This window comes from Marinomonas spartinae, from assembly GCF_016461715.1.
GTDB lineage: Bacteria > Pseudomonadota > Gammaproteobacteria > Pseudomonadales > Marinomonadaceae > Marinomonas > Marinomonas spartinae_A.
Genome location: NZ_JAEMUI010000001.1, coordinates 346,030 through 403,700, shown reverse-complemented (window position 1 = coordinate 403,700; position 57,671 = coordinate 346,030). Strand labels below are relative to the sequence as shown.

Annotated in this window: 57 protein-coding genes and 3 tRNA genes (1 of these 60 running past the window's edge); 25 read left to right on the top strand and 35 right to left on the bottom strand. The window is 45.0% G+C overall.

The features are described from left to right. Window positions 1-59: 59 nt before the first annotated feature. The 9 genes from JHD45_RS01855 to JHD45_RS01815 all read right to left on the bottom strand — a co-directional run bounded on the left by JHD45_RS01855 (window position 60) and on the right by JHD45_RS01815 (window position 6,915). Window positions 60-1,463 (bottom strand): phage tail tape measure protein, encoded by a 1,404-nt coding sequence (locus JHD45_RS01855; protein ID WP_199474481.1) that lies wholly within the window; start codon window positions 1,461-1,463, stop codon window positions 60-62. A 258-nt stretch (window positions 1,464-1,721) separates the two neighbouring features. Continuing rightward, window positions 1,722-1,808: transfer RNA gene (locus JHD45_RS01850), tRNA-Leu, on the bottom strand. Between the two features lie 11 nt (window positions 1,809-1,819). Continuing rightward, window positions 1,820-1,893, bottom strand: a tRNA-Cys gene (locus JHD45_RS01845). Window positions 1,894-1,914: 21 nt separating this feature from the next. Beyond that, window positions 1,915-1,989 (bottom strand) — tRNA-Gly (locus JHD45_RS01840). 96 nt (window positions 1,990-2,085) lie between these two features. Continuing rightward, on the bottom strand, window positions 2,086-2,646 hold the full coding sequence (gene pgsA / locus JHD45_RS01835) for a CDP-diacylglycerol--glycerol-3-phosphate 3-phosphatidyltransferase (protein ID WP_067013958.1): 561 nt from the start codon (window positions 2,644-2,646) through the stop codon (window positions 2,086-2,088). A gap of 43 nt (window positions 2,647-2,689) precedes the next feature. Next, on the bottom strand, window positions 2,690-4,510 hold the full coding sequence (gene uvrC, locus JHD45_RS01830; protein ID WP_199474480.1) for an excinuclease ABC subunit UvrC: 1,821 nt from the start codon (window positions 4,508-4,510) through the stop codon (window positions 2,690-2,692). A gap of 14 nt (window positions 4,511-4,524) precedes the next feature. Beyond that, the gene (locus JHD45_RS01825) at window positions 4,525-5,166 is read right to left on the bottom strand and encodes a response regulator (protein WP_199474479.1); all 642 of its coding nucleotides are present in this window, start codon (window positions 5,164-5,166) and stop codon (window positions 4,525-4,527) included. A gap of 128 nt (window positions 5,167-5,294) precedes the next feature. Continuing rightward, window positions 5,295-6,101: a replication protein P gene (locus JHD45_RS01820; protein WP_233407502.1), complete on the bottom strand. Its 807-nt coding sequence runs from the start codon at window positions 6,099-6,101 to the stop codon at window positions 5,295-5,297. After that, window positions 6,010-6,915 carry a DnaT-like ssDNA-binding domain-containing protein gene (locus JHD45_RS01815; RefSeq protein WP_199474478.1) on the bottom strand — a complete coding sequence of 302 codons (906 nt, stop codon included), beginning with the start codon at window positions 6,913-6,915 and terminating at the stop codon, window positions 6,010-6,012. Before JHD45_RS01815 ends, JHD45_RS01820 begins: the two co-directional genes overlap by 92 nt. A gap of 237 nt (window positions 6,916-7,152) precedes the next feature. On the opposite strand from JHD45_RS01815, the gene hpf reads away from it, so the two are divergent. The 6 genes from hpf (at window position 7,153) to JHD45_RS01785 (ending at window position 9,784) form a co-directional block, all read left to right on the top strand. Continuing rightward, window positions 7,153-7,470 (top strand): ribosome hibernation-promoting factor, HPF/YfiA family, encoded by a 318-nt coding sequence (hpf, locus tag JHD45_RS01810; RefSeq protein ID WP_199474477.1) that lies wholly within the window; start codon window positions 7,153-7,155, stop codon window positions 7,468-7,470. 188 nt (window positions 7,471-7,658) lie between these two features. Continuing rightward, window positions 7,659-8,315: a Bax inhibitor-1/YccA family protein gene (locus JHD45_RS01805; protein ID WP_199474476.1), complete on the top strand. Its 657-nt coding sequence runs from the start codon at window positions 7,659-7,661 to the stop codon at window positions 8,313-8,315. Between the two features lie 105 nt (window positions 8,316-8,420). After that, complete coding sequence (gene tusD / locus JHD45_RS01800; protein ID WP_199474475.1) at window positions 8,421-8,813, top strand: sulfurtransferase complex subunit TusD; 393 nt, start codon at window positions 8,421-8,423, stop codon at window positions 8,811-8,813. Between the two features lie 4 nt (window positions 8,814-8,817). Then, entirely contained in the window at window positions 8,818-9,162 is a 345-nt protein-coding gene (locus tag JHD45_RS01795; RefSeq protein ID WP_199474474.1) for a DsrE family protein, read from the top strand. Between the two features lie 2 nt (window positions 9,163-9,164). Then, window positions 9,165-9,452, top strand: a complete 288-nt coding sequence (locus tag JHD45_RS01790) for a DsrH/TusB family sulfur metabolism protein (RefSeq protein WP_199474473.1) — start codon at window positions 9,165-9,167, stop codon at window positions 9,450-9,452. Window positions 9,453-9,457: 5 nt separating this feature from the next. Beyond that, complete coding sequence (locus tag JHD45_RS01785; protein ID WP_199474471.1) at window positions 9,458-9,784, top strand: TusE/DsrC/DsvC family sulfur relay protein; 327 nt, start codon at window positions 9,458-9,460, stop codon at window positions 9,782-9,784. 79 nt (window positions 9,785-9,863) lie between these two features. Here the strand turns inward: JHD45_RS01785 and cobA are convergent, their stop codons facing one another. From cobA to JHD45_RS01760, 5 genes are all read right to left on the bottom strand, one after another. Then, window positions 9,864-10,607, bottom strand: a complete 744-nt coding sequence (gene cobA, locus JHD45_RS01780; RefSeq protein WP_199474469.1) for a uroporphyrinogen-III C-methyltransferase — start codon at window positions 10,605-10,607, stop codon at window positions 9,864-9,866. A gap of 113 nt (window positions 10,608-10,720) precedes the next feature. Then, entirely contained in the window at window positions 10,721-12,022 is a 1,302-nt protein-coding gene (gene serS, locus JHD45_RS01775; RefSeq protein ID WP_199474467.1) for a serine--tRNA ligase, read from the bottom strand. A gap of 327 nt (window positions 12,023-12,349) precedes the next feature. Further along, on the bottom strand, window positions 12,350-13,693 hold the full coding sequence (locus tag JHD45_RS01770; protein WP_199474465.1) for a replication-associated recombination protein A: 1,344 nt from the start codon (window positions 13,691-13,693) through the stop codon (window positions 12,350-12,352). Continuing rightward, window positions 13,693-14,328, bottom strand: a complete 636-nt coding sequence (gene lolA / locus JHD45_RS01765; RefSeq protein WP_233407501.1) for an outer membrane lipoprotein chaperone LolA — start codon at window positions 14,326-14,328, stop codon at window positions 13,693-13,695. The genes JHD45_RS01770 and lolA overlap by 1 nt, the downstream gene beginning before the upstream one ends. Before the next feature lie 30 nt (window positions 14,329-14,358). Next, a complete protein-coding gene (locus JHD45_RS01760) occupies window positions 14,359-17,214 on the bottom strand; it encodes a DNA translocase FtsK (RefSeq protein ID WP_233407500.1) in 2,856 nt (951 codons plus the stop codon). Window positions 17,215-17,507: 293 nt separating this feature from the next. On the opposite strand from JHD45_RS01760, the gene aat reads away from it, so the two are divergent. Next, window positions 17,508-18,284: a leucyl/phenylalanyl-tRNA--protein transferase gene (gene aat / locus JHD45_RS01755; protein WP_199474463.1), complete on the top strand. Its 777-nt coding sequence runs from the start codon at window positions 17,508-17,510 to the stop codon at window positions 18,282-18,284. A 249-nt stretch (window positions 18,285-18,533) separates the two neighbouring features. Next, entirely contained in the window at window positions 18,534-18,752 is a 219-nt protein-coding gene (gene infA, locus JHD45_RS01750) for a translation initiation factor IF-1 (RefSeq protein WP_067013924.1), read from the top strand. Between the two features lie 160 nt (window positions 18,753-18,912). On the opposite strand, the gene clpA is transcribed toward infA, so the two are convergent. After that, window positions 18,913-21,171, bottom strand: coding sequence for an ATP-dependent Clp protease ATP-binding subunit ClpA (clpA, locus tag JHD45_RS01745; protein WP_199474462.1), 2,259 nt, complete (start codon window positions 21,169-21,171; stop codon window positions 18,913-18,915). A gap of 20 nt (window positions 21,172-21,191) precedes the next feature. Then, window positions 21,192-21,542: an ATP-dependent Clp protease adapter ClpS gene (gene clpS / locus JHD45_RS01740; protein ID WP_199474461.1), complete on the bottom strand. Its 351-nt coding sequence runs from the start codon at window positions 21,540-21,542 to the stop codon at window positions 21,192-21,194. 322 nt (window positions 21,543-21,864) lie between these two features. Here clpS and JHD45_RS01735 point away from each other — a divergent pair, with 322 nt between their 5' ends. The 9 genes from JHD45_RS01735 to JHD45_RS01695 all read left to right on the top strand — a co-directional run bounded on the left by JHD45_RS01735 (window position 21,865) and on the right by JHD45_RS01695 (window position 32,015). After that, entirely contained in the window at window positions 21,865-22,137 is a 273-nt protein-coding gene (locus JHD45_RS01735) for a cold shock domain-containing protein (RefSeq protein WP_199474460.1), read from the top strand. A 161-nt stretch (window positions 22,138-22,298) separates the two neighbouring features. Further along, on the top strand, window positions 22,299-23,027 hold the full coding sequence (locus tag JHD45_RS01730; RefSeq protein ID WP_199474454.1) for a pseudouridine synthase: 729 nt from the start codon (window positions 22,299-22,301) through the stop codon (window positions 23,025-23,027). Continuing rightward, on the top strand, window positions 22,921-23,367 hold the full coding sequence (locus JHD45_RS01725; protein WP_325097254.1) for an NUDIX domain-containing protein: 447 nt from the start codon (window positions 22,921-22,923) through the stop codon (window positions 23,365-23,367). Before JHD45_RS01730 ends, JHD45_RS01725 begins: the two co-directional genes overlap by 107 nt. Before the next feature lie 64 nt (window positions 23,368-23,431). Next, window positions 23,432-24,562, top strand: coding sequence for a tRNA 2-thiouridine(34) synthase MnmA (gene mnmA, locus JHD45_RS01720; RefSeq protein WP_199474450.1), 1,131 nt, complete (start codon window positions 23,432-23,434; stop codon window positions 24,560-24,562). A gap of 69 nt (window positions 24,563-24,631) precedes the next feature. Continuing rightward, window positions 24,632-25,258 (top strand): high frequency lysogenization protein HflD, encoded by a 627-nt coding sequence (hflD, locus tag JHD45_RS01715; RefSeq protein ID WP_199474448.1) that lies wholly within the window; start codon window positions 24,632-24,634, stop codon window positions 25,256-25,258. Between the two features lie 443 nt (window positions 25,259-25,701). Beyond that, window positions 25,702-27,924, top strand: coding sequence for an NADP-dependent isocitrate dehydrogenase (locus JHD45_RS01710; protein WP_199474446.1), 2,223 nt, complete (start codon window positions 25,702-25,704; stop codon window positions 27,922-27,924). Window positions 27,925-28,901: 977 nt separating this feature from the next. After that, entirely contained in the window at window positions 28,902-30,275 is a 1,374-nt protein-coding gene (gene purB / locus JHD45_RS01705; protein WP_199474444.1) for an adenylosuccinate lyase, read from the top strand. 103 nt (window positions 30,276-30,378) lie between these two features. Further along, on the top strand, window positions 30,379-31,587 hold the full coding sequence (locus tag JHD45_RS01700; protein ID WP_199474442.1) for a cupin domain-containing protein: 1,209 nt from the start codon (window positions 30,379-30,381) through the stop codon (window positions 31,585-31,587). 11 nt (window positions 31,588-31,598) lie between these two features. Further along, the gene (locus tag JHD45_RS01695; protein ID WP_199474440.1) at window positions 31,599-32,015 is read left to right on the top strand and encodes a GNAT family N-acetyltransferase; all 417 of its coding nucleotides are present in this window, start codon (window positions 31,599-31,601) and stop codon (window positions 32,013-32,015) included. A 100-nt stretch (window positions 32,016-32,115) separates the two neighbouring features. Here the strand turns inward: JHD45_RS01695 and JHD45_RS01690 are convergent, their stop codons facing one another. Then, a complete protein-coding gene (locus JHD45_RS01690; protein ID WP_199474438.1) occupies window positions 32,116-32,736 on the bottom strand; it encodes an FKBP-type peptidyl-prolyl cis-trans isomerase in 621 nt (206 codons plus the stop codon). Between the two features lie 193 nt (window positions 32,737-32,929). Between JHD45_RS01690 and JHD45_RS01685 the strand changes: the two genes are divergently transcribed. The 3 genes from JHD45_RS01685 (at window position 32,930) to JHD45_RS01675 (ending at window position 35,776) form a co-directional block, all read left to right on the top strand. Continuing rightward, window positions 32,930-33,148, top strand: a complete 219-nt coding sequence (locus JHD45_RS01685; RefSeq protein ID WP_199474437.1) for a hypothetical protein — start codon at window positions 32,930-32,932, stop codon at window positions 33,146-33,148. 52 nt (window positions 33,149-33,200) lie between these two features. Further along, on the top strand, window positions 33,201-33,692 hold the full coding sequence (locus JHD45_RS01680; RefSeq protein WP_199474435.1) for a universal stress protein: 492 nt from the start codon (window positions 33,201-33,203) through the stop codon (window positions 33,690-33,692). 68 nt (window positions 33,693-33,760) lie between these two features. Beyond that, on the top strand, window positions 33,761-35,776 hold the full coding sequence (locus JHD45_RS01675; protein WP_199474433.1) for a DNA topoisomerase III: 2,016 nt from the start codon (window positions 33,761-33,763) through the stop codon (window positions 35,774-35,776). 19 nt (window positions 35,777-35,795) lie between these two features. Here the strand turns inward: JHD45_RS01675 and JHD45_RS01670 are convergent, their stop codons facing one another. The 4 genes from JHD45_RS01670 to JHD45_RS01655 all read right to left on the bottom strand — a co-directional run bounded on the left by JHD45_RS01670 (window position 35,796) and on the right by JHD45_RS01655 (window position 39,867). After that, window positions 35,796-36,413 carry a LysE family translocator gene (locus JHD45_RS01670; protein WP_199474431.1) on the bottom strand — a complete coding sequence of 206 codons (618 nt, stop codon included), beginning with the start codon at window positions 36,411-36,413 and terminating at the stop codon, window positions 35,796-35,798. A gap of 86 nt (window positions 36,414-36,499) precedes the next feature. Further along, window positions 36,500-37,273 (bottom strand): hypothetical protein, encoded by a 774-nt coding sequence (locus JHD45_RS01665; protein ID WP_199474429.1) that lies wholly within the window; start codon window positions 37,271-37,273, stop codon window positions 36,500-36,502. Window positions 37,274-37,413: 140 nt separating this feature from the next. After that, window positions 37,414-38,109, bottom strand: coding sequence for a hypothetical protein (locus JHD45_RS01660; RefSeq protein ID WP_199474428.1), 696 nt, complete (start codon window positions 38,107-38,109; stop codon window positions 37,414-37,416). 183 nt (window positions 38,110-38,292) lie between these two features. Then, window positions 38,293-39,867, bottom strand: a complete 1,575-nt coding sequence (locus JHD45_RS01655) for an inorganic phosphate transporter (protein ID WP_199474427.1) — start codon at window positions 39,865-39,867, stop codon at window positions 38,293-38,295. 474 nt (window positions 39,868-40,341) lie between these two features. Between JHD45_RS01655 and JHD45_RS01650 the strand changes: the two genes are divergently transcribed. Beyond that, a complete protein-coding gene (locus tag JHD45_RS01650; protein ID WP_199474426.1) occupies window positions 40,342-40,782 on the top strand; it encodes a universal stress protein in 441 nt (146 codons plus the stop codon). Between the two features lie 11 nt (window positions 40,783-40,793). Beyond that, window positions 40,794-42,380: an alanine/glycine:cation symporter family protein gene (locus JHD45_RS01645; protein WP_233407498.1), complete on the top strand. Its 1,587-nt coding sequence runs from the start codon at window positions 40,794-40,796 to the stop codon at window positions 42,378-42,380. 121 nt (window positions 42,381-42,501) lie between these two features. On the opposite strand, the gene JHD45_RS01640 is transcribed toward JHD45_RS01645, so the two are convergent. After that, window positions 42,502-44,019: an aldehyde dehydrogenase family protein gene (locus tag JHD45_RS01640; protein WP_199474425.1), complete on the bottom strand. Its 1,518-nt coding sequence runs from the start codon at window positions 44,017-44,019 to the stop codon at window positions 42,502-42,504. Between the two features lie 210 nt (window positions 44,020-44,229). On the opposite strand from JHD45_RS01640, the gene JHD45_RS01635 reads away from it, so the two are divergent. Together JHD45_RS01635 and JHD45_RS01630 are read left to right on the top strand one after the other, a co-directional pair. Then, window positions 44,230-45,147 carry a helix-turn-helix domain-containing protein gene (locus JHD45_RS01635; protein ID WP_199474424.1) on the top strand — a complete coding sequence of 306 codons (918 nt, stop codon included), beginning with the start codon at window positions 44,230-44,232 and terminating at the stop codon, window positions 45,145-45,147. A gap of 181 nt (window positions 45,148-45,328) precedes the next feature. After that, window positions 45,329-46,540 carry an MFS transporter gene (locus tag JHD45_RS01630; protein ID WP_199474422.1) on the top strand — a complete coding sequence of 404 codons (1,212 nt, stop codon included), beginning with the start codon at window positions 45,329-45,331 and terminating at the stop codon, window positions 46,538-46,540. Window positions 46,541-46,553: 13 nt separating this feature from the next. Here the strand turns inward: JHD45_RS01630 and JHD45_RS01625 are convergent, their stop codons facing one another. From JHD45_RS01625 to folM, 3 genes are all read right to left on the bottom strand, one after another. Further along, a complete protein-coding gene (locus tag JHD45_RS01625; protein WP_199474420.1) occupies window positions 46,554-46,832 on the bottom strand; it encodes a hypothetical protein in 279 nt (92 codons plus the stop codon). 157 nt (window positions 46,833-46,989) lie between these two features. After that, entirely contained in the window at window positions 46,990-47,676 is a 687-nt protein-coding gene (gene folE / locus JHD45_RS01620; RefSeq protein ID WP_199474418.1) for a GTP cyclohydrolase I FolE, read from the bottom strand. Between the two features lie 82 nt (window positions 47,677-47,758). Continuing rightward, a complete protein-coding gene (gene folM / locus JHD45_RS01615) occupies window positions 47,759-48,481 on the bottom strand; it encodes a dihydromonapterin reductase (protein ID WP_199474416.1) in 723 nt (240 codons plus the stop codon). 313 nt (window positions 48,482-48,794) lie between these two features. Here folM and JHD45_RS01610 point away from each other — a divergent pair, with 313 nt between their 5' ends. After that, window positions 48,795-49,706 (top strand): dienelactone hydrolase family protein, encoded by a 912-nt coding sequence (locus tag JHD45_RS01610; RefSeq protein ID WP_199474414.1) that lies wholly within the window; start codon window positions 48,795-48,797, stop codon window positions 49,704-49,706. Between the two features lie 83 nt (window positions 49,707-49,789). Here JHD45_RS01610 and rpoS read toward each other — a convergent pair whose 3' ends face one another. From rpoS to eno, 10 genes are all read right to left on the bottom strand, one after another. Next, window positions 49,790-50,803: an RNA polymerase sigma factor RpoS gene (gene rpoS / locus JHD45_RS01605; protein WP_199474412.1), complete on the bottom strand. Its 1,014-nt coding sequence runs from the start codon at window positions 50,801-50,803 to the stop codon at window positions 49,790-49,792. 30 nt (window positions 50,804-50,833) lie between these two features. Then, window positions 50,834-51,706, bottom strand: a complete 873-nt coding sequence (locus JHD45_RS01600; RefSeq protein ID WP_233407497.1) for a peptidoglycan DD-metalloendopeptidase family protein — start codon at window positions 51,704-51,706, stop codon at window positions 50,834-50,836. Window positions 51,707-51,761: 55 nt separating this feature from the next. Beyond that, the gene (locus tag JHD45_RS01595) at window positions 51,762-52,682 is read right to left on the bottom strand and encodes a DUF368 domain-containing protein (RefSeq protein ID WP_199474410.1); all 921 of its coding nucleotides are present in this window, start codon (window positions 52,680-52,682) and stop codon (window positions 51,762-51,764) included. Continuing rightward, window positions 52,675-53,340, bottom strand: a complete 666-nt coding sequence (locus JHD45_RS01590; RefSeq protein ID WP_199474408.1) for a protein-L-isoaspartate(D-aspartate) O-methyltransferase — start codon at window positions 53,338-53,340, stop codon at window positions 52,675-52,677. Before JHD45_RS01590 ends, JHD45_RS01595 begins: the two co-directional genes overlap by 8 nt. Continuing rightward, complete coding sequence (gene surE / locus JHD45_RS01585) at window positions 53,337-54,083, bottom strand: 5'/3'-nucleotidase SurE (protein ID WP_199474406.1); 747 nt, start codon at window positions 54,081-54,083, stop codon at window positions 53,337-53,339. The genes JHD45_RS01590 and surE overlap by 4 nt, the downstream gene beginning before the upstream one ends. Further along, the gene (truD, locus tag JHD45_RS01580) at window positions 54,061-55,155 is read right to left on the bottom strand and encodes a tRNA pseudouridine(13) synthase TruD (protein ID WP_199474404.1); all 1,095 of its coding nucleotides are present in this window, start codon (window positions 55,153-55,155) and stop codon (window positions 54,061-54,063) included. Before truD ends, surE begins: the two co-directional genes overlap by 23 nt. Before the next feature lie 83 nt (window positions 55,156-55,238). Further along, window positions 55,239-55,724 (bottom strand): 2-C-methyl-D-erythritol 2,4-cyclodiphosphate synthase, encoded by a 486-nt coding sequence (ispF, locus tag JHD45_RS01575; RefSeq protein WP_199474402.1) that lies wholly within the window; start codon window positions 55,722-55,724, stop codon window positions 55,239-55,241. Window positions 55,725-55,741: 17 nt separating this feature from the next. Next, the gene (ispD, locus tag JHD45_RS01570) at window positions 55,742-56,449 is read right to left on the bottom strand and encodes a 2-C-methyl-D-erythritol 4-phosphate cytidylyltransferase (RefSeq protein ID WP_199474400.1); all 708 of its coding nucleotides are present in this window, start codon (window positions 56,447-56,449) and stop codon (window positions 55,742-55,744) included. Further along, window positions 56,446-56,721, bottom strand: a complete 276-nt coding sequence (locus tag JHD45_RS01565) for a septum formation initiator family protein (RefSeq protein WP_199474398.1) — start codon at window positions 56,719-56,721, stop codon at window positions 56,446-56,448. The genes ispD and JHD45_RS01565 overlap by 4 nt, the downstream gene beginning before the upstream one ends. A gap of 106 nt (window positions 56,722-56,827) precedes the next feature. Beyond that, a protein-coding gene (gene eno / locus JHD45_RS01560; protein WP_199474396.1) for a phosphopyruvate hydratase crosses the window boundary here: on the bottom strand, window positions 56,828-57,671 show its 3' portion. 458 nt of this gene lie beyond the right edge of the window; 844 of the gene's 1,302 nt are visible here — the last part of the coding sequence; the start codon falls outside the window, past its right edge; it ends in the stop codon at window positions 56,828-56,830.

Here is a 57,671-nt window from a genome sequence, read left to right as displayed (position 1 = left end):
CTCCCTTCCACTAAGAAAGAGCTGACCTGACCTACCAAAATAGTAGTTCAGCTTAAACACTAGCTCGTTCGTTTATCCGTCAAGCTTCCATCGGCTCTTGTGGCAACGTCCATATTGCCCATCATGCCTTGGGCAAATTCGGCTTTGAGCCTTTCTATCACTTGGTCGCTGAGTTGTTGGTCGTAACTTGGGTTGCCTGTCGGTGTTAGATGGATGGTTGGCGAAAAGGTGATGCTTTTGTTGTGGTTTTGTAGCTGTTGGCTTTTCGCTGCGATATTCGCGGGGGCAGGTTGGTCGGTTTTGTCGTCTGCAAACCAGCCACCTATTTTGCTGCCGATCCATTCCCCTAAAGAGCCACCGCCCATGCCACCTGCGATGGAGCCAACAATGCCCCCAATGGCGGTGCCTATAATGGGCACGACGGAGCCAATGGCGGCGCCAGCTAAGCCGCCCGCCGCCGCGCCTCCCAAGCCCCCTGCCATGTCGCCTGCGGTGGCACCGATTTGGGTGCTGTTGCCTTGGGAGATGGCGGAGTCAAGGCCAACGCCTTGGAGGGCGATGTCGAGCGGTCTGAAGAGTTTGCCCGCGCCTTTTAGTACGCCGCCTGCGATGCCCCCCATGGGAATGAGTGAACTGATTCCCCCTGCTGCCCCCGCTAGGTCTGCCCCGGTCATGGCTAGGTCGGCAACGTTAGATAGGCCGCTGGCATTGGCGGAGCCTGAGAACATGCCCAAGGCCGCGCCGCTGCTGAGTAGGCCTGCGAGCCGTCCGTATTTGCCCAAGCGAAAGCGTCCGCTGAGGCGGGATGGTCTGGCTCGTTTTGAGGTGGCTTTTCTGCCACTGGATCGACCTTGTAGGTAGTCTCTTTTGCGTCGTTTGCGTTCCTCTTTGCTAAGGCGTTCGCCCCCGTAGGCGGTGGGGCTTTGTCGTGCGCCTGCGCCGAGGCTGTTGAGTTTGCGATTTAAGCGGTCAAGGGAGCGTGAGGCTCGGTTGGCGCTTTGGGTGGTTTGGTCGGTTGCTCGGGTGAGTGTGGCTTTGCCAAGGTTGAAGCGGTCGCGCCCGTTGCCAAGAGTGAGTTTGGCGAGTTTGAAGGCGATGGCTCCGGCTTTGACGGCGGCAATGGCAGCGGCCACGCCCATTAGACCTGTGGCCAGTTTGGGGTTGGCTTCGGCAAAGTTGGCGACGCTATCGACCACGGACATGAGCGGCGGTAAGACGGCATCGAGCACGGGCAAGAGCCGATCCCCAAGAATGATGGTCATGCGGTCGAATTTGGCCCCGAGCATGTCGAGGCTGTGGCCTCGTGTGGCGGCGCGGTTGGCGTATTCGTTGTTGACGCTGTTGGCGCGGTCGGCTTGTTTGGCGACTTTGCCAAAGGCGGCGACGAGGCCGTTTTGGTCGTCGTTGCTTAGGTAATTGGTGGCATCATCAAGGTCTACACATCGACTCAGAGCATCAGACAATGGGCTTTTCGGAATATCGATATATTGGCTTTCTTGTGCAAGACGCTCAAGCCGTCACCTCACGCTTAAAAATTGAAGCCACGTTCTATATTCTCCGGTGCAATATCTGGTGCAGATTTGGTGCAAAACTTTGGAAAACATAGCATATAAGCGGAAAAGTTTACAATTTGAAGGAGTGTATAGAAAACGATGAAAGCCAGAAACGGCGGGGGTTTGGAGGGGATAAGAAAATTTAAAGCAAAAAAAAGCACCACTAAGTGGTGCCCGGGACCGGAATCGAACCGGTACGATATTTCTATCGCAAGATTTTAAGTCTTGTGCGTCTACCAATTTCGCCACCCGGGCATTGTCTGATATGGAGGCCGGAGTCGGAATCGAACCGGCGTTCACGGAGTTGCAGTCCGCTGCATGACCACTCTGCCATCCGGCCTTTATCAGATCACTTTTAAGATGGAGCGGGAAACGAGGCTCGAACTCGCGACCCCAACCTTGGCAAGGTTGTGCTCTACCACTGAGCTATTCCCGCGTCTCAAAAGACGGTGCCTATTCTATGTATTTGAGCTTTCACGTCAAGGAAAAATTCTAAATAAATAGCCTACTTAGGCACTTTTTTTCATTTTGATTACTTTTTATCCCAATGTTTCGGCATAAGGTCTGGCCAAGCCGCTTTGAGATAAATATACATAGACCAAAGTGTGAGCAAAGCGGCAATCAACAATACCGATTGACCCATAACAGCGTACTCTGTGCCAGGCTGCGTTCCCAGCAAGATAAAAATCGCCAACATTTGCATCGTTGTTTTTAACTTACCAATGTAAGAAACGGCCACACTGGCACGTTTACCCATCTCGGCCATCCATTCGCGCAATGCAGAGATCACAATCTCACGACCAACAATCACCGCACTGGCGAGCGTCATCAGAGGATCAGAATAATTCGCAACAAGCATCACCAACGCCACAGAAACCATTACCTTGTCCGCCACGGGATCAAAGAAGGCTCCAAAAGGGGTGGTTTGATTCAAGCGTCTTGCCAAGAAACCATCTAACCAGTCAGTAAAAGCCGCAACAGCAAAAACAATTGCACATGCATAATAGCGCCCTTCCCATGGCAAATAGTAAATGCCGACCAAAATAGGGATCATAAAGATCCTTACAGAGGTTAATATATTTGGTATGTTCATTTGCTTCCTATTTTAAACACAAGATGTACAACACAAAATCTGGCTAGTTTTTATGGAGGTACAGGTAGATTTCTTCAGCTTTTTTGGCACCTATTCCCTTCACTTTTGAAATATCTTCTTGACTCGCAGCCAGTAACCCCTGATATCCCCCAAAGGCAGAAAGCAACTCCTTACGACGATTTGGACCAATCCCAGGAATGTCCTCCAACACAGAATGTCGGCGCTTTTTGTCTCGACGGCGACGATGGCTTTTCACAGCAAAGCGATGCGCCTCATCCCGAATATGCTGAATCAAGTGCAAAGCAGCGGAATCGGGCGGCAATACCACCTCGTCTTCTTTAGAGCCTATGTACAAGGTTTCCAAGCCTGGCTTACGTGTGTCCCCTTTCGCTACGCCCAATAGAAAGACATCCACCAGACCAAGCTCTTTGAGCACATTTTCCGCCTGTGTCAATTGACCTTTACCGCCATCAATGAGAACCACGTCTGGCTTTTCCAACTCACCACTTTTAACACGTTTGTAACGGCGTGTTAATGCCTGTTTCATCGCACCGTAATCGTCACCACCTTCAATGCCTTCAATATTAAAGGATCGATAACGTTTTTTATCCGGTCCATCAGGCCCAAACACAACACAAGAAGCCACTGTCGCCTCACCGCTAGAATGGCTAATATCGAAGCATTCCATGTGCGCTGGTGGCTCTTTAAAACCCAATATTTTTTGCAATGCGGTGACACGACTAAAGTGATTTCGCTTGTCTGACAGACGAGCCTGCAAGCCCTGCTCAGCATTGAGCTTAGCCAGATCCATCCAGCGAGCACGCTGACCACGAACATTGAACAACAACTCGATACGCTTTTGTGTGGCGGCAAAGATTCCGTCTACCAACACTTGCGCATCATCCAGTTCGTGGCTGGTAATCAGCACTTTCGGCAATTCTTGCACACCACTGAGGTAAAATTGCGCAATAAAAGACGAAAGTAATTCGCTCTCAGTAATCTCAATCGGCATTTTTGGGTAATAACTTTTACTGCCCACGACTTTACCGTGTCGCACCATCATTACATGTACACACAAACCACCAGGTTGAATTAATGCGGCGATCACATCCGCATCCCCTGTTTGTCCGTATACATGCTGCTGCTCTTGAATGTGCTTGAGCTGGATCATCTGATCGCGCAATTCGGCAGCACGCTCAAATTCCATATCCATGGCAGCTGCTTTCATCTTATCAGAAAGCTCATTGGTCAGTTCCTGGTTTTTTCCTTGCAAAAACATTCTCGCATGACGAACATCTTCATCATATTGATCATCATCAATCAAGCCAACACAAGGCCCAGAACAGCGCTTAATCTGATATTGCAAACAGGGTCTTGAACGATTGGCATAGGTACTATCCTCACACTGACGAACTTTAAATACCTTTTGCATGGTACTCAAACTCTCTCGCACCGCCGTTCCATTAGGAAAAGGGCCATATAACTTGCCTTTTTCTGGTTTATTACCGCGCCGAAACAAGAGTGCCGGGTGACGATGGTCAGATAGGAGAATATAAGGATAAGATTTATCATCCCGAAGTAGGATGTTATAAGGAGGCCGATGCTGTTTTATAAGCGTTTGTTCTAACAGTAACGCTTCTGTTTCACTCTGGGTGACGGCGACCTCAATGGCGTCAATGCGGCTCACTAGCGCCATGGTCTTCGTGGTTAGACCCGTGGCACGAAAATAACTCGACACACGGTTTTTAAGATTTTTGGCTTTACCGACATATAACAACTCACCTTTACCGTACATACGGTAAACACCTGGGCGAGTCGTTAGATTACTGACAAAATGCTTTGGATCAAACGCTATATGACTCAAACAAACCTCGTTGACTACCCCATGCCCAGCACGTTGTAGCGCACAGCCAAGTGAATCAATTCTACATCACTCTCTATGTTCAGCTTAGAGAAAATGCGTGTACGATAAGTACTCACTGTTTTCGGACTAACATTTAAATGCTCTGCAATCTCTGTGGACTTTTTACAATCCACTATCATTTGCGCCACTTGCAATTCACGATCAGATAAAGCTTCTAAAGGAGAACCTTTACTATCAATGGAGAATTTTGACAGGGCCATTTTCTGAGCGATGCTTTTCGAAATATAGTGACCACCTTTTTGCACCGTTTCCAACGCTTCAAGCAGCTCTTCGGTATTTGTTCCTTTCGTCAAATAGCCAGATGCCCCCGCTTCCAACAATTTAGTAGGATACAAGCTGTCATCCAAAGCAGATAATGCAATCACTTTGATTTTCGGTAGGATGCGTTTAATTTCCTTGGTGGCCCCTAAACCGCCAATGCCGGGCATGTGAACATCCATCAAAACGATGTCAGGTAATAGTTTTCTCGAGTGAGAAATCGCGTCTTCACCGCTGCGAACGATACCAACCACATCAACGCCTTTGATGTCTTGTAGTACACGACTAATACCCAAGCCAACCATATCATGATCATCAACAATCAGCACTTTTAACAAGAAATCACCTCACCACTCTCTTTACATTACCGCGAAGTATGGATGTCATCAAAGAGGCCAGACCCAATACTATGTGCCCCACATTATCGCGTCCAAACTCCCTCAAAACAAGCATTTAACACCCGTTTTCATTCTGGCAATGTACCAGTGTACCCCAAGACTTTAAGCTTTTCCTTGCTTATCTTGCGATATTGTTTACGGATACCTGACCCTGGCGTCTTGTGAATATAGTAAAACATCGGAGCAATTTCTTCCTCTGCTAATGAAAGCGCTTTCGAAATGGAGCGAATCAAATCATCGATGTCTAACGTCTGCTTATCTTCGATCATAAACACTTTAGGGAGGCTTAAACGCTCCCCAGATATAACACGATCTACAATTTTAAGATAATTCGTCTCAAAAAGCGGCCAAGAAACATGCTCTTCCTCAGTTTTTAATTTATACCAGCCTGTCTGCGCGCCTGCAAAGTAAACAGCAGGATGCGTCCATTTATAGGTCAATGGATCGCTTCGACATTGACACGCCTCATAATAGGCAGAACGAGGATCCAGCAAACCATACGCTTTATAAGCGGTATGAATCAACTTTAAAAACTCAGAAATGGTCGGTGGCCAAGCGTAAACCTCTTTGGTCCGTTCTACAGCATACGCCAATAATGGCTCTTGAAAACCTTTTAGTGCGACCGCCCACTCACGTTTTGCTAACTTTACTTCGTCAGGAGTGCTGTAGGCCGAAGCGAATTTATGAGTATAAATCGCCTTAAACCGAGCAAACAGCATATTCACCAATACTCGCGTTTGTTGCTGTGCCTCATCTTGCTGCTGAGCCTGATAAGCGGCTTGCTCACCAGTCTGTGTCGTGGATGTTGCTGAGGGCGTCGCTAACTTGTTCGCGAGAGGTTTTACTAAATTTTGAACTGCTTGAGGTTCCTTCATATGAAGACCGATCCGATTGTTTATATTGCCACTGACGTTTTACGTATTTAAAAAATTCACTGTTCCAGGTTCTTACATTTTTACGCTGCTCTTTGATCCTCAACAAGAATTCAGCTTGCAAGGACAAAGCAAACTCACGCGAGATACCCGATTGGGCAATTTGTTCGAGTGTCGCCTCCTCTGGTTGCCATTGATCTGGCTGTCGGGCACGTTCTTTTTGTTCTAAATACAAATCAAAATCGGTTACGCCACGTCGATCATTCACCACAGGGGGCTGTGATCGTGGATTATGTTCACGCGACGAACTCCTAGCCGGATAAGTCGCCGACTGTTGCTTGGGCGTAAAATGCGACTGCGGAGAACTCTCCCCCGACGGATTATTTGGAACTCCACCAGCATAACCAGAAGAATTTTTCTCACGAGACGCTTGATGCAGGCGATTCATTTTTTCCATCAACCTATCGTCTGACTGAGCACTAGGAGGAGCACTCTTCATCGAATCAGATGGGATTGTCCCACCAGAACCAGTATTTGATGTCCCCATGCTTTTAGAAGCCAGCTGAATCTCTAAGGTTTGCTCTTGTTGTTTAAAGTGCAATAACTGACTCATTTGCAAGTTGTTCAGTAAACGCATCAAAATGGGCACCGTCCAGAACGGCAGCTGTCTATTAAGATGGCTAATTTCCATGCGTAATGCTGGCGCATTGAACATATAGGCTTGCTGCCTTAAAAAAGTCAACAACACCGTTTCTTCCAGACCAATCTGTGCGGCCAAAGAAAATGAAATCGGCAATGAATAATCGTTATTTAACATAATTCTCGCTTCACACGTTTAGCATGACAGTCTAGCAAAAGCTGATGGTATAAGCACGATAACCTGCACATAAGACAGACTGCAATCAATAGATTTTTCTTTCATCCATAAAGTTATGACAGTAGCGTGACCGTTAAATTAAATCCCATTGACAGCTTCATCGCCCACTTCTATGCTGAAATGGTGGAGAGAAAATGTCTTCACCCTAAAGCCAACTTTACTGAGGAGAAAAGTTGTATGCATACAATCAACATTACTGGGCACCACATTGATGTCACCCCTGCAATCAAAGATCACATCACTGAGAAATTTAACAAAGTATCTAAGCTGACAGACCAAATCACCACGGTTAATGTCACGCTACAAAAAGACAATAAAAAGCAAAAAGCCGAAGCGACCCTTCATCTTCCAGGCAAAGAGATATTCGCTGCCGCCTCCTCTGAAGATAGGCTATTTCATGCGATAGATGCCATGATAGACAAGCTAACAAAACAAGTTGATAAGCATAAAACCAAACAAAGCGCTGCCACCCACAAAGCGGCAGTCGTCTCTTAGTCTTCTATTTTCAGCGTTCTCGCTGTTAAAGAACACGCTGATTAAAAATAAGACATCCCAAAACACCGAGACACCTCTCGGTGTTTTTGTGTGTGTTAACGAATGCACTACAAAACCTCACTTGAAATTTGGAACTAACAGCCTCATATTGAGTCGTAAGGTATATTAACTTTGAAGGAGTACCACTCATGCGTTACACAGATGCCCTTTCGACACACTCGTCAAAATCGGCCAATAAGACGCTCCGCAACACTTATGGTTTGCTATCGTTAACCTTACTGTTCAGCGCCTTTACTGCGGGAATGAGCTTGGCTTTTAACCTTCCGCATCCTGGCATTATTATCACGTTAGTAGGCTTCTATGGCTTGCTTTTCTTAACCTATAAATTCAAGAACAGCCCCGCTGGTCTTTTGTGTGTATTCGCCTTAACTGGCTTTATGGGGATCACACTGGGGCCTATTCTGAATGCCTATCTAAGTATGGCAAACGGTGCAAGCTTAATCATGAGCGCCTTAGGCATCACGGGCCTGTCTTTTCTAGGCTTGTCTGGCTACGCTATTGTATCGAAAAAAGACTTTAGCTTCCTCGGCGGTTTCTTGACCGTTGGTTTCTTTGTCTTGTTATTCGCGATGATCGCTGGCTTTTTCATCCATATGCCAGCACTGCAGATCTTTATTTCAGCTGGCTTTGCCCTGTTCTCTGCTGCTGTGATCTTGTTGCAGACAAGTGAAATCATCCGTGGCGGTGAAACAAACTACATCATTGCAACTGTTAACCTTTACGTCTCTTTGTATAACATGTTCTTGAGTGTTCTATCACTGCTTGGCATGGCAAATGATGACTAATTAATTTGCTAGTGAAACACCTTAGAAAAGGCCGCTGCACGCGGCCTTTTTTATTGTTAAACTTGTGCAACAAAATTCTAGTACATTATACCCAAGGTCGAAACCATGCGTTATGCACTCCTCATTACTGGCTCCCCTTATCAAAGCAAGGCTTGCCACAGCGCATTACGGTTTTTAAAAGCCGCACTGAGTAGCTCAGATCATGTTCTAGAAGGTGTTTTCTTCTATCAAGATGCCGTGCTTATTGGCAATAAACTGACACAACCTCCCCGAGATGAGCTGAATTTAACGGCAGCATGGCAAAGCCTCGCAAAAGAACACCAACTACCCCTTTCGCTCTGTATAGCGGCTTCTGTGCGTCGTGGCATTATTGATGAGAAAGAGAGCCAGCGTTATGAGCTGACTGAAAGCTCTCTAGCGGATGGCTTTCAGCTAGAGGGTCTTGGCAGACTTGTTGAGCTCATCAACACTACCCACAAAGTGATTCAGTTTCGGTAATCCAATGAAAAAAACACTTATTCACCTAACCACCTCACCTTATACAGGACTCGCCTGTAAGGAAGGGTTAGATCTCGCTCTTGTTCTAGGCACCTTTGAGCAACAGGTCGATATTTGCCTTTCCGATGCCGCCACAGCACTATTGTTTGTCAATCAGGATCCAAGTAGCGAGCATGGTAAACAGCTCCATAAGCTACTTGATGGCCTAGAATTCTACGACATCAACAATGTATTCATTGAAAATAACAAACTCACCAACAAAACTGAGATTTGGCCAAACACTCAAGCACTCAACAAAGAAGAATGGCACTCGTTATTTTCCAAATATGAACATGTATTCAGGTTTTAATCATGCAACTGCATCAGCTTAACCAGCACACTTACTCTGAAACCATCGAAGAAACTTGGCAACATAGTTTGCAAAAAGGCGACGCCTTGGTACTCATCGAAGAAGCTATCTTGCGAACCATCCACCAGAAAAAAATGCTAACGTCACTGATAGAAAAGCAAGGTATCTCGCTTTATTATCTGCAAGCAGATGCTCAGGCTTATGGCCTCACACCCGATATTGGCAATGCTCTGGACGATACTCAATGGGTGGACATAACACTGTGCGCTGATTCAAACATTAGCTGGTAAAAGACATGACACATCACTCTGATCATCTTGCCTTAGATGAAGAAGGCTATTTACTTAATTTAGACGACTGGACTCCCGAACTGGCCGAAGCACTCGCCGCCAAAGAAGACCTAACACTGTCTTCGGAGCATTGGGAGATCATCCATTTATTACGACACTTTTATCAACAATTTGAGGTCTCTCCTGCCATGCGTCCCTTAGTGAAAGCCGTCACAAAAGAGCTTGGCCCAGAAAAAGGCAAGAGCATCTATTTGATGAAGCTATTTCCTGGCAGCCCACCCAAGCTAGCCGCTAAAATTGCAGGTTTACCCAAACCAGCAAACTGTCTATAAAACAAGAAAACAAGAAGAAAAAGGCGCTATTTACGCCTTTTTCTTCTTTGTTAAACGGCTTTTTAAAAAGTCTGCTTAATCAATACTTTCCATGCCACTCAAGCTTGCTTTGCAATGTCACCACCTCTCCAATAATCAACAAAGCTGGCGATTTCACACCATTATCGGTTACCACTTGGTGGATATTGCGAATGATCGAAGTAAACACCCGTTGCTCTGACGTGGTGCCTTTTTCAACAACCGCAACCGGCATAGAAGGCTTCATACCAAATCGAATCAACGATTGGCTGATTTCTTCAAGCCCTGTTAGCCCCATATAAATGACCAAGGTTTGCGCAGGATGAACCAATTCATCCCAAGGTAGCTCCGTTGTACCGTCTTTTAGATGCCCCGTTAAAAAGCGCACTGATTGAGCGTAGTCTCGATGAGTAAGTGGAATCCCCGCATACGCCGCACAACCCGCTGCCGCTGTCACACCGGGCACCACTTCAAACGGCACTCCCTCTTCTACAAGTTCTTCTAGCTCTTCGCCACCACGCCCGAAAATAAAAGGATCACCGCCTTTAAGACGAACCACCACCTTACCCTCTTTGGCCTTTTTCGCTAATAGGCTATTGATCTCTTCTTGAGGGAGGCTATGCAAGGATTTCGCTTTACCCACATACATTTTTTCAGCACTGTCTGGGATCAACGCAACGATATCCGCCCCCACTAAGCGGTCGTAGAGCACCACTTCAGCAGTAGTAATCAGACGATGTGCCTTGATGGTTAATAAATCGGGATCCCCTGGACCTGCACCGACTAGATAGACTTTACCAGCCATATTTCTTCTCTTGCTATCATTTACAAAAAAGCCTCCTTAGAAAGAGGCTTTTGAATTATCACTTCAATGTCACTCAATACATGATCACTGAGTACGATATTGGCAAATCAAGCTTATGCTTTACCAATCACTGTTTTACCGCCCATATAAGGCACCAGCACATCAGGAACACGCACAGAACCATCTTCATTTTGATAGTTTTCAAGTACCGCAACCAAAGTACGACCCACGGCCAAAGCGGATCCATTTAAGGTATGAACCAATTCAGGACGGCCTGTTTCAGGGTTACGCCAGCGAGCCTGCATACGACGTGCTTGGAAATCCCACATGTTTGAGCAAGAAGAGATCTCTCGGTACTTATCTTGACCCGGCAACCATACTTCTATGTCATAGGTTTTATGGGCAGAGAAGCCTAAATCGCCACCACATAAAACAACGGTACGATAAGGAAGCTCTAACTTCTGTAGAATCACCTCTGCATGACCAACCAGCTCTTCAAGTGCTGCCTCGGAGCGATCAGGACGGCAGATGTGCACCAATTCAACTTTCTCAAATTGGTGCTGGCGAATCATACCACGTGTGTCACGACCATAACTGCCCGCTTCGCTCCGGAAGCACGGTGTATGAGCAACAAACTTTTTATGCAGATCCACATCGTTGAGGATCTCATCACGTACTAGGTTAGTGACTGGCACTTCGGCAGTTGGAATCAAGTATAAATCATTGTTTCCACTGTCTTTATCCACAGGCACTTTGAACAAATCTTCTTCAAACTTAGGCAGCTGCCCCGTTCCCTTTAAAGAGTGAGCATTGACCAAGTAAGGCACATACACTTCTGAATAGCCGTGAAGGTCCGCATGAGTATTGATCATAAACTGCGTTAAGGCACGATGAAGACGCGCTAGTTCGCGATACAGAACCACAAAACGGGAACCCGTGATTTTAACGGCAGTTTCAAGATCTAATTGCTCTAAAGCGGCCCCTAGATCCACATGATCTTTAGGCTGAAAATCGAACGCTTTCGGCTCTCCCCAACGGCGAATCTCAACGTTATCGTCTTCAGAGGTGCCTTCAGGAACCGACTCATGGGGAATATTGGGAATTCCCTCTAACAGACTCTCCAGTTCTTCCTGAATTTGATTTAACTGTGCCTTCGCACTTTCAAGATCATCACCTAAACTGGCTGTCTGTGCTTTTAACTCTGCCGCTTTGTCTTTATCGCCCGCTTTCATCGCTTGGCCGATTTCTTTAGACACGGAATTACGGGACTGTTGCAGTTGCTCTGTTTCAACCTGAATCGATTTACGGCGCTCTTCTAAAGAAGAAAAATGAGCGACATCCAGCTCATACCCTTTTTTCTTAAGCTGTGCCGCAATGGCTTCTGGATCAGCGCGAAGCGCTTTAATATCTAACATCTGTGCAACTACGTCCTCTAACAAAAATGATCAACAATAACGATCGAAAATCTGATTGAAACCCAATCAGCGAAATAACGGGATCAATCTCAACCCGCTTAAAAACGTTCTATTTAAAAACTCTTTATTCAAAAACTCTTTATTCAAAAGCAATGCACTAAAAAGATCCCCCTGCATCAGCGGCAATCCTTAAAGCAAGCAGGTCAATAATAAATAGCTTACGGCACTAAGCCAAGCGTCCATATTGATCAAGGAGACAATTTCTAAAGAAAAGGTAAAAAAAAGTGGTTATTGGGTCTAAAACCGCGTATTACCCAAGTCTCTACTTTAATGATCTTCTGGGTAACGCTTCACTAAACTGCTCGCATCCAAATCCGACAGCCATTCTAATTTATCCCCAATTTTCTTTTCAAGGCCACGTTCTGTCGGGTAATAATACCGCACCTGGGCAACTTCCTCTGGAAGATAGTTTTCACCTGCCGCATAAGCATGTTCTTCATTATGAGCATAACGGTAGGTCTCTCCATGCCCCATACTTTTTGCTAGAGACGTTGGGGCATTACGCAGGTGAACAGGCACCTCATAACTTGGTTGTGATGAAACATCCGACATGGCTTGGTTAAACGCTTTATACACAGCATTACTTTTAGGTGCGCACGCCATATATACAGCGGCTTGAGCAATCGCTCGATTGCCCTCTCCGGGGCCAACACGCTCAAAGACATCCCAAGCATTCAAACCAATTTGCAAGGCTCTAGGGTCGGCATTACCGATATCTTCAGAGGCAATGGCCAATAGACGACGTGCAATATACAAAGGATCGCAGCCACCATCCAGCATTCGCGCCATCCAATATAATGCGCCATCTGGTGACGAACCACGAACAGACTTGTGAAACGCCGATATTTGATCATAAAAGGCATCACCGCCACGATCAAAGCGCCGCACACTGCCCCCTAACACATCCTCAAGATGTTCATGGGTGACTGGCACACCAGGCCCAACAAAATCCGACAATATTTCCAGAAAATTCAACCCACGACGAATATCACCGTCCGCCGCTTGCGCCAGAATCGACAAGTCATTATCGCTCAGTTGCAAGCCAGCTTGTGCAACCCCTCTTTCTGAATCTGCTAAAGCTCGCTGTAAAACCGCTTTAATATCTTCAACGGAGGGGGTTTTCAGTCGATAGACTCGGGCGCGCGATAAGAGCGCTGAGTTTAACTCAAATGCAGGGTTTTCCGTTGTGGCGCCAATAAACAAGAAAGTGCCATCTTCGATGTATGGTAAAAAGGCATCTTGCTGGGATTTATTAAAGCGATGCACTTCATCAACAAACAGCACCGTTTGCACGTCACGCATCATCCGCATTTGCTTCGCTTGATCTACTGCGGCTCGAATATCTTTCACGCCGGACATCACCGCCGACAACTCAATAAACTGAGCCTCTAACGCATGGGACAATAACTGAGCAAACGTGGTTTTACCAACGCCTGGCGGTCCCCACAAAATGAAAGAATGGCAATGCCCTGTTTCCACCATACGACGCAACGGGCGCCCCTCACCCACAAGATGAGATTGACCGATATAATCGCTCAATTGTCTGGGGCGCATTCGAGCGGCTAAAGGCTGATAAGACCCCGCCTGTTGATCGGCAAAGAGGTCTTCCATTATTGCCCTTCTTGAATCACGTCCACGTCATCAGGAACGGCTAAAGAAAATGTCTTCGCAGGCTCACCGGTATGAAATTCCACGTCTTTAAAGTGAATAATGGTCGTCTGCCCCAAGCCATCCAAAATACTCATATCAGAAATTTTGCCATCTTTAAACGACAAGGTGAGCTGTTTAAACATGTTGTCATCTTGGTTTTTTGGCTCTAAACGAAAACGGTTAGCATCGAGTTTAGTCACCTTGTAATTTGGCAAAATTTTCGCTGCTGGCATCCCCAACAACGCAGCAGGAGAACGCCCGACCTCACCAGACAATGGTTTTTTGGTGGCTTGCTGTAAATCCACATCCCAGATCATCACCGTTTTACCATTCGAGATGATGCGCTGAGGGTAAGGTGCGACACTGTTCCATAGAAAGCGACTTGGCTTGGCAAGTATAAACACACCATCACTTTCTTGGACTTGTTTGCCCGATCCATCGTACGTTTCTTGATGAAACGCCCCTTTTATATCGCGGTTATGTTCCAAAAGCTGGCTCAATTGCGCCGTTGCACTGTCATTATCTGTGGCGGCAAAAGCAAGATTACTGAACCCTGTTAGCACCATCGCCACTATTAGCATCACTCTATAAATCAAAATACTCTCCTGGAAATTTTTCCTGCGTTGTTACTCAGGAATCAAAATATCACGTTGTCCATTGGTACCCATTGGCCCCACTAATCCGGCGGCTTCCATAGCTTCTACAAGATTTGCTGCCCGATTGTAACCGATTTTTAAGCGCCGCTGGATGGAGGAAATGGAGGCTTTACGTGTCTCAATGACAATTTTCACCGCCTCATCGTAAAGGGCATCTTTGTCTTCTGTATCCTCACCACTCATCAAGTCTTCTGGATTAACGACCACATCATTAATGTAGTCAGGCTCCCCTCGCTCTTTCCACTCCTCCACTACGGCGTGAACTTCTTCGTCAGATACAAATGCACCATGCACACGAATTGGAGTAGGCAAGCCAGCGGGGAGGTAGAGCATATCCCCCATCCCCAGCAGTTGATCCGCCCCACCTTGATCCAGAATGGTTCTAGAGTCAATTTTTGATGACACTTGGAACGCCATTCGTGTCGGAATGTTCGCCTTGATCAATCCGGTGATTACATCTACAGAAGGACGCTGAGTCGCCAAAATCAGATGAATACCTGCCGCCCGTGCTTTTTGAGCGATACGCGCAATCAGCTCTTCTACTTTTTTACCCACAATCATCATCATGTCGGCAAACTCATCAACGATGATGACAATGTAAGGCAATGGCTCCAAATGCGGCACCGTTCTCGCCACGCCATCTTCTGAGAACATCGCCATCTCAGGCTGCCATAGCGGATCTTCCAGCGGCTGACCCGCCTCAATGGCTTCACGCACTTTCTTGTTATAGCCTGCGATATTACGCACGCCCAATTTCGACATCAACTTATAGCGGCGTTCCATTTCATCAACTGACCAGCGTAAGCCGTTGGCGGCATCTTTCATATCCGTGATAACAGGGGTCAGCAGATGGGGAATCCCTTCATAAATCGATAATTCCAACATTTTGGGGTCAACCATGATCATACGTACTTCGTCCGGCGTGGACTTCAGCAGCATACTGAGGATCATCGCGTTCACCCCAACAGATTTACCCGAACCGGTTGTCCCTGCCACCAGCACATGAGGCATTTTTGCTAGATCCACCACCACTGGCTCACCAGAAATATCATGACCAAGGGACAAGGTTAAAGGCGAGGTGGCTTTATCGTACATCTCGCAATTAATCACTTCAGAAAAATACACGGTATCGCGTACTTGATTAGGAATCTCGATGCCTATGGTCGACTTACCCGCAATGACCTCAACCACCCGCACACTCATCACGCTCATAGAGCGGGCTAAATCTTTAGCTAGGTTAGTAATCCGTGAGACTTTTACCCCAGGAGCTGGCTGTATTTCAAATCGCGTAATCACAGGGCCAGGGTTAACTTCGACTACCTCAGCTTTAACGCCAAAGTCTTGCAGACGACGCTCTAACAACTCTGACAAGCCGACAAGTTCATCTTCCGTGTAGCCGCCCTGTTTAGGTCTGGGCTTCGCTAATACGGAACGATCTGGCAAAGAGTAGGTTGGCTGAGAACGTGACGACTCTTCTTCCGAATAAGGCCCATTAATGCTGTCTAACTGCTTAGCTTCAGATAAAGTGCGAAACGCAGGACGATGTGTCGATCCTGCACTGTCTATCTCGTGGTTACTTGTCTGTGGCGCAGGCGCTTTTGTTACTGACGCCACACTGGATGTTGTCTCTGGAATCATTGCTGCCGAGGCACTTGGGCTGGCTTTAGGTGCAGACGTAAAATCAAGCGGCTCTTCCATTTCCTCATCTAACATCAAATTATTGCTATTAGCCTGACCATTTCGAGAATATTTTGCCTCATCCGCCCGTTTCTTCTGCTCGGCGTTGTGCAACGCTAGCGACTCTTCCTCTTCTATGTACAAGGTGTCGCCAACGGGCACATCAGCATCTTCCCACGATAGATCATCAAGACCATCAAAAACAGGCTCTTCGTGGGATATGTCATGTTCTTCTTTTGTTTTTGCAGATTTAGAGCGAGAGAATAACCTAGCCAACGAAAATCGCTTCTTACCCGTGGATTCCTCATCCTCAACCGCTTCAACGGGAGACGCATAAGACTCTTCAGCGCCTGCTTTTGCCTTGCTTTCATGGACCAATCTTCGCTTGCGCAGAATAGCGGGCTCATCTAATTCATCATCAAGCACATCCAGCGTCGTTTTCTTCCCTTTGGAAGTACTTGGGGTGGAAGCTTTCACCTCTGCTTCATCTGGCGCTAACAGTGCTTCTTGAGCGAGTCTTTCTACTTTGGCCGCTTTTCTAGCGAGACGATAATCATTTAGTCTGACAATCAGGTTATACACTCTTGCCCCTAAGCCATCGATTACCGCCATCCAATGTACTTGGGTTAACAGAGTAAACGCCAAAATAACTAAAGCAAGCCCGACCAGCGTTGCCCCATCGTAGCCAATAAAGCGATATAACAGCTTCCCCAGCCCACGCCCTAATATTCCTCCTGTACCATACTGCAAAGAGGTATTGCCCACGGTATGTAGATAACAAAGCATCGAGCCAAAAGACAAATACAGAATAGAACCGATCGTGCACAACAACGCATTATTGATCGCCAGCAATTTATGCGGGTTACGCCATAAAATGATCACCACCCACAAAAATAAGGGTGGCAATGAATAAAACAAAGAGCCAAAAAAGCTGGAGAACAAATCAGCAATAAGCGCACCAATTGGTCCCATCGAATTATGTATCGGCCCGCCGCTACCAGAATAAAACCAGCCGGGGTCATCTGGACTGTATGTGTACGTTGCCAAACCAAAGAAAAGCAAAAACAACAAAGCAGCAATGAACACCGCCTGTTTGGCAAACACATTCCAAACGGGTGATCGTCCAGACTCACTCACTTCTTCAGCCAAAACACATCCATCCTGTTACTATAAGTTAGATAAAAATAAATTAGGTAAAATAAGGGCTCCAGAGCGGAGCAATAATACGCCAAGCTTAACATAAAAAAGCGTCACCAAAGAATTGAGCTTTTACTTTTACAAACTTCTTGCTTGTCGTAGAAACACAACAGACTAACTATCACTTTAAAACACAATGACTCTATAATAGATTGTTTTTTAAGGGCCTTTGAGTAACACGCAACTAAATCCGTTAACCGTCTTAAAGCCACGCTTCCAAATAAACATTAAAGGACGCAAACCGTATGCCTCAGCATCATCAAACAGATCAAAAACCAAACGATTCCTCTGAAAACACTCAACAGGAATTAATAATACTGAGTGACGATGTTCTTGATACTCCCAATCCTCACAATGCACTAGACGACCCAGAAGGCCTTTGCGCCGTTGGCGGAGATCTCTCCTCAGAGCGTTTGATCCATCTATATAGTAAAGGCTTTTTTCCTTGGTACAGTGACCCAGATCCAATTTTATGGTGGCACCCAAAAGAGCGCTGTACACTCATCCCTGGTGATTTTCACGCATCCAGATCCTTGAGAAAAGCGGCTAACAGAGACAATTGGTCATTTAGCCTTAATCATGACTTCGACAGCGTCATCCACCACTGTGCAGAATTACGCGCCCAAAAAGAAGGCACTTGGATTTCTGACGACATTAAAAACGCTTATAAGAATTTACACAAGCTAGGCTTTGCTCATTCCTTCGAATCTCGAATTAATGGCAAACTGGTTGGCGGATTTTATGGCGTCGCGATGGGCAACATGTTTTTTGGCGAGTCTATGTTTTCACTCTATCCTAATGCATCAAAACTTGCACTCAGAGAATTTTGCTACCGCTCTGAAGAGTATCAAATTGAACTAATAGATTGTCAGGTTGAGTCGGATCACTTGTTGACACTGGGCGCCAAACTCATGACGAGAGCAAAGTTTGTTGACACGCTAGAAGCATTGATCCCCTCGCCAGAAAAAAACCATTTATTGAATAATCAGGCCATTTTTGGCATCAAAACGCCCAATTTCTGAAAATAACCTTCACCTAAATAGCATCTAAGTTTGCCTTACGCCGACTTTTTAGGCAAAATATGCCTCGATCAAAATTCAGACATCGTTAGACTTAGTAAAGAGACTTTCAACTAAAGGTCCGGTTTTAGTCGTTTAGCGATAAATCGGTTGAAGAAGAGACTCCAACTCTCCTTGCCGTCTGCGAATTAACCCATCGGTTTGGTTCGCGCGTCTACTAATAAATTTAGTTAATACCATAGGACACATATTGTGGCAAAAGAAGAAGGCTTAGAAATGGAGGGCACGATCATTGATACGTTGCCTAATACCATGTTCCGTGTCGAACTAGAAAATGGACACGTTGTAATTGCTCATATCTCTGGAAAAATGCGCAAAAACTACATCCGTATTTTAACTGGCGATAAAGTAAAAGTAGAATTGACACCATACGATCTTTCTAAAGGCCGTATCGTTTACCGTTCTCGTTAATTCATTGCCCACCCAATGCTTGAGACCAAACATTGGTGTATTGCAATAGAAACATAAAAAAACCGGACTGAGTCCGGTTTTTTTATGACTTGCCTTTCTATTCTCTATCCACAGTTATGCACTATCAAATAGAAAAACTCATTAGTTAGTCAAAGCAACGTTAATGCACAACAGCTTCTTTGACGACATCAAATTTAAGCTCATCTCGTTTTTCATCCAATGTCACCTTCACATTCCCCCCCTCATGCAAATCACCAAATAGAATGTGATCGGCCAGTGGTTTCTTTAGGTGCTCTTGAATAACGCGAGCCATTGGGCGAGCCCCCATCTGACGGTCATAACCTTTGCTCGCTAACCAGCCTCGAGCGGTATCGGAAACTTCCAGTAATACGCCTTTAGGATCCAATTGAGCCTGCAATTCCACTAGGAATTTATCCACGACGCTAAAGATAATTCGCTCATCCAATTGTTTGAACTGAATGACGGCATCCAAACGGTTTCTAAATTCTGGAGTAAAGGTACGGTTGATAATCTCTAAGCCATCGGTTGAGTTATCTTGACTAGAGAAACCAATCGAGCGTTTTGCTAACTCTTCTGCCCCAGCATTTGAGGTCATCACCAAAATCACGTTCCGGAAATCGGCTTTACGGCCGTTGTTATCCGTGAGTGTCCCGTGATCCATGACCTGCAATAGCAAATTAAAGACTTCCGGATGGGCTTTTTCAATCTCATCCAGCAATACCACACTGTGTGGATTCTTAGTAACCGCTTCTGTCAACAGCCCACCTTGGTCAAAACCGACATAACCTGGTGGCGCACCAATCAAACGAGACACCGCATGACGTTCCATGTACTCAGACATATCAAAGCGAATTAACTCAAGCCCCAATTGTTTAGCAAGCTGTTTGGTTACCTCAGTTTTACCCACACCCGTTGGCCCTGCCATTAAGAAAGAACCTATTGGTTTTTGCTCTGCCTTCAAACCAGCACGAGACAATTTAATCGCAGAAGACAGTGAGTCAATCGCAGCATCTTGCCCAAACACTACCATTTTCAGGTTGCGCTCCAAGTTAGACAGGACCTGACGATCATCAGAGTTAACTGCTCTAACAGGGACTCGAGCAATCTTAGAAACGATGTCTTCAATATCGGATACAGTGATGATGCTCTTACGCTTATCTTCCGGTTGCAAACGTTGATAAGCACCCGCTTCATCCACCACATCAATGGCTTTGTCTGGCATATGACGATCGGTCACATAACGCTGAGCCAATTCTGCAGCAGCCAGTAACGCAGGCTCTTCATATTTGATTTTATGATGCTCTTCAAACGCCCCAATGATACCTTTGAGAATTTGATAAGTATCATCAACACTTGGCTCATTCACATCAATTTTCTGGAAACGACGAGCCAAAGCGTGGTCTTTTTCAAACACACCACGGAACTCTTGGAACGTGGTTGATCCGATGCAACGTAATCCACCCGAACTCAACACAGGTTTCAACAAGTTAGAAGCATCCATCACCCCGCCAGAAGCGGCGCCAGCACCAATTATGGTATGAATTTCGTCGATAAATAAAATGGCATTGGGTTGTTTTTTCAGTTCACCCAAAAGATGTTTAAGGCGCTTTTCAAAATCACCACGGTATTTAGTACCGGCAAGCAAAGCCCCCAGATCTAAAGAGTAAACCACGCCATCGGCAATCACATCTGGCACTTGACCATCGACTATGCGCTTAGCCAACCCTTCGGCAATGGCGGTCTTACCCACACCGGATTCACCGACGAGCAATGGGTTGTTTTTACGACGACGAGACAGGGTTTGAATCACCCGCTCAACTTCGTATTCACGACCAATCAATTTATCGATTTTGCCCGCTTTAGCTTCTTCGTTTAGGTTGGTGGCAAATTTTTGCAATGGTGCTGCTGATCCTTCTTCGCCTTCTTCCTCTTCTTGCTCCATCCCTTGAGAGGATGCATTACCTAATTTCGAGATGCCGTGTGCCACATAATTAACCACGTCAATGCGAGCCACACCATGGCGTTTTAATAAATAAACGGCTTGGCTTTCTTGTTCACTAAAAATAGCGACCAACACATTGGCACCCGTGACTTCACGTTTACCAGAAGACTGTACATGAAAAACCGCACGTTGCAGCACGCGCTGAAAGCCTAAGGTGGGTTGAACTTCGCGCTCTGTGTCATCATCAGGAATCAGCGGTGTAGTACTATCGACAAACTCCTCAAGCTCCTTACTGAGCGTTTCTAAGGCAACGCCACAGGCAGTTAGGACGGTCGATGCCGCACCGTTACTGATCAATGCCAGCAACAAATGCTCTACCGTCATGAATTCATGGCGCTTGTCACGCGCCGCTTTGAAGGCATTATTTAGGGTCTGTTCTAGCTCTTTATCTAACATTGCTATTCCCTCACTCTGAGTCAGTCGACTTTTTCTAAGTCACACATTAAGGGGTGCTCATTTTGCTCTACGAACTGTTGTACCATTGCCACTTTGGTTTCTGCAATATCAAATGGATAAATACCGCAAACCCCTTTCCCTTTTTGGTGAACCTCCAACATCACCCGATTGGCTTTTTCCCCATCCATCGAAAAAAAGCGTTGAAGAACAAATACCACAAAATCCATCGGTGTGAAATCATCATTGAATAACACCACTTGGTACATGGATGGTGGCTTCAACTCCGTTTCGTCTGGCGCAAGGGCTATATTAGAATGCCCAAACTGATCCTCATCTTCTGATATTAGTCTAATTTGTTGATTTACAATCATCCCATGCCTCTGAGGCTACAATTTTTCACATAATTCACCATAAAAAGGTGCATTACAAGCTTATACGTACACACATTACCACTTGGATTTTACAAATTCCAAAAGGGCTTCTATCCTCAATAATGAAAGGGTTAAAATGTGCAACCAATGTTTATGATTAAAATCATAGCACGAAAACAACTTAACATTTTGAACCTATTAAGTAAGTCATTACATGCTTTAAATACGTTATGCAGCCCTTTAATAAACACTTTACGTGATAATTCAAAGCGCTGCGAATTATTAGCCATTTATGGTAACTAGAGTAAATAAGGAGTGACTCATGCACAGTGGATCCGTTAAGTGGTTCAACAATGCCAAAGGCTATGGTTTTATCGTTTGTGAAGAATTTAATGAAGATTTATTTATTCACTATTCTGCCATCAAGGTAGAAGGCTATAAAACGTTAAAAGCCGGACAGACCGTAACCTTTCAGGTTGAGCCTGGTAAGCGTGGCCTTCATGCCATTGACATCACCCCACTAACAACCAGCCAATCAGATGCTCCCCAAAAAGAAGAGAAAGGAGAGATTGCTCAGCAAAAACAAACCGCTTAACAGCCACCCCTTTGAGCCAAGGCGGCGTATTACGTCGCCATAGTGCGCTTTTTTTGATATCTTACCTGTTATAGTCAATGTATACAGGTAGGCTTTTTAGTGTCCATTTAACCTGCCCTTTACTTGACAACCGTCATTCACCTGAAGATTGTAATCACCCCATGAGTTCTTCCCTTATAGCCTTTAACAAACCCTTTCGAGTACTCAGTCAATTCTCCACTGACGATGATAAAACCACATTGGCTGCGTATATCGATGAGCCAGGCTTTTATGCTGCTGGTCGTCTGGATTACGACTCAGAAGGATTGATGCTGTTAACGAATCAAGGAGCAATTCAGCACATCGTCGCCTCACCCGACTTTAAATGGCCAAAAACCTATTGGGTTCAAGTAGAAGGCGAGATAACAGACCATGCACTCGAACAACTTCGTCAAGGTGTCGAACTAAAAGACGGTTTAACCAAACCCGCTCAGGCCTCACGTTTAGCCACACCAGATCTTTGGCCAAGAACCCCGCCAGTTCGTTATCGAGAAGCGATTCCGACGAGCTGGATAGCACTACAAATCCGTGAAGGAAAAAACCGTCAAGTACGCCGTATGACCGCTGCTGTCGGCTTCCCTACACTACGCTTGATTCGCTATGCCATAGGCCCTTATACCTTAGAGGACCTACATTCAGGTGCTTGGCGTTTTGCAGACCCCACCAGTGAACTTATTCAAGAGGTAGAGCATTTTGAAAAACGAAGAAAGAGGCAGACTGCCACACCTAACCGTCGCCGCCCTGGTGACAAGACGCCATCCACACCTAGAAGCAAACCAATATCTCATGGTAAAAGAGTGGCAGGACGGACAACTGGTCATCAACCAGCCCGCCGGACACGTCGAAAATAATGAAAGTGTCATCGAGGCGGTCATCCGCGAGACAAAAGAGGAGTCTGGTTGGATCGTTAAACCAATAGGCTTACTGGGTTTGTATGCTTTTACACCATACGAAGGAGCAGACACCTACCATCGCCTTTGTATTATTTGCGACCCAGTAAGTGCAACGAACGAACCACTCGATGCAGATATTGATTCTAGTCATTGGCTCACCTATGAGGAAATCATGGCGCTCCCCCATCGCAGTCCATTAATTAAGACGTGCATTGAAGATTTCATAAACAACCCTATTATTTCCTTATCATTCTTGTCTGATCAGCACTTATCGCCTGTGCCGACCTCGCAAAAATGAAGTACAATGTGCCATCCTAATTCACTGAGGCGATGCCTCTTCGTTCGATGAGAAAAAACCGGTCATGAAAGAAAGCCACTACCTAACAGATCAACCAGCCAACCACGACAAAAAAGTCATCGTCGGGATGTCTGGTGGTGTCGACTCCTCCGTATCAGCACTGATTCTGATGCAGCAGGGTTATCAGGTTGAAGGCCTGTTTATGAAAAACTGGGACGAAGACGATGGGACTGAATATTGCACCGCCAAGGAAGATCTAGCTGATGCTCAAGCCGTCAGCGACAAACTCGGAATTAAACTCCATACGGCTAACTTTGCGGCGGAATATTGGGACAACGTGTTCGAACATTTTTTAGCGGAATACAAAGCCGGACGCACCCCCAACCCAGATATTCTGTGCAATAAAGAAATCAAATTTAAAGCTTTCTTGGAATATGCCCTAGAACTGGGTGCCGATTACATCGCCACAGGCCATTACGTTCGCCGTGGCGAAAAAGATGGCGAACCCGTTCTCTTAAAGGGACTGGATAACAACAAAGATCAGAGCTACTTTTTATACGCGGTCGGAAAAGAGGAAATCGGTAAATCTCTCTTTCCTGTTGGCGAGCTTGAAAAACCGGAAGTTCGACGTTTAGCAGAAGAATTTGGTCTGGTGACACACAATAAAAAGGACAGCACGGGGATCTGTTTTATTGGTGAGCGACGCTTTAAAGATTTTCTTGAGCAATACTTGCCCGCCCAACCGGGCGATATAGAAACCCTTGAAGGCGATAAAATAGGTAAGCACTTTGGCTTAATGTACCACACTATTGGTCAACGCCAAGGCTTAGGTATTGGTGGTTTATCCAATTACCCAGATGATCCCTGGTATGTGGTGGAAAAAGATTTAAAACGCAACGTATTAATTGTCACCCAAGGCGGACAACATGAGTCTCTATTTAAAACTCACCTGATCGCTGACAACTTTGACTGGGTGGCTCGTGAGAAGCCAAATTTTCCACTGACTTGCAAGGCAAAATGTCGTTATCGTCAGCCAGATCAAGACTGCATCATTCAAGAATTGGCGGATGGTCGAGTGGAAGTTTCATTTAAAGAGCCACAGCGCGCCATTACCCCAGGACAATCCGTCGTCTTTTATGTTGACGACCTTTGCTTAGGGGGCGGCATTATTAATGTCGCATTTAATAAGCAATAATCAGCAAAGACAAACAGTCATGGATATGTATTCATTTTTTAGAGACGCATTTTTAAGAGACGGTGTATTTTGAGTCAACAAGAAAAAGAGCAAACCATTGCCCTATCCGCGATTTTTCAAGCGGCGGAACTCGTCGCCACCTTGGCCAAAACGGGCAAACTTGATAAAGATTACTTAAAACCACTGATAGACAGTATTTTAGTGGTTAACCCAGACTCGACGGAAGACATCTACGGTGGTCAATGGGATTGCAAAAGCAACCTTGCATTAGGCCGTCGCGTTGCTCGTCAAGCACTTGGTAAAGAACGCGCCAGTGTTAATCCAGATACGCTTCGTTACGCTCTAAGCCTGATTCATTTAGAAAGCAAATTGGCCAAAGAGGACGCTATCCTCTCAGCATTGGGTAAAGGCATTCAGCAATTGGATCGCCAAAAAGCCCATTACGATGATGTATTACACGAAAACATGATGGCAGCGATATCTGGGGTCTATCAGGACACCTTGAGTACGATGGCTTTTCGTATTCAGGTGCAAGGTGATAGCCGTCTGCTTCAGCAACCGGCAATTTCTAATCAGGTTCGTGCCACGTTACTAACGGGCATTCGAGCCGCAATGCTATGGCGCCAATTAGGCGGTAAACGTTGGCATTTAATCTTCAAGCGAAAAGCCTTATTAAACGCCTTAGACGCCCGCTAGCCAAAAGAGACAGTGCCTATATAGCGTGTTGTAAGTGACATAAACAGGACAGTGATACTATAGAAATCCATGCCCAACCTCTGCCAAACGATATGAGAATAACTCACATCAATTATGAGTATATTTTTATCCGATATCTCTGGCATTTTTTTTTAGGTAGTATGTTGGGCAAAATAATATTACAGAGTGAGACCGTTGTACGATGTCACGAGCGACGCTAAGACACGGCAAAAACAGACGAGAAAGCGGAGTTTATCGCTATAAATGAGCATTTTGAGTCTGTTTTTAACAAAGTATTAGCAAGCGCAGTAGTCGTGCAAAAGTCCCAGAGTGCATTTTGCTTAATCTGGTAAAGCACTGCCTCACACACATTTACTATGACGATCTACGTCAGCTTCTATTTTATTGGCTCATTAGTAGCCTAAAACGTTAGGGGAAATTACATGTCAACGAAACAAACCATCTACTATACATTCACGGACGAAGCTCCGGCATTGGCGACAGCTTCTCTACTGCCTATCTTTGGCGCTTTCGCGAAAGAAGCAGACATTGAACTAAAACTCACTGACATTTCTTTAGCAAGCCGCGTAATTTCCGCGTTTGCTGATCGTCTTCCAGAGGATAAACAAGCAGAAGATGGCCTAAAATTCCTTGGCGACCTAACAGCAGATCCTGAAGCAAACATTGTAAAGCTGCCTAACATCAGCGCTTCATTGCCACAGCTTTACGCTACCATAAAAGAATTGAATGCCGAAGGTTACGGCCTTCCTGAATACCCAGAAAACCCACAAACAGACGAAGAAAAAGAAGTTCAAGCTCGTTACGCGAAAGTACTAGGCAGTGCGGTTAACCCTGTATTGCGTCAAGGTAACTCAGACCGTCGCGCACCAGCAGCCGTTAAGAGTTATGCTCGTAAACACCCACACTCAATGGGTAAATGGAGCAAAACATCGACTTCTCATGCCGACTACATGCGCGGCGGCGATTTCTTCTCCTCTGAGCAATCTATTACAACAGATGTGGATCAAACCGTTCGCTTAGAATTCGTCGGTCAAGACGGCTCTGTTGAAGTGAAAAAATCTCTTCCGCTCATCGCTGGTGAAGTACTAGACGCCATGAACATGAGCAGCAAGAAACTTCGTGCCTTCTTTGAAGAAACCCTTCAAGATGCCAAAGAAAACAACATCATGTGGTCTTTACACGTTAAAGCGACCATGATGAAAGTGTCTCACCCAATCGTTTTTGGTCACGCGGTAACCGTTTTCTATAAAGACGTCTTTGAAAAATACGGTGAACTTTTCAACGAAATCGGCGTTAACCCAAGAAACGGTTTAGGTAGCGTATACGACAAGATCCAATCTCTTCCTGAAGCCAAACAAGCAGAAATCAAACAAGCCATTCAAGACGTTTACAACACTCGTCCAGAACTTGCGATGGTAGATTCTGATAAAGGCATCACCAACCTACACGTACCAAGCGACGTCATCGTTGACGCCTCTATGCCTGCGATGATTCGTAACTCAGGTAAAATGTGGGGCCGTGATGGCAAAGCACATGATGCGAAAGCTGTTATGCCTGAAAGTACTTACGCACGTATTTATCAAGAAGTTATCAACTTCTGTAAAACAAACGGTGCGTTTGACCCTGTTACTATGGGTACCGTACCAAACGTAGGGTTAATGGCACAAAAAGCAGAAGAATACGGTTCTCACGACAAAACTTTCGAAATGAAAGATGACGGCGTGATGCGTGTTGTCGATGCCAATGGCAACGTACTGATGCAACACAATGTTGAGAAAGGCGATATTTGGCGTGCCTGCCAAACCAAAGATGCGCCAATCCGTGACTGGGTAAAACTTGGCGTTACTCGCGCTCGTCAATCTAACACACCCGCTGTATTCTGGTTAGAAGAAGACCGTGCTCACGATATTCAACTACGCAAAAAAGTGGAGCTTTACCTAAAAGAGCACGATCTAGAAGGTTTGGATATTCGCATTATGTCTTATAACGAAGCGATTCGTTTCTCTATGGAACGCATCATCCGTGGTCAAGACACTATCTCTGTCACTGGTAACGTACTACGTGATTACCTAACAGACTTGTTCCCAATCATGGAGCTTGGTACATCTGCGAAAATGCTGTCAATCGTTCCTATGTTGAACGGTGGTGGCATGTACGAAACGGGTGCGGGCGGTTCTGCTCCTAAGCACGTTCAACAGCTAATGGAAGAAAACCACCTTCGTTGGGACTCTCTGGGTGAATTCTTAGCGGTTGCAGTATCCTTCGAAGAACTTGGCATCAAGCACAACAACGAGAAAGCCAAAATACTGGCTAAGTGCCTCGATGCGGCAACAGGCAAATTGCTAGATAACAATAAATCACCTTCTCGTAAAGTGGGTGAAATCGACAACCGTGGTAGCCACTTCTACCTAGCTCTGTACTGGTCTCAAGAACTAGCAGCGCAAACAGAAGATGCAGGCCTTGCGGCGAAATTCGCCCCACTTGCTAAGCAACTTGCTGATAACGAAGACAAAATCGTTGCTGAACTTGCCGCGGTACAAGGCAAACCTTCTGGTCTATCTGGCTACTACCACATGGATCTTAAGGAAGTGGCTAAAATCATGCGTCCTAGCACCACCTTCAACGAGGCACTAGCAACACTTTAAGCCCCTTTAGCGGACTTATAATGCACTAGCAAGTCTCGTGTGGTTTATCACACTAAAAATCCCAAGTAGTTTGGCTACTTGGGATTTTTTTATCTGTCAGTATTATCGAAATAGTCACAGAAACACCAAGATCAATATTAACTCAGTTAACTTTTTTTCTTGTCCTACAGCGCTTGATGATAGCTAAGTACAGAAACTTAGTACTGTACAAAAGAATAGCAACACCAAAAACAGCTGACGAATAACCATGTGATCCCGTACCTCTAGTATTTTTTGTGAGTTCTAGAGGCGCACTAAAGCCTGAATAAGTAGAAAATACACCGAGTAAGAAAAAGAACAGAAGCAATATGACGAAGCCAATGAATTTAGGCAAAGAAAAAGACATTACATGACTATCTATGTATTGTCCCATTTTTAATTTAGGCCAATAATAAATCGCAAAAAAGGAGACGAAGACTGTAATAATATCCGTCGCGACAATCGGCATATCGAGGAACTCGAAAAAGCGATCAATACCATTGCTCACAATAGTGATAGCAATAGCGAAGACGAAAATTACAAGTAATACTATTATATAAAACATGCTATCTAATCCTTAGAACTCTGCAACAATCGATGCACCTAGTCTATCTAAATAAGAGACAGTTACCTACTATGCTTCGAGTTCTCACACCGTCCAGCTATTCCTAGCTTCTAAATAAGAAATAGCCTTCATAAAACAACTAGTTGTACGGCCATTATCCCAAGCATTTTTGTGGTGCATCCATGTCCTCATGCAGCACTCGAACACGACAGACTTCTTAATTAAACGCTTTATAAAAAACAGCATGATGCTCTATCAAACCGATTTAGATGGCCTACTTCTTATAGGCTCCTCATATGGTCTGCTTATAAAGATTCCCCCTTACCATAGAAGTACGCCCCCCTTTTGCCTATAATAGCGGCTCCCTGAAAACCATGTTCGAGGCGTTATCTCAATGGAATTAACTAGCTTAAATGCGATTTCCCCCATAGACGGTCGTTACGGATCGAAAACCAACGTATTGCGTCGCTCAGTAAGCGAATACGGTTTGCTACGTATGCGTGTTATTGTGGAAGTGCGCTGGCTACAGGCTCTTGCCAAACACCCACAAATCACCGAAGTACCTGCACTTAGCAGCGATGCAAGCGCTTTTCTAGATCAGCTCGCTGAGAACTTTAGCGAAGCCGATGCCCAAGCGATTAAAGACATTGAGAAAACCACGAACCACGATGTCAAAGCGGTTGAGTACTTTATCAAGAATAAAATGGCTGACAATGCTGAACTCGCGGCGATTTCTGAGTTTGTTCACTTCGCTTGTACTTCTGAGGATATTAATAACCTATCCCACGCGCTGATGCTCCGTGAAGCATTGGAAGAAGGCATTACCCCAGAGTTAAATAAGGTGATCACGGCAATTGAAGATCTAGCGCTTGAACATGCAGAACAGCCCATGTTGTCTCGTACTCATGGCCAAACCGCCTCTCCCTCAACCGTTGGTAAAGAAATGGCCAACGTGGCGGCGCGTTTGAAGCGCCAACTTAAGCAAATTGAAAACGTTGAATTTTTAGGCAAAATCAACGGGGCGGTGGGTAACTATAACGCCCATCTTTCGGCATATCCTGATATTGACTGGCAAGCGCACGCTGAAGCCTTTGTGACATCGCTCGGTTTGACTTGGAATCCTTACACCACACAAATAGAACCACACGATTACATCGCAGAATTGTATGATGCTATTTGCCGTTTCAACACCATCTTGATCGATTTTGACCGTGATGTATGGGGTTACATTTCCATGGGCTTCTTCAAGCAAAAAACCATTGCTGGCGAAATTGGTTCTTCCACCATGCCCCATAAAGTTAACCCAATCGACTTTGAAAATTCCGAAGGTAACTTGGGTATTGCCAATGCCATTATGGGTCACCTTAGCGCGAAATTACCAATTTCTCGTTGGCAACGTGACCTAACGGACTCAACCGTGCTGCGTAACCTAGGGGTTGGTTTAGCACACAGTTTGATCGCCTACCAGGCAACTCTTAAAGGCATCAGCAAATTGGAAATCAACGCGCCTCGTCTTGAGGCAGACCTGAATGCCGCTTGGGAAGTATTGGCTGAACCCATTCAAACCGTCATGCGTCGCTATGGTATTGAATCTCCCTACGAGAAGTTAAAAGAACTGACTCGTGGCCGTACTATCGACCAAGCGACTATCGAAGCCTTTGTTGATACACTGGAATTGCCTGAAAAAGCGAAGAACGAGCTTAAAGCACTTACCCCTGCAACCTACATTGGTAACGCTGTGGCACAAGCAAAAGCCATTCGCAACTAAGGTCTGCTCTAATTAATAAGAGTAAGCCGATTAAAAAGAGTCGTTAAAACGGCTCTTTTTTGCCTTTTAGCGATCCCACTTTCTTTATTGTAATGAGCAAATAATGAGCGACTTAAACACCCCATTGAGCATTCTTGGTGGCATGACAGCACAAACCTTTATAGAGGAATACTGGCAGAAAAAGCCTCTTCTCATTCGTGCAGGTCTTGTTGATTTTACCGTACCACTCGACGCCGACGAATTGGCGGGCATGGCAATGGAAGAAGAAGTTGAATCACGCATTGTGATTGAAAATGGCCTCACACCTTGGGAAATGCGCCAAGGCCCATTTACCGAGGACACTTTTGCGACATTGCCCGAAAAGGAGTGGACACTACTGGTGCAAGCGGTCGACCACTGGGTACCTGAGGTTCAGTCGCTGAAAGAGCAATTTCAATTTTTGCCAAGTTGGCGATTAGATGACGTAATGATCAGCTACGCCACCGAAGGCGGTAGTGTTGGCCCTCATTATGATCAATACGATGTTTTTTTGGTTCAAGTCACTGGTAAACGCCGCTGGCAAGTCTTATCCCCGGATCAATATCAAGACTCCGCTATCCCTAATATTCAACTGCATATTTTAGACAACTTCCCTGTGGATCCAGATATGGATTGGGAGCTTGAAGCCGGTGACATCCTGTATTTGCCCCCTAACTTTGCTCACAATGGCCGAGCTCTTGACAGTGAATGCATGACTTACTCCATCGGCTTTCGCGCCCCCAGCATACAAGAGGCGTTGACGGGGGTTCGTGACAAACTATGCGAAATCGACAATCCGAAAGACCGCTTTGCTCCACCCGAAACAGGGGCTCGACAACACAGTGCTCATATTAGCAAAGACGATATCGCCAACTTACAAAGCCAACTCGCCCGTTTGATCAATCAACCAGACATGCTTGCTCAGTGGCTTGGCGAAACCATGAGCGAAAGTAAATACCCTGAATATTTAGTGCCGTTTAACCAACAGGAGTTAGACACCGCATTTGAGCATGCTATTCAAGGAAAAACCTTTATTCGCCCTGGCGATGCTCGTATCTGCTATTATTTGCTAGAAGGTCTAGAAGCAACAAACAATCGTGTACAAATCTTTTGTAATGGTGAAAGCTTAGTGGTGAATGCCGATCTATCAATTTTTATACAAGCGATTTGTGACCAAACCGAATTTGATTTTTCAGGACTCGATTTAACACAAGACCCAGACCTAGAACCCTTGTTACGTTTTTTACTTCGTCAACAAGGGCTGATCGAACTGGTTGCTAACGAAGAAGACTAGAGGAACCCTACTTGAAGGTACTCACATCCGATTGGAACAGTAGCAAAGACCAACTCACGTTTGTGCGTAAACAAGTCTTTATCATAGAGCAAGGCATTGCCCCAGAAGATGAATGGGACGACCAAGATGAAGACGCCGTTCACTTTGTCTCATTTGGCACAACCGCCGTGCCAACGGGCACCTGCCGCTTAACGGAAAATGGCCAAATTAGCCGCTTGGCTGTTTTACCCGCTTATCGTCATCAGGGTTATGGTGAGATGCTAATCAACAGAGCGATTAAAGTTGCCAGAGAAATGGGCATTCGCTGTGTCTTTTTACATGCTCAAGTAGATGTACAGACCTTTTATGAAAAGCAGCGCTTTAAAACCGACGGCAAAATTTTTTTAGAGGCAGGGAAAATGCATATTCGTATGGAACGTGAGATTTAGCCTTCTTATAGGTATCTAGCTTAAACAAAAAAAGCGAGCCTTCCATTTGGGATAAGCTCGCTTTTTATATTGTGCGTTTTTAATTTTAAAAAACGATTAATTAAACAACAGCAATTAGCTCAACATCAAACTGAAGAACAGAATGAGGCTGGATCATAGCACCAGCGCCTTGAGCACCATATGCTAATTCTGATGGAATGGTAAAACGGTATTTCGCGCCTTCTTTCATCAATTGTAGACCTTCAGTCCAGCCAGCGATAACACCTGTTAGCGGAAATTCAATGGGTTCGCCACGGGCAATAGAACTGTCAAATACTTGTCCGTCAATCAAGCGACCTTCATAGTGAACACGTACTGTAGAGCTGCGTTCTGGGGTTGCACCAGTTCCTTCTTGTGTTACTTCGTATTGAAGACCACTTTCCGTCACCGTCACACTTGGTTTTGCTTTGTTCTCTTCTAGGAAAGCAGCACCTGCCTGAATGTTGGCTTGAGACGCTTCACGACCCTTCTCTTCCATTTTTTGTTGAAGTTCAGCAAAAGCCGCTTCAAGTTCCGCACCTGGAACACGCATTTCTGCACCGTTTAGGGCGTCTTCAATGGCTGCAAACAAATGGGTTAAGGATAGTTCACCAAGATCACTACCCCGAAGTTGATCACCAATTTGACGACCGATGCCATAAGCGATTTTAGATTCGTTAGAGTCGAACGACAGTTCTGACATAGAAACACTCTCTTTATTTGTAAAAATTTGAGGCGCTATCATAACATAGCCGTAAGCTCAGGAAAGAGCGGACTTTTCAGCCACACTAAAAACCTACCTAACGATCTCTTATCTTGATAAAAAAATAGTATTTGCAAATGATATTCATTATCAATTACAATCAATCATTATCAACGGATTGGGTCACTTCATCATGAAAGCTAAGGTTTTTGTATCGCAAGTCAGCCAGAGAAAGGATAATAAAAAGCGTATTGATTACTGGGGACTACTCTTCGTAGGCATCATCTTGACCGCCTCATGTAGTTGTTTCTTATTCGATGCCTATCAGGAAACACAGCAAGCTCGAGCCGGTACCAACATTATTCAGACCACGCAGGTAAAACATGATCTAGATCATCATCTAAAAGTCTGAAAGGAATAAACTCTTCTTATAGAAGATCAACAACATGCCAAGGAGAGTCTCCATGTTACCTGAAGTCAACACTATCCTTTACGCCTGCGACTTAGAAGGCCAAACTCAATCCGCGTTGGGGCACGTCATGAACCTTGCCCTTGCCCATCAGGCCAAAGTTGTGGTTATGCATGTACTTGAGCCACTTGGCGCTCAAGCAACTAATATGATTACCAATTACCTGCCTGAAGAAACCACAAAAGCCATGCGCGATGAGGCCGTCAAAAATATCAATGAAAAAATGAGAGAATTGCTCAGCGACTACATTAATGACAACAAAGAAGCGCTATCTGCTTTAGCTCACCCACCTGAGACTAAAATTGCGCAAGGCGTTCCCTATGAAGCCATTATTCATGTTGCTGAAAAAGTGGAAGCCGATATTATTGTCATGAACAGCCGTACTCATAGCCGATTTGGCCAAATGATCATCGGTTCTACTGCGAACAAAGTGATTCACCACAGCAATATCCCAGTATTGGTTGTGCCCATCAAAGCACATAAATAAACGGACACACTAGCCAGAATCCTTCATCTTAGATACACTTACTGTATATATAAACAGTAAGTGTGTCCATGATTCTATATATTGCCGAAAAACCCAGTCTTGCTCGCGCTATCGCCGCTGCCCTCCCTTCTCCACAAAAAAAAGAAGAAGGCTGCATTTGGTTACCCAATGGCGATTGCATTAGCTGGTGTATCGGCCACTTATTAGAGCAAGCTGAACCTCATCAATATAACCCAGCTTATAAATCATGGAGTCTAGATCACTTACCCATTATTCCGACCGACTGGCAATGGCAAGAAAAATCCGGCACTAAAAAGCAACTCAGCATCCTGAAAAGACTTATCAAGAAGGCCAGCCTTTTGGTACATGCTGGCGATCCAGACCGAGAAGGACAGTTACTGGTTGATGAAGTACTGCACTACACTAAGGTTCCCGTCCAAAAGCTGAAAAGCACACAGCGTTTACTCGTTAGCGATTTAACCCCTGCAGCGGTTAAAAAAGCCCTAAATAACTTACGTCCTAATAGTGAGTTCGCCGCTTTATCACGTTCTGCATTAGGTCGTGCGCGCGCCGATTGGCTATTAGGCCTTAACCTAACACGCGCTTACACGATTAGAGGCCGTCAGGCTGGCTACCAAGGGGTATTATCGATTGGCCGAGTGCAGACCCCTGTGCTTGGTTTAGTGGCCGCCAGAGATAAAGAACGAGAAGCGTTTGTACCCAAGGATTTTTATCAAGTCTGGGCAAGCATTCAAACACCACAAGGCGTCATGTTCCAAGCGAAATGGCTGCCCAGTGAGGCCTGCCAACCCTATATGGATGACGAAAACCGCGTTCTGAGTTTGCCACTGGCCCAAAATGTCGCCAGCAGAATCACCAACAAGCCAGCTAGAGTCATCGATGCACAATACAAGCAAAAGAAACAAAGTGCGCCATTGCCATATAACTTGTCGGCATTGCAAATCGACGCGGCAAAGGCCTTTTCGTTATCAGCTCAGCAAGTACTAGACACCTGCCAAGCATTATATGAACGCCACCAAATAATCACTTATCCACGTTCCGATTGTCGCTATTTACCCGTCCAACAACACAAAGATGCCCCCGCTATTATTAATGCACTGGCGCGCTCTGGTGGAGACAGGCAGACAGCAGCCGAAAACGCAAACACCGCCCTAAAAAGTAAAGCTTGGAATGATAAGCAAATCACCGCCCACCATGCGATTATCCCAACGACCCAAGCTCACAAAGCTGCTTCATTATCAAAAACAGAAGCCTTGGTTTTTAATTTAATCGCTCGCCAATATCTTATGCAGTTTTATCCTGAATACGATTATTTGGCCTCTTACATCAAGCTAGAAATAGAAGGTGGTCTCTTTGAAGCCAAAGGCAACACACCTATTTCGCTAGGTTGGAAAAGCCTTTTACCAGCCAGAAGCACAGCAAAGGACCCTGAGGATGAAAACCAGCACGAGCTACCAAAATTGTCGAAAGGGGAAGCCTTATGGTGTACACAAGGGCAAGTGCAAGAAAAAGTGACCACGCCCCCCGCCGCCTTCACCGACGCCACCTTACTCGCCGCCATGACAGGTATCAACCGATTTGTCACAGATAAAGACATTCGCGCCATCTTAAAAGAAACGGATGGGCTAGGCACCGAAGCAACGCGAGCCAGTATCATCGAATTGCTTTTTAAACGAGGCTTTTTAACCAGACAGGGGAAACAAATCCATGCCAGTCAAACAGGCCGCGCTTTTATCAATTGCCTACCAGAGCAATTGGTCACTCCAGATATGACGGCAAAATGGGAGTCCGCCCTCAATAACATCAGCCTAGGTGAAACCAGCTATCAATCCTTTATAGAAAATTTAGAAACAAACCTAAACCAACTACTTAGTGCCTCACGAGACATGCCGACCTCTGCGCTACAAAATCTTCCTGCCCCAAGTAAAAAACCTTTTACCAAACGAAAAGGCACAACCAACAGAAAATCGACAGGCACCCGAAAAACCGCCACAACAAATAAGAGCTCGGGGGGCAGAACCGCGACGTCAAACGCAAGACGACGCTCGAAAGCGTCGTCTTAAATCAACAAAGAGGGATAGGTTAGCCTATCGCCAACCAGCCTCCGACACCAATCATCAATGTCCCCGCGATACGATTCATAATCCGCACATTGCCACTTTTCATCAAAACGGATTTTAGAGTGCGACCACCTGTGGCATAGATCAATAAACAAGTAAACTCGAGACAAAGAATAATCGCGATGAGGATCAACAGCTGACCCGCCAAGGATTGATTGGGATTTAAAAAAGGCGGCAGCAGCGCTATGAAGAACGCCCACCCTTTGGGATTGGCAATGGCCGTCACAAAACCTTGAGACAGCAATTCAAACACCGAAGCGACTCGATCCGACGCCTCCATTTTTATGGCCATTTTTCCTTTCGATAACCACATTTGAATACCGATGTAAGCAAGATACAACCCTCCAAGCAATTTTAATGTGGTAAACGCCGTTGGGTAATTCAGTAATAGAGCAGCAACACCAATGGAAGACAACACCGCAACCATCGCTACCCCTGCCAGTTCACCGAGCATCATCCATAAAGCCCGCCTTACACCGATGGTCATACCCAATGTCATTGCGAGAGTCATACACATACCAGGTGTGATAGACACGAAAAAAAACGTGGGGATAAAAGCACTTAAGAGAGCAAGATTCACTGCATCACCCTATAAATTAAAAAACTGACTATAACGCGAAGAATTGAGACTTGGATAGCACAAAACAATGCATTCTATGGGTTAGATTAGAAATGTTTCTTTTCTTTAAACGTGGCATCATCCATAAACTTATCCCATTCATCATTGATGCTGCTATCCTCCTCTTCGACAGTGGCTTCTGCTGCTTCTCGCTTCGCCTCAAGCTCTTTTTCTATTTCACCAATGATCCCTTCTAGCTGCTTAACAGATGACAGCGTTTCAGGTTTGTCTTTGACTGGAGCTAATTGCGATAATGCTTCTTTATAGGAGGATAAAGCCACATCCATTTTGCCTGTCAAAAAGGCTTGTCGACCTAGATAGGCGTGAAAATCCGCATTTAATTTGTACTTATAAAATAAAAGTAGCCCTTCATAACGAGCCCCCGAATCAGAATTTAGCGTTTTATCCTTCACACTTTGTTTGATAAAAAAGTGAAATGATTCCAACAAACGCTTCAGCTCCATGATTAATAACTCATCATTAATGGGCTTTGCCCGTCGCTTTTGTTTACTCGATTGAAACTCTGCCATTTCTTGTTCTAAATGACTTTTTCGGCGCTGAAGAGCAGAATTAGGCTCAAATTGGATAAGCTCATCATAGAGGGTGACCATGCGAGAAAACAACCAAAGCCGCATGTCTTTCGGCTGATATTGAGGCGGTAAATCATCAAGATAACGACGTACCTGACGAATCTGATTATTAATGTTTGCGATTTTACGGAGCCTGTCAATTCGGGCCTGTTCTTTGAGCTGCAAAACGATTGCGACTCCTATAAACCCGCCTATCACAAGCAATAAAACCGTAACTGTCACTGCCGTCATATTTAAAAAAATGCCTTCGATGGTACAAAAACCACTATTTAAGAGGTAAAGAAGATGCGAATAGGTCGTCTAGGTTAAGAAAACGTGTTCATATCATCTTTAGATTATATTGCCGAAGCGCATTACAAACCAAGCCCCAACTACGACCCTGTTGAACGATTAGCAAATAACGCCTGTTCAACCGACTCTATTACCCGCTTTAAACGATCAATGTCCCTTTGAGCCTCACCTATCGCGGCAACTTTTTCCATTTCAACCAATGCGGCCCGATACTTTTCTAACGCTCTCGCCTTTTTATCCATGTCCACATCATTATCTGCTTGGTGGACCAATAAATCATGATAAGCAAGACTATTTCCGTAACGAATCAATTCCACTTGCTGTCTAGCCGTTTGCTTATCCACAATGCCATTTAACGCAAAACCTTTGATCAACGCTGGCAAACTAGAAAGCGATGTTTGCACCTTAGATAATTGATCCGAATGTGTCACTCTACCATTATCGGCTAACTTAGTGCTCGACTTTAATTCATCACGAATTTTAAATAACTCTGGTAGCTTATCGGCCAGATCCTGACCATATCGATTATGGGACACCAGATTTGGAACGATTGCCAAAAGATAGTCAACCAATAGCACCTTTGTTTGATGAGGCATATAACGATCCATCACCATATCCAAAATCGATAATATACGATAACTGCGATTCACTAACTGTTCGGTTGCTTTCTTTTTTAGTTCGCGTTGTTTTTTATACCATTTCACAACACCAAAAATAGTTAAAATAGCAAAAGAAACACACAAACAAGTAACGACAACGAGCGCAATATTATTCATTATGACCTTATTACCAAATCCAGTGAGCAGTAAAATGAGTCTATTTAATACAACGGTGCAGAGACTTACCTAGGAAGGTATAAATACAAAAAGGTCAGCTGAACTGACCTTTTTGACTAAAGCACTCTTTTTCGACTAAAGCAATCAACAAACGCTTCATTTCATAAATAACAGCAATGCACTTTAATGCATAACAGAGAAGCCTACCAACATATAAAAAATCATTGCAGAAAGCAACGCTGATGCAGGGACGGTAATCACCCAAGCGGCTGCAATACGAAGAATAGCGGAACGTTTTACCAATTCTTTTTTCGTCGCTTTCTTCAACCCTTTACGCTCGCCTTTAGAAATAGGCGAAATATAACTGGCATTTTTTAAATCTTTAAGAATTTGGCGTTTTTCACCCACATCCGCCTGAGTGAAACGTTTCACAAAAGCCTGTGTTTCTTCAATATCATGACCTGCACGCTGAGAGTGCTTAATAATCGAAGCTATCTTCTTCTCATAAGACAGCTTTAGGTACTCCCGCAAGAAACCCACACCAAAAATACCACCAACAGCAATATGGGTGGAACTAACAGGAAGACCAAACTGAGAAGCAATAATCACCGTAATAGCAGCAGCCATCGCCACACAAAAGGCGCGAGTTTTATCCAACTCAGTAATTTCAGAACCAACGGTTTTTATCAGTTTTGGTCCATACAGAGCTAAACCAACCGAAATACCAAACCCGCCAATCGCCATCACCCAAATAGGAATCGGCGCCGAGTTGGCAACGGCTCCCGTCATAAGCGCATCGTTTATGGCCGCTAATGGTCCAATTGCATTGGCAACATCATTTGCCCCATGGGCAAAACTTAATAACGCAGCAGAGGCAATCAGTGGAATGGTGAACAAGCTATTCACGGCATCTTTATCGTTTTTCAACTTCATTGCCGCTCTATCGACCATAGGGCGAACTAAAAAGTACCCGGTCATAGCGACCGCAAAGCCAATTAACAATGCGGTTGTCATGTCCAGTTTGAAAAGGTGCTTAAAGCCTTTTAGAATCAAGTAAGTTGAAAACGCCCAGACCATAATCGCCACTAGCAGAGGGACGACTTTTCGCGCAGCGAGAATCATATCACTACGATAGGTGACAGTGCGCTTAATAAACATCAAAAAGGCCGCCGCAATAAGGCCACCCATTACCGGAGAAATCACCCAGCTGGCAACAATGGCCCCAAGCTGATTCCAGTTTGCAATTCCCCAACCGCCCGCAGCAATCCCGGAGCCAAGTACCCCACCAACAATAGAGTGGGTAGTTGAAACCGGTGCTCCAAGATACGTTGCTAGGTTTAGCCAAATAGCGCCCGCTAATAGAGCGGCCATCATAATCCAGATAAAGGTTGCAGAGTCCGCAATAGAACTGGGGTTAATAATACCTTTTTGAATCGTTCCAACAACCGTTCCACCAGCAATCAGAGACCCTGAAGCTTCAAAGATTGCGGCAATCAGAATAGCGCCCGTCATGGAAAGCGCTTTCGAGCCAACGGCAGGGCCAACGTTATTTGCGACGTCATTTGCCCCTATGTTCAACGCCATATAAGCACCGATACTGGCAGCAATCGCTAAAATAGAAACATTAGAAACAGCGGCACCTTGATTCACGGCGTAAAAGCCTGCCAGTAATACAAATCCAAGCGCAATCAGCACACGTATCAGTTCACCGCCACCCAATTGGGTCTTTTCGTTTTTCAATTTGCTTGTAAGATCCATAGAGGCTCTTCTTTAAAGATTTATCTATGCCAAACTGCGGCTCACTTGACAAACTTATGGCTCATCATTCATCGCAAAATGCTTACCCTAGCACTTTCAGAGAGTTTGACGCTTTATTCATCCTGTCACATTTCCTTCATGAAATGTTAATCGCGCGCCATTCTACACCGAGGCAATTCAGATAAAAACCCTAAAAAACTTTTATTGGACTCATTCCTACTAAGCCATACTTCCTCCCTGTGATGGCAACAGAATGGTGTGGGATACAGTTCAAAATCGCACGCCATAAAACCGCGATCTTATAAAGGATTAGCCATAAAAACTGACTTTTTTATAAAAATAGTCAAAAACGTGCAAAAATAATGCATAATAAAGCAATTCCGCAAAAGTCCAGTGCCGTTGAAATTTTCAAACGACAGCATTGGCAATAAAAAAGAGTTAATTACCCCCAATCAATCAAAGAGGGAACGAACCATGTCAGCAACAATCATTGTCGGAGTTGATGGAAGTGAAGCAGGCAACCGTGCTTTAGCCTACGCAAAACGACTCGCGACGTTAATCGGAAGCGAATGCAAACTAGAACTCGTTTGCGTGGTCGAATGGTCTCCTTATACATTCCAAACACCAGAAGAAAACTCCCATCGTAAAAAACAAAAACAGATTGAAACCCAAAACGCCCAAGAGCGCGTTATTGATCCCGCCCTAGCAGCCCTCAAAGAGGCGGGAATAGCCGCTTCTGGCGTAGTGAAATTTGGTAAAGCCTCCTCAATTCTCAATAACATTGCAGTCGAACACAATGCTGAACAAATTGTTGTTGCTCGCTCCACAGAGCAAGGTTTAAGTGCACGAGTTTTCGGCAGTGTAACCGCCAACCTCGTTATGAGCGCCAATGTCCCCGTAACGGTTGTCAGCTAAGGAGCATGATTATGCTAAAACGTCCCTATTTTCTTTTTATGTCTCTCATCAGCCTACTGCTTTTAACAGTAAGCTCAAGCGTACAAGCAGAAGAAAGCTCTGGTGGCATTGACGCCGTGGTCAATGAAATATTTGGTCATGCGACAGGGTGGTTTGTCAGCCTTATCTTTGCACCTTTTCCCGGAACGAGCTTTCCTTGGATTGTGCTTTGGTTAGTCACTGGAGCCTCCATCTTCACACTCTACTTCGGTTTTTTACAATTCCGCGGTGTGGGCCACTCTATTGCCTTGGTAAAAGGTGACTATTCCGACCCAAATGACGCAGGAGAAGTAAGCCATTTCCAAGCACTGGCCACCGCCCTGTCTGGAACGGTAGGTTTGGGGAATATTGCAGGTGTGGCGGTCGCGGTCTCTATCGGAGGGCCTGGTGCCACTTTTTGGATGATTCTCGCGGGCCTGATGGGCATGGCCTCCAAATTTACCGAGTGTACACTGGGGGTTAAATACCGTAATGAGTACAAAGATGGCAGCGTCTCTGGTGGGCCTATGTACTATATTTCCAAAGGCTTTAAAGAACGTGGTATTCCTGGCGGCCGGTTCTTAGCGGGTCTTTTTGCTGTATTTTGTATTTTAGGCTCACTTGGTGGTGGCAATATGTTCCAAGCCAACCAAGCCCATGCGCAATTAACCCAAGTCATTGGCAATTATCCAGGTTGGATTACCGGTGTGATATTTGCCGCACTTGTTTTTATTGTGATCGTCGGAGGGATCAAATCCATCGCACGTGTAACGGATAAGATTGTTCCCTTTATGGGAATACTCTATGTTGGCTCAGCCATTGTCATTTTAATCGTTAACGCGGACAAAATTGGCTGGGCATTTAGCCAAATATTTGCTGGCGCTTTTACTGGCCTTGGTGTGGCGGGTGGCATGGTCGGAGCCTTGATTCAAGGCTTTAAACGCGCAGCCTTCTCTAACGAAGCTGGGGTAGGATCAGCGGCCATTGCTCACTCCGCAGTACAGACAAACGAACCAGTTACCGAAGGGTTTGTGTCCTTGTTAGAGCCGTTCATTGATACTGTTGTTATTTGTACCATGACTGCTCTTGTCATCATCATTACAGGTCAATTGCTGCAAAATCCAGAAACAGGCATGTATATTTTGAACGAAGCGGGTACCGCCATTAAGACCGCTGATGGCTCTTCTGGTGTGGCGCTAACGTCTGCAGCTTTTGCTTCTGCGTTTAGCTGGTTTCCTATTCTACTGGCGGTTGCGGTTATTCTGTTCGCTTTTTCGACCATGCTCAGCTGGTCTTACTACGGTTTAAAAGCTTGGACCTATCTCTTTGGCGAAGGCAAACGAGCAGAGCTAACCTTTAAAACTCTGTTTTGTGTATTTGTTATCATCGGTGCTGCCGCCAATCTTGGCCCAGTGATTGATTTTTCTGATGCGGCTATATTTGCCATGGCAGTTGCGAACATCATCGGCTTGTACTTCTTAATGCCGGTTGTTAAGAAGGAGCTGACATCCTACCAAAAACGTCTAAAATCCGGTGAAATTGTTAAATATAAAGACCGCAAAAAGGCGAAAAAAGCCTAGCTTTTCTGACCCTTAACAAGACAAAAAAAAGACCAAATGACAATATCATTTGGTCTTTTTTTATTTAGGTCGTTGGCCGTTTTACTTACTAGGCGACGCCCCCTTCTTGCGAACGGCAGCCTTAAAAGAAGCCCAATGGATTAATGTCATAGCTTACCAACATGTTCTTCGTTTGTTGATAGTGCTCTAGCGCTAGTTTATGGGTTTCACGGCCGACACCGGATTTTTTATAGCCACCAAACGCCGCATGAGCAGGATATTGGTGATAACAGTTCATCCATACACGACCCGCTTCAAGATTACGCCCCATGCGATAAGCGAGATTGGTATCTCGAGTCCATACACCTGCCCCTAAACCAAACTCGCTATCATTGGCAATTGCTAGCGCTTCGGCTTCATCTTTAAAGGTCGTGATACTAATCACGGGACCAAAAATTTCTTCTTGGAACACGCGCATGTTATTTGTGCCCTTAAACATGGTTGGTTGAACATAGAAGCCTTTATCAAAGCCATCCATTGACTCAACACCACCGCCGATCAGAAGCTCTGCCCCTTCTTCTTTACCGATATCAATGTAACTTAGAATTTTATCAAACTGCTCTTGAGACGCTTGTGCGCCCACTTGGGTATCGGTATCTAGCGGATTACCCCGTTTAATGGTTCTGGTACGCTCAATTGCTAGGGCAATAAACTCGTCATAGATGGATTCTTGGATCAAAACACGAGAAGGACAAGTACACACCTCCCCTTGGTTAAAGAAGGCCAACACCATTCCTTCCACACATTTGCTAATGAAGGTTTCTTCTTGTTGCATAATATCGGCAAAATAGATATTAGGCGATTTTCCTCCCAACTCCACGGTAGATGGGATGATATTTTCAGCCGCACATTTCAGAATATGAGAGCCAACAGGTGTTGAACCCGTAAAGGCAATCTTCGCAATACGCTTACTGGTTGCCAGTGCTTGACCTGCTTCGGCACCAAATCCATTAACAATGTTTATCACGCCAGCGGGTAAAAGATCACCAATAATTTTCATCAGCTCTAAAATGGACGCTGGCGTTTGCTCTGCAGGTTTTAATACTACACAGTTGCCTGCGGCAATCGCTGGCGCTAATTTCCAAGCAGCCATCAATATTGGAAAGTTCCACGGAATAATTTGACCAACCACACCCAATGGCTCATGAAAATGATACGCCACAGTATTCTCATCTAACTCAGCAGCACTGCCTTCTTGGGCTCGTAAACAACCCGCAAAATAGCGGAAATGGTCTGCAGCCAGTGGAATATCGGCGTTTAAGGTTTCACGCACCGCTTTACCGTTATCCCAAGTTTCAGCTACCGCTAGTAGCTCTAAATTCTGTTCAATGCGGTCAGCAATTTTGAGGAGTAGATTCGAACGATTAATAACGGAAGTTTTGCCCCATGCCGCTCTTGCCGCGTGGGCAGCATCAAGCGCCAAGTTGATATCTTCTTCGGTAGAACGAGGAATACGACAAAAGACTTCACCAGTCACAGGGCTTATATTATCAAAGTATTGCCCTTTCACAGGGGGAACCCATTCGCCACCAATATAATTTCCGTATTCGGCTTGGAAAGAAACGACGCTACCTTCGCTACCTGGTTTTGCATAAATCATGATGATGTCTCCAATCTTGTTGTTTTTATAACGGTGTCTTTTCTCTTACCACTGTAGAAACAAGCGACCCACAAAGCTTGCCTGTGAGTCCATGATAGTTGTCTGTGTGTCCAATTTTTATTCAAGTTCTCTAGTTGACCCTAATGTCTATTGGGTAGATTATTAGTCTCAAACAAATCACGCCATACAAAAATAACCTGAGGTGTGCACATGACAAATGCAATGATCAATCCATCATTAACATGGCAAAAACGTTCGCCCACTCAACTGGTTGAAAACCGAGTGTGCTTTGCTGGAATAGACTCAGAACTCAGTATCTATGACACCTATGAACAGGCTAAAAAAGTCAGTTTAAAAGCGGATTCTTTGTTGTATTGTGGCATGGTGACGGGGGCTAAAGTCATGCATACGAAACGAAAAAGCGACATTGCTTTCTTGCCCCATGAATCGTTTATTTTAGCGCCCAATGAAGAAGTGTTTATCGATTTCCCAGAGGCGAATATAAACCGTCCCACAACCTGTTTGACGATTGCTCTGTCAAAAGAGCGTGTTGCGCAAATCAGCGATCGAATGAACGATACATGCCTTCCCAATCTAGCCGATAAAATCGCCGTCGATCCCAATCAACCATTACACACTCTGCATACTCAAGCGACACAACAAGTGATTGACCGCTTAACCAGTCACTTTATACAAAATGATCCTGACCGCGATTTGCTGGTGGATTTTGGGGTCAATGAACTTATTATGAGAATCTTACGCTATCATGGAAGAGAGGCATTATTGCGCTATACACAAACCACCCCTGATGCAACGGGGTTAACGTGTGTGATTAACTGGATCGAAGAGCATCTTGCTAGTCCCTTAGACATTGATGCTTTAAGCAAAATGGCCTGCATGAGTCGTAGCCGTTTTTATGATATATTTAAGCGACAGCTGGGCTGTACGCCATTGGAATATCAACACCAAAGACGCATGGCACAAGCCCACTTAAGGCTCAAAAAAGGGGCTACCGTCACACAAGTCAGCTTTGAATTAGGGTACCAAAGTTTGAGCCATTTTAGTCGTCGTTTCCATCAGCATTTTGGCATCTGCCCTAGTCAAATAGCTCAAACACGACTGAATTAACAAATAGACAGTCATGACGGTGCAAATTGCCATAGAAATGTTCGTTATTAGCTGTGTTCAATAGCGATTTGCTGGCTACGTTATACCACTCTTTAGTATATTAGCCGTTCGTCGTACCCAGTATTCGTTACGCTTAGGGAACCCTCCCCCTAGGTCTATTCACCTGTCTGTTAAGGTCAACATGCCTTCTTTATTCAAACATACCAACTTTGTTCATTATTGGATTGGACAAATTGCTTCATCCTTGGCTTTTCAAATGCTCACCGTAGGCATTGGCTGGCAAATGTACAACTTAACAAACAGCCCGATGGCACTGGGTTTGGTGGGATTATGTCAATTTCTCCCGCAATTAACCCTGACACTCGTCGTGGGCCATATGGCAGATCGCTATAACCGACGCCTTATTTGTGTTTTCAGCCGACTCATCATGACCATGACAGTGGCTGTATTGGCCATCAGCAACATAACGGATCATATTTCCGCCACCATTATCTACAGTTGCGCGGTCATGTTGGGAGCTGCACGCGCCTTTGAAATGCCTGCTAACCAAGCCATTCTTCCCAATTTAGTCCCGGAAGCTCTATTATCTCGTGCCATGAGCGCCATTGCCTCAGCCAGAGAAATTTCAGTCATTGCAGGACCTGCCCTCGGTGGATTAATTTATCTATTAGGGCCAACAACCTTATATTCCACCAGCAGTCTCTGTTTTTTGCTGTCCAGCGTGATCATGTTCTTTCTACACTATAACTTTGTTGTCAAAGCAAAAGCGCCAATTAATATGACCCATCTATTAGGCGGACTACGTTTTGTTCGCAACAATAAGGTTATTCTTGGTTCCGTATCACTGGATATGTTTGCGGTATTACTAGGGGGAGCCACCGCATTACTCCCGATTGTCGCAAAAGACATTTTGCATACTGGGCCTTGGGGATTGGGGTTATTACGCTGCGCACCAGCACTCGGTGCATTACTGATGTCAATTTATCTGTCACGTCGGCCACTTGAACACAGTGTTGGTAAAATTATGTTTGCCGCCGTCGCATCCTTTGGCGTGGCCACCATTTTATTTGGCTTATCTAGCACGCTCATCCTCTCCTTGGCTGCTCTCACCTTGATGGGTGCGTCCGATATGATCAGCGTTGTCATTCGTTCTACTTTAATTCAAATAGAAACCCCAGACGATATGCGCGGACGCGTCAGCGCGGCCAATTCAATCTTTATTGGTAGCTCAAATCAATTAGGAGAATTTGAATCCGGAGTGACCGCCGCATGGTTTGGAGTAGTACCAGCCATTTTGATTGGTGGTATGGGCACCATTGCCGTTGTCGGGATTTGGATGTATCTATTTCCTACCCTAGTACAACGTAACCGTTTGGAAAAAGACAACGCTTGAACCAACATCGACTCTATTTAAAGAGGCGTTTTTTCTTTTTATCGATTCGCTTCCAAGTCCAACTAGGTGGTTCGCCTTTCAACCAATAAATCAATAACAAGATCACAGTGACGATGCCAACTCCCACGCCCCATTCTTTCAGAGCAACTTTGGGGTCATAACTGACACTGATTGCCCCAACCATCGCAAAATAAATCACCAATACAGCCCAGCCTTGCCAAGCTGTTGGCTTCCCCCATCCCCAGCCATTTTTCTTAGCGGGAAACCACTTGTTTTTATGCTTCTTTTGCACTCGTACTTTTCCCTCAATTGGATGAATACCACGACAAACGATTAAGCCATCTGAATTCTGCTTTAAGCAACTCTAGCTCAAAACACCTAGTACAGAAAGCAAAAGAGTCTACACTGGGCAGACTCCGTAACCATTTACCAAACACGCAGAGCGATAACTATTGGCTCGATAAAAACTCACCACGAGTTTTGTCACTGCTCTTAAACAAACCGCCTAATGCGGTTGTTTGCGTAGAGGAACTCGCGTCCATCACTCCTCGAGCTTTAACGCAGTAATGCACGGCATCAATGCTGACGGCCACATTGTCGGTTTCCAACAAGGCTTGCAGTGTGACCAAAATTTGCTGAGTCAAACGTTCTTGTACCTGTGGACGCTGTCCGAAGAAACGCACAATGCGATTAATTTTCGACAAACCAATGATCTTATTTTTCGGCAAATAAGCCACCGTTGCCGTACCATCGATGGTCACAAAATGATGCTCACAAGTACTCGTAAAGCTGATATTACGCACCTTTACCATCTCATCGACTTTCATCTTGTTTTCTATGACAGTGATTTTTGGAAAATTCGCGTAATCAAGACCAGAGAAAATCTCACGCACATACATTTTGGCAATGCGATGTGGCGTTTCCGCCAGACTGTCGTCCGTTAAATCCAAACCTAACGTGCCAACAATATCTTCAAAGGCGTATTTTATTCGCTGATACTTCTCTTCAGAGGTTAAACCGTTATCAATCATCGGCGTCTCAAGACCACTCTTAATAAGAGCATCACGCACTTTGCGCGCCTCTTCTGTAAGCCCTAGACCACTCACTTTTGTTTGTTCTGCTACAACAGATTTCATATCAATGTCCTACGTTGCTGTATCTTGTCAGATGACACGGAGGCGAGTTGATCGACCCCAGCTAGACGACTCTTTACAGTCGCTAAACAAGGTGCCTACCTCCATCTAGCGACAAGGTTCTCCCTGTCATATAGCGATTTTCTAAAATGTACCTTACCGCCAACACGCCTTCTTGCTCACCCGGCTCTTGATGTAAAAGTGACTTATTCAAAGCCTTCTGACGATATTCAGCATCGTCTTCTGGATTAAACATCAAAAGAGAAGGTGCAATAGAATTCACGTTGACTAATGGCGCAAAGCGCTTAGCAAAAGAGCAAGTCAAGTTGGCAAGACCCGCCTTACTCGCCGCATAAGCAATATGCTTACCACTACCTTTTTCAGCCACATAATCTGTCATATGAATTATATCGGCCTTTCCTTCACGCACAGAGCCTGCAGATAATAAAGCTTCGAATGCCAGATTCATACGATAAGGCGCAAATACATGCACATACCACATTCTTTCCATTAATTCGCTGGGATCTATATCCTCTGCCTCAGACTGCCAATCGGATGCATTATGAATAATCCCTCTCAGCTTATTATAACGTTGCTGAATTTGTACGATGAACTCATCCACGCCAGATTGAGTAGAAAAGTCAGCTCGAATACAATGTACCCCTAGCTCTTCAAGTTCTACAATGCTAGGTTTATGGCGTCGGTAAGTAATCACCACCTGATGGCCGTCTTCGACCAAAGCTTTTGCACAGGCTAATCCCAATCTCTGTGCGCCACCTGTAATAATAATTGGCACGTCATGTATCATGTAAGTCCATTCCCATTGAGTAATATTTGTGAGCCACAGAAAACCATATTACCAATATCATAGTATTCTTAATAATAAGCTTACGGATAATAATGAAAAAAAGATCATCCATTCTCTTAAAATGTGTCTAGTTGCCTAAAAATTAAACTAGAATAAAGAATCTTCCATCGTATTCTCTGCACATGCCGGGCACAGATAACACATCACTTGCTAAAGAAAAAAGTTAATGGATACCATGCAGAACAGCATAGCAAAAAAAAGTTACCTGAATGAATGAGTTCTATCTATCAACATCATAGAAAGGAAAAGAACAATGAATAGTCAGCCTCCACAGCACCTGAATGATTATGGCATCCCTCAAGAGGCGTTTGATTGGTACGATGAATATGCCCACGGCGACATTGACCGACGCACTTTTTTATCGAGACTCGGTACATTGGGTATCGCAGGGATGTCCTTGTCCGTCATTGCGGGGGCATTAACACCCAACTATGCCTTAGCAGAGCAAGTCTCTTTTAATGACCCCGACATTACCGCCAGCTACCTAGAGTTTGACAGTCCAGCCGGATACGGTAAAGGACGTGGTTATTTCGTGGTACCAAAGGGCGTTACTCAGGACAACCCCGCGCCTGTCGTTTTGGTGGCCCATGAAAACCGGGGACTCAACCCTTATATCAAAGACGTCGCTCGACGCTTGGCAAAAGAGGGATTCGTTGCCTTTGCACCTGATGCATTATTTTCCATTGGAGGCTATCCAGGCAACGATGACGAAGGAAGAGCCATGCAAAAAACCTTAGACGGCAGTAAAATAGAAAAAGATTTTATGAGTGCGGCGGTCATGCTAAAGCAGCATTCTCTGAGCTCTGGCAAACTTGGTATGGTGGGGTTTTGTTACGGAGGGTATTTAACCAATACAGTGGCCGCCTTTATGCCCGATACGCTGGATGCAGGCGTACCTTTTTATGGCACACCCGCCACCTCCCATCTTGAACAGATTCGGGGGCCGTTAATGCTGCACTTTGCAGAACTCGATAAACGCGTCAACGCCACTTGGCCAGACTATGAAAGAAGCTTAAAAGAAAACAAGGTGAACTACACGGCCTATACCTATCCCAAGGCAAATCATGGGTTTCATAACGACTCAACGGCACGTTATCAAAAAGACAACGCAGAGCTAGCTTGGTCACGAACAATTGCCTTTTTTAAACAACATTTAGCAGCCTAACAATCTAACCCTAAACACAAAAATGCCCGAGAGATCATCGGGCATTTTATCATTGATTCATTTTAATGATGTTTATCGGAAGATTAATTACCAAACCCAATAACATCATCAAGAGAAAGACCTTGTTTGTCCATCATCAAACGCAGCTTACGTAACGCTTCAACCTGAATCTGTCTGACGCGCTCACGGGTTAAGCCGATTTCTGCCCCAACATCTTCCAGTGTACTTGGTTCATAACCTCGTAAACCAAAACGTCGCGCAATAACCTCACATTGCTTGTCATTCAGTTCATTTAACCAACCTTCAATGCTCTTTAAGACATCCCCTTCTTGGCGGTCCTCTTCTGGCCCTTGGTGGTTGGTGTCGGCAATCACTTCCATCAAGCTTTTATCATTATCGTCGCCGCCACCAATGTAAGAATCAATAGAGCTAATACGCTCATTTAACCCCAACATTTTTTGCACATCTGCAACAGGACGATCCAGCATTTCCGCTATTTCCTCAGGGCTTGGCTCATGATCCAGTTTTTGCGTCAATTCACGTGCCGCACGCAGATAGACATTCAATTCTTTTACCACATGAATCGGCAAGCGAATCGTACGTGTCTGGTTCATAATCGCCCGCTCAATGGTTTGACGAATCCACCAAGTTGCATAAGTAGAGAATCGAAAACCACGCTCAGGATCGAATTTTTCAACTGCTCTGATCAAGCCGAGATTCCCTTCTTCAATCAGATCCAATAAAGACAAACCTCGATTCAAATAACGACGTGAAATTTTCACCACTAAACGTAAGTTACTGACAATCATACGTTTACGAGCATTTTCATCGCCTTTCAAGGAAAGACGCGCAAAATACACCTCTTCTTCCGCTGACAACAAGGGAGAAAAACCAATTTCACTCAAGTAAAGCTGAGTCACGTCTAAGCTTTTGTTGGATTCATCATTGGCATAGCGAGCATTCACTGCAGAATCAAAATCCTCATCGCTGTTATCGTCCTCAATGCCTTCAATATCATCATCCACCAAATCTAGATCGAAATCTAAATTGGCGAGTGTTTGAGCTGTTTTATTTGTGTTTGTATTTACTGTTTTCATTTTTATCCCCTCCTCGCCCAGCGTGAATTATTATTGTCTGGGAAGTATTTTTAGTGGATCCACAGGTTGACCATCACGCCTAATTTCGAAGTGCAAAAGAGGCCTATCATTACCCTTGCCACCGATAATAGCCAAAGCATCGCCCGCCTTCACATGCTGCTGTTCCTTGACTAAAATTCGTTCGTTGTATGCGTAGGCACTTAGGTAAACATCGTTATGTTTCACTATCACAAGGTTCCCATAACCAATTAAACCACTGCCTGCATATACAACTGTTCCGTCGGCAACTGCTTTGACCAATTCGCCTTTTTGCCCTTTGATGTCTATACCTTTACTACTAACGCCGTTACTTGAAAAGCCCTTTACAACTTTACCGACGAGAGGCCACTGCCAAGAAGTCACTTTTTCAGAGTTTTGTATATTCGAAGAGGAATTTTTTTCAGGGATATTCACCTTTTTTTGCAGGGTAATATCTGACGGAGAAACGCTCGGGACGGGGGCGGTTTTCGCCACGACTCGTGATCTAGAAGAGGATCGACTAGACTGAGAAGAGGCGCCATTGGCCACGACAGAACCTCGCACCTCTAACCAGATTTTTTGCTTAGGATAAATCGTATAGGGAGGACGGATATGATTTAAAGCCGCCACCTCTCGGTAATCTTTGCCATAGCGAAAAGCAATAGAAAACAAGGTCTCGCCACGACTGACTCGGTGGTAGCCAGAACGAGGTACAGGAGACACCGAGGCATCATTAGCACTGTAAGAGCCTGTGTTTTCATCTGGGAAGTTAATCACTTGATAAGCACAACCCGATAGAGAAAAACACAATAGTATAACCCACTTTATTCTCCAATCTGTAATACGGGTGATACCACCTTTAGACTCAAACTTATTAATAACCAATGTCCTCTCTTACCATCTTAACCACCCTATTGCTAACACTCAGATACATTTGACTTTATTTGTCCGCGTTTCGTAAAAAAATGTAAGAAATGAGAAAAACAATCATAAAGCCGATAATCATAAAACCAATGGGCAGTAATAAGTCCGTCGTTAGATGATACGAACTGGTGTGCCAAGGAAGAATTAAATGCTCTTCAACAGGAAATTTTTTACTGCCTATTTGTGTCCAAGAGTCCACCACTTTCCAAGGCCATACCTTCACCAATGCCCCCACCATAATACCTATTAAAGCAGACAGAGTGAGCGACTTAGCATGCTCCAATAAATATTGCAGAACCTTTGAAAAACTCAGTAGACCAGCTAGCGCCCCCACGGCAAATACTCCAATCACTGCAAAATTGAAATCTTTCACAGCGCCAAGAATAAAACCGTACATTCCCATCATTAACAGTAAAAAACTTCCAGAGATGCCTGGTAGGATCATCGCGCAAATGGCAATGAAGCCAGAAAAGAACACCATTGAGTAAGTAGTACTGACTTGAATTGGCACAACCAGTGACAGAGAGGCACCAATGGCTATGCCCAGAACCAGCGTCAAGAAATGACGGAAAGAAAAGCGCTCTAGGTGCCCAATCAAGAAATAAGCCGATGCTAGGATCAAACCAAAGAAGAAGCTCCACACATATTCAGGATACGTCGCCAGTAAATGCGTTATCAGTCCCGCAATACCGACAATACTGGTGGCGATACCGGCCCCTAAAGGCAACAGAAACGCTCCATCAAAATGACGCCATAATGCTTTAATATCGCCTTTTATCAGCATAGTAAGACTTTGTTTATTAACGCCGCTAAGGGCGGCAATCAGGCGATCATACACACCTAAAATAAACGCAATGGTTCCACCCGATACACCTGGGATGACATCCGCCGCCCCCATCATGACACCACTCATATAAATTTTAAGCCATTTAGGCATAGACTTTTCCTTCCAATAAGGGAACAAAATGAGCCACTTCAATCGCTAAGCGCTTCCAGCGGTCTCCTTCTTTTCGCCAACAACCAATTTGTGGTGTAGGCTGATTAATCGGCATAATTAATATACCGTTTTCTTTTAGGCAATTGGTTAATGCAACCGGAACTTTACTCACCATTGCCGTAATAATGACAGCATCCATGTCAATTTTTTGTGGCCAACCAGCTTGACCATCGCCAAACAAGTACTCCACATTGTGAATCCCCATCTTCTCAAGCCGTTGTCTGGCAAGCTTATGAAGAATTTCCTGTCTCTCGATGGTGTGCACTTTATTAAAAAAGTGCGCCAATATTGCCGTTTGGTAACCTGACCCAGTGCCGACTTCCAACACTCGACCAAGACGCGCGTATTCCAGTAACCATTGCGACATTCTTGCCACTGTCAAAGGTTGACTAATAGTTTGATTACGACCAATAGGTAAAGGCGTAGCGGAGTAAGCAAGATGGGAAAAAGCAGGTTCAACAAATTTTTCTCGAGGGATATCCCCCATCTTAGCCAGTAATGCCGGATGGTGAATACCCTGTGATTTCAGCTGTTGTAACATCTGAGAGGCGCGTGACTCAGTATGCTTAATCAGCCCATTGAGATTGTGTAGACTCATAGATCAAAAGAACGAACCCAAGCATCTAATGGCTGTTTTGCGTCATAACACGTCATGTCAGTATGGATAGGGGTAATGGAAACATATCCTTCTTGCACCGCGTGGAAATCCGTCCCTTCTGAAGCATCATGAGGCTCAGATAAAGCGCCAATCCAAAAACTTGGTAAACCTCTTGGGTGTTGTGCACTAATTGCTTCTTGCGCACGCTGACGATACCCTAAACGTGTCACTTTAATCCCCTTTAACTCACTATAAGGCACATCAGGTACATTAATATTCAGCAAAATACCAGGGGCAAGGGTTAGACTCTTAGCATCGTCTAAGAGTTTCATAACAACTTCAGCCGCCGTCTCAAAATACGTGCTTCCCACTAAAGAAACTGCCAAGGCTGGTTGGCCAAGATGCCGAGCTTCCATTGCTGCCGCTACAGTACCTGAGTAAATCACATCATCCCCCAGATTGGCGCCATGGTTGATACCAGAGACCACTAGATCCACCTGTCCATCAATCACCCCCGACAAGGCTAAATTCACACAATCAGTCGGTGTCCCATCCACTCGGTAGTATTTATCAGTTACTTTAGTGGGTTGCACTGGGCGCGTTAGTGTTAACGAGTTACTCGCACCACTACGATTACGGTCTGGAGCGACCACTAAAATATCGTATTTTTCTTGTAATGCTTGCGCTAAAGTATTAATGCCGACAGCATCAATCCCATCATCATTGGCGATCAATATTCTCATGGTATTTCTCAGCTGATTTGTCTGTTACATGTATCATTTCGCGTAAAATACTGGTGGCGAAACATCCTTTAGACAGGGAAAACTCAACAATGAGTTGAGTCTGTTCGTTGGGCTTTTCAAGCAATTCCCAGGCCATCTCAGTCGGCATCAGTCGCGCCAAGCGGCTCTCTCGGCTTAAGCCAAAGTCAATTAAGGCCTGCATTAACTCCCCTTCTTGGCGAACGGATTCGATGATAACCGCTTCTCGCTGTGTTCCTGTGCCATCTTGCCAACCTTCGCAAATCAATGGCAGAACGGGATGCACGTTACCTAATACCGCTTGTAAATGCATCGACGCCGTCATTTCTTTCAAGCGAAACTGCTCATCACGTCCTTGATATTGGACAATATCGCCATCACACAATCGACACCACATGCCATTTCTAACCTGAGCACTCAGCGCTTCATTGAAGAACCAAGAGCGAATGGCAGATAACCAAAAACCTTCTGTTTTAGAAAGCTTTCTTTTGCTTTGCCGCCCTTTGAGCACAAAGGGTTTGCCATTATGCAAATTATTGCCGTTAATACCAAAGCGCTGCGCGCCATAATAATTCGGTACACCACTCATTTTAATCAACTCAAGTCGGCTTTTCAGATCCTCCAAATCGCCTTTGATGTCGCGAATGCGCAGCACAAAACGATTACCAACATGGGCACCTGTGCGCAATTTCTTCGAATGACGGGACTGTGTGATCACCCGAACCTTTTCAGGTTCACGGAATGCTTCTTGAATATTGGTTAAATCCGGTTCTTTGTTAATCATATGCAGACAGAACCATTGGCGAGTGCACGCATGACGATCTTTCACGCCGCTATAAGTGACTTTATTCGCAGCGATACCCGCCATTTGCGCTAAGCGCTTAGCTAAGAAATCCGTATTAATGCCTTGCTTCTCGATAAAAACAAAATAAAACTCCCCATGACCATCAGGCTCAAATCCCAACTGCTCTTCCACAAAAAAATCTTGTACTGTGGTTTTTAAATCGCCCGTCACTTTGGGGGTGGACCAGGCGTACTCCCATTGGGTATTCATTCACTACCTACTTTGCAATTGTATTCTGGTTGGGTCCATCACATCATGCAAAACATAAGATGATGCTATTTGCTATTAGCAGATTATGCGGGCTGGTAAATAAGCGCTACCGCTTCCACAGCAATGCCTTCTTTGCGTCCCGTAAAACCGAGCTTTTCTGTCGTCGTTGCCTTCACATTGACCGCCCCGATATCGATTGAAAGATCCTCTGCGATATTCGCCCGCATCGCATCGATATGCGGACGCATTTTGGGCGCTTGAGCAATAATGGTCACATCGACATTACCAACGGAAAAACCCATTTTTTGAATTTCTTGATACGCTTTTTTCAATAACAATCGACTATCCGCGCCTTCAAAAGCCGCATCAGTATCCGGAAAGTGTTTCCCTATGTCGCCTAATGCCGCTGCGCCTAGTAGTGCGTCGGTTAAAGCATGCAACACCACATCGCCATCGGAGTGAGCAATCAGACCTTGTGAGTAAGCAATGCGTTCTCCGCCTAAAATAATGTGATCACCTTCCCCAAATTTATGCACATCAAAGCCATGACCTATTCGAAAAGGCATCATGATGATTACTCCTATCCCTATTGACTGATTGAGTGGATATTATGTGATACAAGCGCTTCTGCGATGAGTAAATCTTCAGGAAAGGTCACTTTGATATTGGTGCTTTCTCCTAGCACAAGATCAGGCTGCCATCCAGTATACTCCATCGCAGAACATTCATCGGTAATCGCCACACCTTGCGCTTGAATATTCCGTAACGCCTGTAGCAAATCACTAGCAGGAAACTTCTGTGGCGTTTGAGCCAGCCAGATACCATCACGGTCAATCGTGGCTTGTATCTTACCATTGGCTTTTTGTTGCTTAATCGTATCCCGCGCTGGCATCGCCAAAATAGCCCCTTGGGCTCCTTGATGCTGAATAATGCGCTCTAATGCACTTTGGCTTAATAATGGCCTTGCGGCATCATGCACCAACACATCCTGCTCAGCGACCTGTTGAACTTGCGATAAATATTCCAATCCCTTTAATACGGTATCGGAACGCTCCATACCTCCTTGATAAGTAAACACACGAGGGTGACTGACCCATGAGGAGTCCGCCCAGTACCCATCGAGCTCTCCAAGCCCAACCGCAACGCCTGCTATCATCGGGTGGTTCACAAAAATGGCCACGGTACGATCCAAAATGGTTTTGCCCAATAGTGGGATATATTGCTTAGGGCAATCAGCCTTCATTCGCTGGCCAATGCCAGCAGCGGGAATAATAACCCAAAGAGGTTGTATCATTTGTCAACTATCCGATAAAACACTTCGCCGTCTTTAATATATTGAAGATCCGTACGGATATGTTCCTCTACGGCCTCTTCACCAGAACGAAGATCATCTACTTGTGCTCTAAGTGCCTCATTACGCTGCTTAAGATGCAAATTCACACGCTCCTGATAGGCAATTTGTTTCGCCAATTCTTCTTGGCGCTTCACACCTTGATCACCGTAGTACAAATGATAAGACTGATAGCCAATAGCTAAGGCAAACAAGGCAAATAATAAACGTGGCATAACGCCCTCAGCAGATAACAAAACGAGTCCTTATTATCGAAGGATTTCGCTAAAAACAAAATAAAAAAGGGAGAACAGAGTCCTCCCTTTTTTAAGTTTTTACAAATTATGCCTGACCTTTAATCTCAGACAAACCTTTATACGGCGCTTTACCGCCTAATTGCTCTTCAATACGTAGCAATTGATTATACTTAGCCACACGATCAGAACGGCATAGAGAACCCGTCTTGATTTGACCTGCTGCTGTGCCGACAGCCAAATCGGCAATTGTGGCATCTTCTGTTTCACCAGAACGGTGAGAGATCACAGCTGTATAACCTGCATCTTTCGCCATTTTGATTGCTTCCAATGTTTCGGTCAAAGAGCCGATTTGGTTGAATTTGATCAAAATAGAGTTGGCTATACCGTTGTCGATACCACGTTTTAGAATCTTCGTATTGGTTACGAACAAATCATCACCTACTAATTGGAGTTTATCGCCCAATAGTTTTGTTTGGTGTGCAAAGCCGTCCCAATCAGACTCATCAAGACCGTCTTCAATAGAAACGATGGGGTACTGGTTAGCAAGATCCTGCAAGAAAAAGTTAAACTCTTCTGAAGTGAATTTCTTACCTTCACCTTTAAGATCGTAGATGTTGGCCTCTTTGTCATAGAATTCAGACGCGGCACAGTCCATCGCCAAGGTAATATCTTTACCAAGTTCATAACCCGCTGCCGCCACCGCTTCTTTGATAACCGCAAGGGCTTCAGCATTTGACGCAAGGTTCGGAGCAAATCCCCCTTCATCGCCTACAGCGGTGCTCAAACCACGAGCACTGAGTACTTTTTTCAGAGCATGGAAGACTTCTGCACCGTAACGCAATGCTTCGCGAAAATTAGGCGCACCGACTGGCTGAATCATGAACTCTTGAATATCAACGTTGTTATCAGCATGCTCACCGCCGTTGATG

Excerpts from the sequence above, each read along its gene's own strand:
- JHD45_RS01595 (WP_199474410.1), bottom strand. The coding sequence starts at position 52,682 with ATGCCTAAATGGCTTAAAATTTATATGAGTGGTGTCATGATGGGGGCG.
- JHD45_RS01795 (WP_199474474.1), top strand. The coding sequence starts at position 8,818 with ATGAAAAAAACACTTATTCACCTAACCACCTCACCTTATACAGGACTC.
- JHD45_RS01645 (WP_233407498.1), top strand. The coding sequence starts at position 40,794 with ATGCTAAAACGTCCCTATTTTCTTTTTATGTCTCTCATCAGCCTACTG.
- JHD45_RS01590 (WP_199474408.1), bottom strand. The coding sequence starts at position 53,340 with ATGAGTCTACACAATCTCAATGGGCTGATTAAGCATACTGAGTCACGC.
- JHD45_RS01785 (WP_199474471.1), top strand. The coding sequence starts at position 9,458 with ATGACACATCACTCTGATCATCTTGCCTTAGATGAAGAAGGCTATTTA.
- JHD45_RS01805 (WP_199474476.1), top strand. The coding sequence starts at position 7,659 with ATGCGTTACACAGATGCCCTTTCGACACACTCGTCAAAATCGGCCAAT.
- JHD45_RS01565 (WP_199474398.1), bottom strand. The coding sequence starts at position 56,721 with ATGCCACGTTTATTATTTGCCTTGTTTGCCTTAGCTATTGGCTATCAG.
- JHD45_RS01675 (WP_199474433.1), top strand. The coding sequence starts at position 33,761 with ATGATTCTATATATTGCCGAAAAACCCAGTCTTGCTCGCGCTATCGCC.
- cobA (WP_199474469.1), bottom strand. The coding sequence starts at position 10,607 with ATGGCTGGTAAAGTCTATCTAGTCGGTGCAGGTCCAGGGGATCCCGAT.
- JHD45_RS01635 (WP_199474424.1), top strand. The coding sequence starts at position 44,230 with ATGACAAATGCAATGATCAATCCATCATTAACATGGCAAAAACGTTCG.
- JHD45_RS01610 (WP_199474414.1), top strand. The coding sequence starts at position 48,795 with ATGAATAGTCAGCCTCCACAGCACCTGAATGATTATGGCATCCCTCAA.
- truD (WP_199474404.1), bottom strand. The coding sequence starts at position 55,155 with ATGAATACCCAATGGGAGTACGCCTGGTCCACCCCCAAAGTGACGGGC.
- JHD45_RS01655 (WP_199474427.1), bottom strand. The coding sequence starts at position 39,867 with ATGGATCTTACAAGCAAATTGAAAAACGAAAAGACCCAATTGGGTGGC.
- JHD45_RS01820 (WP_233407502.1), bottom strand. The coding sequence starts at position 6,101 with ATGAAGGAACCTCAAGCAGTTCAAAATTTAGTAAAACCTCTCGCGAAC.
- JHD45_RS01710 (WP_199474446.1), top strand. The coding sequence starts at position 25,702 with ATGTCAACGAAACAAACCATCTACTATACATTCACGGACGAAGCTCCG.
- JHD45_RS01700 (WP_199474442.1), top strand. The coding sequence starts at position 30,379 with ATGAGCGACTTAAACACCCCATTGAGCATTCTTGGTGGCATGACAGCA.
- ispD (WP_199474400.1), bottom strand. The coding sequence starts at position 56,449 with ATGATACAACCTCTTTGGGTTATTATTCCCGCTGCTGGCATTGGCCAG.
- purB (WP_199474444.1), top strand. The coding sequence starts at position 28,902 with ATGGAATTAACTAGCTTAAATGCGATTTCCCCCATAGACGGTCGTTAC.
- clpA (WP_199474462.1), bottom strand. The coding sequence starts at position 21,171 with ATGTTAGATAAAGAGCTAGAACAGACCCTAAATAATGCCTTCAAAGCG.
- folM (WP_199474416.1), bottom strand. The coding sequence starts at position 48,481 with ATGATACATGACGTGCCAATTATTATTACAGGTGGCGCACAGAGATTG.
- JHD45_RS01650 (WP_199474426.1), top strand. The coding sequence starts at position 40,342 with ATGTCAGCAACAATCATTGTCGGAGTTGATGGAAGTGAAGCAGGCAAC.
- JHD45_RS01730 (WP_199474454.1), top strand. The coding sequence starts at position 22,299 with ATGAGTTCTTCCCTTATAGCCTTTAACAAACCCTTTCGAGTACTCAGT.
- clpS (WP_199474461.1), bottom strand. The coding sequence starts at position 21,542 with ATGATTGTAAATCAACAAATTAGACTAATATCAGAAGATGAGGATCAG.
- rpoS (WP_199474412.1), bottom strand. The coding sequence starts at position 50,803 with ATGAAAACAGTAAATACAAACACAAATAAAACAGCTCAAACACTCGCC.
- pgsA (WP_067013958.1), bottom strand. The coding sequence starts at position 2,646 with ATGAACATACCAAATATATTAACCTCTGTAAGGATCTTTATGATCCCT.
- serS (WP_199474467.1), bottom strand. The coding sequence starts at position 12,022 with ATGTTAGATATTAAAGCGCTTCGCGCTGATCCAGAAGCCATTGCGGCA.
- JHD45_RS01690 (WP_199474438.1), bottom strand. The coding sequence starts at position 32,736 with ATGTCAGAACTGTCGTTCGACTCTAACGAATCTAAAATCGCTTATGGC.
- tusD (WP_199474475.1), top strand. The coding sequence starts at position 8,421 with ATGCGTTATGCACTCCTCATTACTGGCTCCCCTTATCAAAGCAAGGCT.
- JHD45_RS01815 (WP_199474478.1), bottom strand. The coding sequence starts at position 6,915 with ATGTTAAATAACGATTATTCATTGCCGATTTCATTTTCTTTGGCCGCA.
- JHD45_RS01685 (WP_199474437.1), top strand. The coding sequence starts at position 32,930 with ATGAAAGCTAAGGTTTTTGTATCGCAAGTCAGCCAGAGAAAGGATAAT.
- JHD45_RS01660 (WP_199474428.1), bottom strand. The coding sequence starts at position 38,109 with ATGAATAATATTGCGCTCGTTGTCGTTACTTGTTTGTGTGTTTCTTTT.
- JHD45_RS01665 (WP_199474429.1), bottom strand. The coding sequence starts at position 37,273 with ATGACGGCAGTGACAGTTACGGTTTTATTGCTTGTGATAGGCGGGTTT.
- folE (WP_199474418.1), bottom strand. The coding sequence starts at position 47,676 with ATGAAATCTGTTGTAGCAGAACAAACAAAAGTGAGTGGTCTAGGGCTT.
- JHD45_RS01770 (WP_199474465.1), bottom strand. The coding sequence starts at position 13,693 with ATGGAAGACCTCTTTGCCGATCAACAGGCGGGGTCTTATCAGCCTTTA.
- JHD45_RS01735 (WP_199474460.1), top strand. The coding sequence starts at position 21,865 with ATGCACAGTGGATCCGTTAAGTGGTTCAACAATGCCAAAGGCTATGGT.
- aat (WP_199474463.1), top strand. The coding sequence starts at position 17,508 with ATGCCTCAGCATCATCAAACAGATCAAAAACCAAACGATTCCTCTGAA.
- hpf (WP_199474477.1), top strand. The coding sequence starts at position 7,153 with ATGCATACAATCAACATTACTGGGCACCACATTGATGTCACCCCTGCA.
- JHD45_RS01640 (WP_199474425.1), bottom strand. The coding sequence starts at position 44,019 with ATGATTTATGCAAAACCAGGTAGCGAAGGTAGCGTCGTTTCTTTCCAA.
- JHD45_RS01680 (WP_199474435.1), top strand. The coding sequence starts at position 33,201 with ATGTTACCTGAAGTCAACACTATCCTTTACGCCTGCGACTTAGAAGGC.
- mnmA (WP_199474450.1), top strand. The coding sequence starts at position 23,432 with ATGAAAGAAAGCCACTACCTAACAGATCAACCAGCCAACCACGACAAA.
- surE (WP_199474406.1), bottom strand. The coding sequence starts at position 54,083 with ATGAGAATATTGATCGCCAATGATGATGGGATTGATGCTGTCGGCATT.
- JHD45_RS01790 (WP_199474473.1), top strand. The coding sequence starts at position 9,165 with ATGCAACTGCATCAGCTTAACCAGCACACTTACTCTGAAACCATCGAA.
- ispF (WP_199474402.1), bottom strand. The coding sequence starts at position 55,724 with ATGATGCCTTTTCGAATAGGTCATGGCTTTGATGTGCATAAATTTGGG.
- JHD45_RS01630 (WP_199474422.1), top strand. The coding sequence starts at position 45,329 with ATGCCTTCTTTATTCAAACATACCAACTTTGTTCATTATTGGATTGGA.